The sequence below is a fragment of the Arthrobacter sp. AOP36-A1-22 genome (genome assembly GCF_052377615.1).
In the GTDB taxonomy this organism is placed as follows: domain Bacteria; phylum Actinomycetota; class Actinomycetes; order Actinomycetales; family Micrococcaceae; genus Arthrobacter_H.
The window spans coordinates 1-56633 of record NZ_JBQSWX010000022.1 but is presented as its reverse complement, the minus strand read 5'-3'; the positions used below and the strand labels follow the sequence as shown (position 1 = coordinate 56633).

At 67.0% G+C, this 56633-nt stretch carries 52 protein-coding genes, 1 tRNA gene, 1 pseudogene and 3 riboswitches (1 of these 57 running past the window's edge); of the genes and pseudogenes, 28 read left to right on the top strand and 26 right to left on the bottom strand.

All coding sequences use genetic code 11. The annotated features are described in order from the left end of the window. From ACT3S2_RS12670 to ACT3S2_RS12640, 7 genes are all read left to right on the top strand, one after another. Positions 1-284, top strand: partial view of a sarcosine oxidase subunit beta family protein gene (locus tag ACT3S2_RS12670; RefSeq protein WP_444555534.1) — the 3' end only. 934 nt of this gene lie to the left of the window's left edge; the window shows 284 of its 1218 coding nt (coding positions 935-1218); its start codon lies off the left edge, out of view; it ends in the stop codon at positions 282-284. A gap of 24 nt (positions 285-308) precedes the next feature. Continuing rightward, positions 309-638 carry a sarcosine oxidase subunit delta gene (locus ACT3S2_RS12665; protein WP_444555535.1) on the top strand — a complete coding sequence of 110 codons (330 nt, stop codon included), beginning with the start codon at positions 309-311 and terminating at the stop codon, positions 636-638. Next, positions 635-3565 (top strand): sarcosine oxidase subunit alpha family protein, encoded by a 2931-nt coding sequence (locus ACT3S2_RS12660; protein WP_444561766.1) that lies wholly within the window; start codon positions 635-637, stop codon positions 3563-3565. Before ACT3S2_RS12665 ends, ACT3S2_RS12660 begins: the two co-directional genes overlap by 4 nt. After that, on the top strand, positions 3558-4202 hold the full coding sequence (locus ACT3S2_RS12655) for a sarcosine oxidase subunit gamma (RefSeq protein WP_444555537.1): 645 nt from the start codon (positions 3558-3560) through the stop codon (positions 4200-4202). Before ACT3S2_RS12660 ends, ACT3S2_RS12655 begins: the two co-directional genes overlap by 8 nt. Then, a complete protein-coding gene (locus ACT3S2_RS12650) occupies positions 4202-5602 on the top strand; it encodes an L-serine ammonia-lyase (RefSeq protein ID WP_444555538.1) in 1401 nt (466 codons plus the stop codon). Before ACT3S2_RS12655 ends, ACT3S2_RS12650 begins: the two co-directional genes overlap by 1 nt. Positions 5603-5633: 31 nt before the next feature. Further along, entirely contained in the window at positions 5634-6539 is a 906-nt protein-coding gene (gene purU, locus ACT3S2_RS12645; RefSeq protein ID WP_444561765.1) for a formyltetrahydrofolate deformylase, read from the top strand. Positions 6540-6612: 73 nt separating this feature from the next. Continuing rightward, on the top strand, positions 6613-7071 hold the full coding sequence (locus ACT3S2_RS12640; protein WP_444555540.1) for a universal stress protein: 459 nt from the start codon (positions 6613-6615) through the stop codon (positions 7069-7071). A gap of 12 nt (positions 7072-7083) precedes the next feature. Here ACT3S2_RS12640 and ACT3S2_RS12635 read toward each other — a convergent pair whose 3' ends face one another. The 3 genes from ACT3S2_RS12635 to speB form a co-directional block, all read right to left on the bottom strand. Further along, the gene (locus ACT3S2_RS12635; protein WP_444555541.1) at positions 7084-7683 is read right to left on the bottom strand and encodes a hypothetical protein; all 600 of its coding nucleotides are present in this window, start codon (positions 7681-7683) and stop codon (positions 7084-7086) included. A gap of 100 nt (positions 7684-7783) precedes the next feature. Next, positions 7784-9505 (bottom strand): thiamine pyrophosphate-binding protein, encoded by a 1722-nt coding sequence (locus ACT3S2_RS12630; RefSeq protein WP_444555542.1) that lies wholly within the window; start codon positions 9503-9505, stop codon positions 7784-7786. Beyond that, the gene (gene speB, locus ACT3S2_RS12625; RefSeq protein ID WP_444555543.1) at positions 9506-10492 is read right to left on the bottom strand and encodes an agmatinase; all 987 of its coding nucleotides are present in this window, start codon (positions 10490-10492) and stop codon (positions 9506-9508) included. A gap of 190 nt (positions 10493-10682) precedes the next feature. Here speB and ACT3S2_RS12620 point away from each other — a divergent pair, with 190 nt between their 5' ends. Further along, the gene (locus ACT3S2_RS12620) at positions 10683-12656 is read left to right on the top strand and encodes an amino acid transporter (RefSeq protein ID WP_444555544.1); all 1974 of its coding nucleotides are present in this window, start codon (positions 10683-10685) and stop codon (positions 12654-12656) included. A 6-nt stretch (positions 12657-12662) separates the two neighbouring features. Here the strand turns inward: ACT3S2_RS12620 and ACT3S2_RS12615 are convergent, their stop codons facing one another. Then, the gene (locus tag ACT3S2_RS12615) at positions 12663-13238 is read right to left on the bottom strand and encodes a helix-turn-helix domain-containing protein (RefSeq protein ID WP_444555545.1); all 576 of its coding nucleotides are present in this window, start codon (positions 13236-13238) and stop codon (positions 12663-12665) included. 166 nt (positions 13239-13404) lie between these two features. Here ACT3S2_RS12615 and ACT3S2_RS12610 point away from each other — a divergent pair, with 166 nt between their 5' ends. The 3 genes from ACT3S2_RS12610 (at position 13405) to ACT3S2_RS12600 (ending at position 16885) form a co-directional block, all read left to right on the top strand. Continuing rightward, the gene (locus ACT3S2_RS12610; RefSeq protein WP_444555546.1) at positions 13405-14937 is read left to right on the top strand and encodes a sodium:solute symporter; all 1533 of its coding nucleotides are present in this window, start codon (positions 13405-13407) and stop codon (positions 14935-14937) included. Positions 14938-15094: 157 nt separating this feature from the next. Further along, a riboswitch (SAM riboswitch) is annotated at positions 15095-15205 on the top strand. A gap of 50 nt (positions 15206-15255) precedes the next feature. Continuing rightward, complete coding sequence (locus ACT3S2_RS12605; RefSeq protein ID WP_444555547.1) at positions 15256-15501, top strand: hypothetical protein; 246 nt, start codon at positions 15256-15258, stop codon at positions 15499-15501. A 235-nt stretch (positions 15502-15736) separates the two neighbouring features. Further along, positions 15737-16885 carry a VIT1/CCC1 transporter family protein gene (locus ACT3S2_RS12600; RefSeq protein ID WP_444555548.1) on the top strand — a complete coding sequence of 383 codons (1149 nt, stop codon included), beginning with the start codon at positions 15737-15739 and terminating at the stop codon, positions 16883-16885. 26 nt (positions 16886-16911) lie between these two features. Here ACT3S2_RS12600 and ACT3S2_RS12595 read toward each other — a convergent pair whose 3' ends face one another. Continuing rightward, entirely contained in the window at positions 16912-18129 is a 1218-nt protein-coding gene (locus ACT3S2_RS12595; RefSeq protein WP_444555549.1) for a hypothetical protein, read from the bottom strand. 106 nt (positions 18130-18235) lie between these two features. Then, positions 18236-19396, bottom strand: coding sequence for an LOG family protein (locus ACT3S2_RS12590; protein ID WP_444555550.1), 1161 nt, complete (start codon positions 19394-19396; stop codon positions 18236-18238). 78 nt (positions 19397-19474) lie between these two features. On the opposite strand from ACT3S2_RS12590, the gene ACT3S2_RS12585 reads away from it, so the two are divergent. The 8 genes from ACT3S2_RS12585 to ACT3S2_RS12550 all read left to right on the top strand — a co-directional run bounded on the left by ACT3S2_RS12585 (position 19475) and on the right by ACT3S2_RS12550 (position 26746). After that, the gene (locus ACT3S2_RS12585; protein ID WP_444555551.1) at positions 19475-22864 is read left to right on the top strand and encodes a DEAD/DEAH box helicase; all 3390 of its coding nucleotides are present in this window, start codon (positions 19475-19477) and stop codon (positions 22862-22864) included. Positions 22865-22966: 102 nt separating this feature from the next. Continuing rightward, a complete protein-coding gene (locus ACT3S2_RS12580; protein WP_444555552.1) occupies positions 22967-23233 on the top strand; it encodes a hypothetical protein in 267 nt (88 codons plus the stop codon). Positions 23234-23337: 104 nt separating this feature from the next. Beyond that, positions 23338-23799 (top strand): hypothetical protein, encoded by a 462-nt coding sequence (locus ACT3S2_RS12575; RefSeq protein ID WP_444561764.1) that lies wholly within the window; start codon positions 23338-23340, stop codon positions 23797-23799. Between the two features lie 32 nt (positions 23800-23831). After that, positions 23832-24383 (top strand): hypothetical protein, encoded by a 552-nt coding sequence (locus ACT3S2_RS12570; RefSeq protein WP_444561763.1) that lies wholly within the window; start codon positions 23832-23834, stop codon positions 24381-24383. 32 nt (positions 24384-24415) lie between these two features. Continuing rightward, the gene (locus tag ACT3S2_RS12565) at positions 24416-24967 is read left to right on the top strand and encodes a hypothetical protein (protein ID WP_444561763.1); all 552 of its coding nucleotides are present in this window, start codon (positions 24416-24418) and stop codon (positions 24965-24967) included. Positions 24968-24999: 32 nt separating this feature from the next. After that, positions 25000-25551, top strand: coding sequence for a hypothetical protein (locus ACT3S2_RS12560; protein ID WP_444561763.1), 552 nt, complete (start codon positions 25000-25002; stop codon positions 25549-25551). Between the two features lie 32 nt (positions 25552-25583). Then, positions 25584-26171, top strand: a complete 588-nt coding sequence (locus tag ACT3S2_RS12555; RefSeq protein ID WP_444561762.1) for a hypothetical protein — start codon at positions 25584-25586, stop codon at positions 26169-26171. Positions 26172-26410: 239 nt separating this feature from the next. Beyond that, positions 26411-26746 carry a hypothetical protein gene (locus ACT3S2_RS12550; protein ID WP_444555444.1) on the top strand — a complete coding sequence of 112 codons (336 nt, stop codon included), beginning with the start codon at positions 26411-26413 and terminating at the stop codon, positions 26744-26746. A 45-nt stretch (positions 26747-26791) separates the two neighbouring features. Here the strand turns inward: ACT3S2_RS12550 and ACT3S2_RS12545 are convergent, their stop codons facing one another. After that, a complete protein-coding gene (locus ACT3S2_RS12545; RefSeq protein WP_444555443.1) occupies positions 26792-27847 on the bottom strand; it encodes a zinc-binding dehydrogenase in 1056 nt (351 codons plus the stop codon). Between the two features lie 126 nt (positions 27848-27973). Between ACT3S2_RS12545 and ACT3S2_RS12540 the strand changes: the two genes are divergently transcribed. Then, entirely contained in the window at positions 27974-28630 is a 657-nt protein-coding gene (locus ACT3S2_RS12540) for a pyridoxine/pyridoxamine 5'-phosphate oxidase (protein WP_444555442.1), read from the top strand. Between the two features lie 133 nt (positions 28631-28763). Here the strand turns inward: ACT3S2_RS12540 and sucD are convergent, their stop codons facing one another. Both sucD and sucC read right to left on the bottom strand, forming a co-directional pair. Then, positions 28764-29684 carry a succinate--CoA ligase subunit alpha gene (sucD, locus tag ACT3S2_RS12535; RefSeq protein ID WP_444555441.1) on the bottom strand — a complete coding sequence of 307 codons (921 nt, stop codon included), beginning with the start codon at positions 29682-29684 and terminating at the stop codon, positions 28764-28766. A 19-nt stretch (positions 29685-29703) separates the two neighbouring features. Continuing rightward, entirely contained in the window at positions 29704-30870 is a 1167-nt protein-coding gene (sucC, locus tag ACT3S2_RS12530) for an ADP-forming succinate--CoA ligase subunit beta (protein WP_444555440.1), read from the bottom strand. Between the two features lie 223 nt (positions 30871-31093). Here sucC and ACT3S2_RS12525 point away from each other — a divergent pair, with 223 nt between their 5' ends. Continuing rightward, positions 31094-31735 (top strand): class I SAM-dependent methyltransferase, encoded by a 642-nt coding sequence (locus ACT3S2_RS12525; protein WP_444555439.1) that lies wholly within the window; start codon positions 31094-31096, stop codon positions 31733-31735. A gap of 28 nt (positions 31736-31763) precedes the next feature. Here the strand turns inward: ACT3S2_RS12525 and pcrA are convergent, their stop codons facing one another. Beyond that, positions 31764-34184, bottom strand: a complete 2421-nt coding sequence (gene pcrA, locus ACT3S2_RS12520) for a DNA helicase PcrA (protein WP_444555438.1) — start codon at positions 34182-34184, stop codon at positions 31764-31766. 65 nt (positions 34185-34249) lie between these two features. Here pcrA and ACT3S2_RS12515 point away from each other — a divergent pair, with 65 nt between their 5' ends. Both ACT3S2_RS12515 and ACT3S2_RS12510 read left to right on the top strand, forming a co-directional pair. Beyond that, complete coding sequence (locus ACT3S2_RS12515; RefSeq protein ID WP_444555437.1) at positions 34250-34969, top strand: hypothetical protein; 720 nt, start codon at positions 34250-34252, stop codon at positions 34967-34969. A gap of 94 nt (positions 34970-35063) precedes the next feature. After that, a tRNA-Arg gene (locus ACT3S2_RS12510) sits at positions 35064-35137 on the top strand. A 354-nt stretch (positions 35138-35491) separates the two neighbouring features. Here ACT3S2_RS12510 and ACT3S2_RS12505 read toward each other — a convergent pair. From ACT3S2_RS12505 to ACT3S2_RS12455, 11 genes are all read right to left on the bottom strand, one after another. Continuing rightward, positions 35492-36721 (bottom strand): ROK family protein, encoded by a 1230-nt coding sequence (locus ACT3S2_RS12505; protein ID WP_444555436.1) that lies wholly within the window; start codon positions 36719-36721, stop codon positions 35492-35494. 231 nt (positions 36722-36952) lie between these two features. Beyond that, entirely contained in the window at positions 36953-38836 is a 1884-nt protein-coding gene (locus ACT3S2_RS12500) for an ABC transporter ATP-binding protein (RefSeq protein ID WP_444555435.1), read from the bottom strand. Positions 38837-38910: 74 nt separating this feature from the next. After that, positions 38911-41268, bottom strand: a complete 2358-nt coding sequence (locus ACT3S2_RS12495; RefSeq protein ID WP_444555434.1) for an FdhF/YdeP family oxidoreductase — start codon at positions 41266-41268, stop codon at positions 38911-38913. Between the two features lie 10 nt (positions 41269-41278). Next, positions 41279-42169, bottom strand: a complete 891-nt coding sequence (gene fdhD / locus ACT3S2_RS12490; RefSeq protein ID WP_444555433.1) for a formate dehydrogenase accessory sulfurtransferase FdhD — start codon at positions 42167-42169, stop codon at positions 41279-41281. A 61-nt stretch (positions 42170-42230) separates the two neighbouring features. Next, positions 42231-43478 (bottom strand): molybdopterin molybdotransferase MoeA, encoded by a 1248-nt coding sequence (locus tag ACT3S2_RS12485; protein ID WP_444555432.1) that lies wholly within the window; start codon positions 43476-43478, stop codon positions 42231-42233. Then, complete coding sequence (locus tag ACT3S2_RS12480) at positions 43478-43753, bottom strand: DUF6457 domain-containing protein (RefSeq protein ID WP_444555431.1); 276 nt, start codon at positions 43751-43753, stop codon at positions 43478-43480. The genes ACT3S2_RS12485 and ACT3S2_RS12480 overlap by 1 nt, the downstream gene beginning before the upstream one ends. Before the next feature lie 22 nt (positions 43754-43775). Further along, complete coding sequence (locus ACT3S2_RS12475) at positions 43776-44516, bottom strand: NTP transferase domain-containing protein (RefSeq protein WP_444555430.1); 741 nt, start codon at positions 44514-44516, stop codon at positions 43776-43778. Further along, a complete protein-coding gene (locus tag ACT3S2_RS12470; protein WP_444555429.1) occupies positions 44513-45010 on the bottom strand; it encodes an HNH endonuclease in 498 nt (165 codons plus the stop codon). Before ACT3S2_RS12470 ends, ACT3S2_RS12475 begins: the two co-directional genes overlap by 4 nt. A 284-nt stretch (positions 45011-45294) precedes the next feature. Then, positions 45295-46272 (bottom strand): C40 family peptidase, encoded by a 978-nt coding sequence (locus ACT3S2_RS12465; protein WP_444555428.1) that lies wholly within the window; start codon positions 46270-46272, stop codon positions 45295-45297. A gap of 6 nt (positions 46273-46278) precedes the next feature. After that, a riboswitch (cyclic di-AMP (ydaO/yuaA leader) is annotated at positions 46279-46453 on the bottom strand. 133 nt (positions 46454-46586) lie between these two features. Then, on the bottom strand, positions 46587-47594 hold the full coding sequence (locus ACT3S2_RS12460; protein ID WP_444555427.1) for a M23 family metallopeptidase: 1008 nt from the start codon (positions 47592-47594) through the stop codon (positions 46587-46589). Between the two features lie 4 nt (positions 47595-47598). After that, positions 47599-47770: riboswitch (cyclic di-AMP (ydaO/yuaA leader) on the bottom strand. A 111-nt stretch (positions 47771-47881) separates the two neighbouring features. Next, positions 47882-48580: a metal-dependent transcriptional regulator gene (locus tag ACT3S2_RS12455; RefSeq protein ID WP_444555426.1), complete on the bottom strand. Its 699-nt coding sequence runs from the start codon at positions 48578-48580 to the stop codon at positions 47882-47884. Positions 48581-48759: 179 nt separating this feature from the next. On the opposite strand from ACT3S2_RS12455, the gene serC reads away from it, so the two are divergent. Then, a complete protein-coding gene (gene serC, locus ACT3S2_RS12450; protein ID WP_444555425.1) occupies positions 48760-49881 on the top strand; it encodes a phosphoserine transaminase in 1122 nt (373 codons plus the stop codon). 3 nt (positions 49882-49884) lie between these two features. Here the strand turns inward: serC and ACT3S2_RS12445 are convergent, their stop codons facing one another. Together ACT3S2_RS12445 and ACT3S2_RS12440 are read right to left on the bottom strand one after the other, a co-directional pair. After that, positions 49885-50463: a DUF3027 domain-containing protein gene (locus ACT3S2_RS12445; protein ID WP_444555424.1), complete on the bottom strand. Its 579-nt coding sequence runs from the start codon at positions 50461-50463 to the stop codon at positions 49885-49887. A gap of 2 nt (positions 50464-50465) precedes the next feature. Further along, entirely contained in the window at positions 50466-50849 is a 384-nt protein-coding gene (locus ACT3S2_RS12440; RefSeq protein WP_444555423.1) for a cold-shock protein, read from the bottom strand. 196 nt (positions 50850-51045) lie between these two features. Between ACT3S2_RS12440 and ACT3S2_RS12435 the strand changes: the two genes are divergently transcribed. The 4 genes from ACT3S2_RS12435 (at position 51046) to ACT3S2_RS12420 (ending at position 53980) form a co-directional block, all read left to right on the top strand. Beyond that, positions 51046-51273 carry a hypothetical protein gene (locus ACT3S2_RS12435; RefSeq protein WP_444555422.1) on the top strand — a complete coding sequence of 76 codons (228 nt, stop codon included), beginning with the start codon at positions 51046-51048 and terminating at the stop codon, positions 51271-51273. A gap of 87 nt (positions 51274-51360) precedes the next feature. Then, complete coding sequence (locus ACT3S2_RS12430) at positions 51361-52071, top strand: response regulator transcription factor (RefSeq protein ID WP_444555421.1); 711 nt, start codon at positions 51361-51363, stop codon at positions 52069-52071. A gap of 12 nt (positions 52072-52083) precedes the next feature. Next, positions 52084-53571 carry a sensor histidine kinase gene (locus ACT3S2_RS12425; RefSeq protein ID WP_444555420.1) on the top strand — a complete coding sequence of 496 codons (1488 nt, stop codon included), beginning with the start codon at positions 52084-52086 and terminating at the stop codon, positions 53569-53571. Positions 53572-53689: 118 nt separating this feature from the next. After that, the gene (locus tag ACT3S2_RS12420) at positions 53690-53980 is read left to right on the top strand and encodes a WXG100 family type VII secretion target (protein WP_444555419.1); all 291 of its coding nucleotides are present in this window, start codon (positions 53690-53692) and stop codon (positions 53978-53980) included. Here the strand turns inward: ACT3S2_RS12420 and ACT3S2_RS12415 are convergent. The 3 genes and pseudogenes from ACT3S2_RS12415 to ACT3S2_RS12405 all read right to left on the bottom strand — a co-directional run. Then, positions 53970-55190, bottom strand: a complete 1221-nt coding sequence (locus tag ACT3S2_RS12415) for an HTTM domain-containing protein (protein WP_444555418.1) — start codon at positions 55188-55190, stop codon at positions 53970-53972. The genes ACT3S2_RS12420 and ACT3S2_RS12415 overlap by 11 nt on opposite strands. A 1-nt stretch (position 55191) precedes the next feature. After that, positions 55192-55962, bottom strand: a complete 771-nt coding sequence (locus ACT3S2_RS12410) for a DUF5819 family protein (protein WP_444561761.1) — start codon at positions 55960-55962, stop codon at positions 55192-55194. A 127-nt stretch (positions 55963-56089) separates the two neighbouring features. Then, positions 56090-56633: pseudogene (locus tag ACT3S2_RS12405) on the bottom strand (hypothetical protein); the annotation flags it as partial.

Below are 56633 nucleotides of genomic sequence, written 5' to 3'. Positions count from 1 at the left end.
TGTTCCCGATCTTCTCCCGGGCGCACCTGCTGCGCACCTGGGGCGGCATCGTCGACGTGACCATGGACGCCTCCCCCATCGTGTCCCCGACACCGATCGAGGGGATGTACGTGAACTGCGGCTGGGGCACCGGTGGCTTCAAGGGAACCCCCGCGGCCGGCTACACCTTCGCCCACACCATCGCGACCGGGGAAGCGCACCCGCTGAACGCCCCGTACGCGCTGGACCGCTTCGAGACCGGACAGCTGATCGACGAGCACGGCGCTGCCGCCGTCGCCCACTAGCACCCACTTCCAGAAGGACTTCCCATGCTGCTCATTGAATGCCCCAACTGCGGGCCACGCGATGAAACCGAATACCACTACGGCGGCCAGGCCCATGTCGCCTATCCGGAGAACCCGGACGAGCTGACCGACAGCGAATGGTCGCGCTACCTCTTCTACCGCAAGAACCCCAAGGGCATCTTCGCCGAACGCTGGAACCACGCCGCCGGCTGCCGCAAATGGTTCAACGCATTGCGGGACACCTCCACCTATGAAATCCAAGCCATCTACCAGTTGAACGAGCCGAGACCCGATATCGCCTCCCCCGAGCTGATCCACGCACGGCAGAACACCCCCGAAGGAGGAACACGATGAGCCCCACCCAGCCCGCAGCGCCGCTGGCAGGCCGCCTCGGCGCCGACCAGGTCCAGGGCCACGGCATCGACAGGTCCCGGACCATCAGCCTCACCCTCGACGGGCGGGCCCTCGAAGCCCACCCCGGTGACACGGTGGCCTCGGCCGCCCTCGCCGCCGGCCGGATCGGCTGCGGCAACTCGCTGTACCTGAACCGCCCGCGCGGCATCCTGGCCGCCGGCGTCGAGGAGCCCAACGCCCTGATCACCGTCGCCTCCCGCTTCGCCGGGCAGGTCGACGAGTCCATGCTCCCGGCCACGGTCACCCACGTGACCGACGGGATGAAGGCCAACTACCTCAGTGGTCTGGGGGTCATGGATCCACGCCGTGACGAGGCCTACTACGACCGCAAGTACGTGCACACCGACGTGCTCGTCGTCGGCGCCGGCCCCGCCGGGCTGGCCGCCGCCCGCCAGGCGTCGGACTCGGGGGCGCGCACGATCCTCATCGACGAACAGCCGGATCCGGGCGGATCGCTGCTCTCCTCCAGCACCGAGGAGATCAACGGCACCCCCGCCGCCCGGTGGGCCGCGGACACCGCCGAGGAACTGGGCCGGGGCCAGGAGTTCACCTATCTGAACCGCACCACGGCCTTCGGCGCCTACGACGAGAACTACATCATCGCCGTCCAGCGGCGCACCGACCACCTGGCCGAGGATCCGGGGGCCGGGGTCTCCCGCGAACGCATCTGGCATATCCGGGCCAAGCAGGTCGTGCTGGCCACCGGCGCCCATGAGCGTCCGCTGGTCTTCGCCAACAACGACCGCCCCGGCGTCATGCTTTCCTCCGCGGTGCGCAGCTACCTGAACCGTTACGGCGTCGCCGCCGGTTCCCGGGTCGTGGTCGCCACGACCAACGACGCCGCCTACGCCACGGTCGCCGACCTGCATGCGGCCGGCGTCGTCGTCGCCGCGGTCGTCGACTCCCGCACCGAGGCCTCGGCCGAAGCCTCGAAGGTCCTGGCGGCCACCGGCGTCCGCTCGCTGCTGGGCTCCGCCGTGGTGGACACCGCCGCCGACGGGTCGGGCCGCGTCGCCTCGGTGACCGTCACCGCGGTGGACCATGACGGTCAGGCCACCGGCACCGCCGAAGAGATCGACGCGGACCTGCTGGCGGTCTCCAACGGGTGGAGCCCGGTGGTGCACCTCTACAGCCAGCGCCAGGGCAAGGTCGCCTGGAACCAGGAGCTCGCGGCCTTCGTGCCGGGCAAGCCGCTGAAGAACATGCACACGGCCGGCGCCTTGAACGGTTCCTACGATCTGGCGTCCTGCCTGTCCGAGGGCCATGCCTCCGGTGGCGAGGCCATCGCCGCCGTCGGGCATTCGGCTTCCGTCGCCGCCGCCTCGACCGCGGCCTGCGACATCGCCCCGTCCCGGCCCTTGTGGCTGGTCCATGGCACCGGAGGCAGCGAAGGCGAATGGGACACCCATTTCGTGGACCTGCAACGCGACCAGACGGTCGCCGACGTCGTCCGCTCCACCGGGGCCGGCATGCGCTCGGTGGAACACATCAAGCGCTACACCTCGATCAGCACCGCCAACGACCAGGGCAAAACCAGTGGCGTGGCCGCCATCGGCGTCATCGCCGCCGTCCTGGGCATCGAGGAGCTCGGGGAGATCGGCACCACCACGTTCCGGGCGCCCTACACCCCGGTCGCCTTCGCCGCCCTGGCCGGCCGCCAGCGCGGACAAATGCTCGACCCGGCCCGGTTTACGTCCATCCACCCCTGGCATCTGGCCCATGGGGCGGTGTTCGAGGACGTCGGCCAGTGGAAGCGTCCGCGCTACTTCCCGCTGGACGGCGAGGACATGGATACCGCGGTGCAGCGTGAATGCGCGGCCACCCGTGAATCCGTGGGCTTCCAGGACGCCACCACCCTGGGCAAGATCGAGATCCGTGGCCGCGACGCCGGGGAGTTCCTCGGGCGGATCTACACCAACGGGTTCAAGAAGCTCAAGAACGGGATGGGCCGTTACGGCCTGATGTGCACCCCCGACGGGATGATCTATGACGACGGGGTGACCCTGCGGCTGGAAGAGGACCGCTACTTCATGACCACCACCACCGGTGGGGCGGCGAAGATCCTGGACTGGCTCGAGGAATGGCTGCAGACCGAGTGGCCGGAACTGGATGTGGTGTGCACCTCGGTGACCGAGCAGTACTCCACGGTCGCCGTCGTCGGGCCCAAGTCCCGCGCCGTGATCGCCAAGCTGGCCCCCGATCTGGACCTGACCAACGAGAACTTCAAGTTCATGGCCTTCCGCGAGACCACGTTGGCCAGCGGGATCCCGGCACGGATCTGCCGGATCTCCTTCTCCGGTGAACTGGCGTTCGAAATCAACGTCTCGTCCTGGTACGGACTCAAGGTGTGGGAGGACGTCGCCGCGGCCGGCGCCGAATTCAACATCACCCCGTACGGCACCGAGACGATGCACGTGCTGCGCGCCGAAAAGGGGTTCATCATCGTCGGGCAGGACACCGACGGGACCGTCACCCCGCAGGACGCCGGCATGGACTGGGTGGTCTCCAAACTCAAGGACTTCATCGGCAAGCGCTCCTATGCCCGTGCCGATACGGCCCGCGAGGACCGCCACCATCTGGTGGGGGTGCTGCCGGTGAACAAGACCACGCTGTTGCCCGAAGGGGCGCAGCTGGTCACCTCCGGAACACCCATCACCCCCCAGCAGGGTCCGGTGCCCATGGAGGGCCACGTGACCTCCAGCTACCGCAGCCCGGCCCTGGGCCGAACCTTCGGTCTGGCCTTGGTCAAGAACGGCCGCAACCGCATGGGCGAGGTCGTGCAGTCCCTGTTGGACGGCGAACTCGTCGACGTCGAAATCGCATCCCCCATCCTCTACGACCCTGAAGGGAGCCGTCGCGATGGCTGAGAACACCTTGGAAGCACCCTCCGTGAGCCAGGAGGTCGCCGCGCTGCGCACCAGCCCGGTCGGCTATCTGGCCCGGAACATGGCCGCCGGCTCCGTCGCCGGTGAACGGGGCGTCGCCCTGCGTGAACTGCCGTTCCTGACCCAGATCGGCCTGCGGGTCGTGCCGGGGTCGGCCACCGCCCGGGTCATGGAGTCGGCGCTGGGACTCTCCCTGCCGCAGCGCGTGGGCGAGGTCGGCGGCGACCAGGACCGCGCGGTCCTGTGGCAGGGACCTGATGAGTTCCTGCTCGTCGGGCCCCCGGACAGCGTGGACGCCGCTCCCCTGGCCGAGCTGCTGGGCGACGGCGAAGGCGCCCTGCCCGGCTCCGTCGTGGACCTGTCGGGGAACCGCACCACGCTTGAACTCTCGGGCCCCTCGGCCCGGTCGGTCCTGGAGAAGGGGTGCCACTTCGATATGCACCCCTCGGTCTTCGCCACCGGTTCAGCCGTCACCACGACCATCGGCCCCGTGCCGGTGATCTTGTGGAAGACGCAGGAGGACACGTTCCGGATCATGCCGCGCGCCTCCTTCGCCGATTACATGGTGCATTGGCTGCTCGATGCCATGCTCGAGTTCTCGGCGGCAGAGGTGGCCTGATGGCACTGAGCACCCTGGACCTGTTCTCGGTGGGAATCGGTCCCTCCTCCTCCCATACGGTCGGTCCCATGCGGGCGGCCCGGCGGTTCACCGCCGGGCTGGCCGCGGACTCCCTGCTGTCCTCGGTGGCCCGGGTCAAGGCCGAACTCTTCGGCTCCCTGGGGGCCACCGGCATCGGCCACCATTCCGATCAGGCGGTGATCCTCGGGTTGGCCGGACATGATCCGGCGACGGTCGATACCGCCATCGCCGGGGAGCTGGTGGCCTCCTGCCTCCGCGAGGGGAGGCTGCCGCTGGGCGGTGGCGCCGATATCGGATTCAACGATGAACGTGACGTGGTCCTGCACCGGCGCAAGTCGTTGCCCGCCCACCCCAACGGCATGGTCTTCCAGGCCTTCGGGGCGGACGGGGCGACGATCCGTCAGAGCACCTACTACTCCATCGGCGGCGGGTTCGTGGTCGACGACGTCTCGGCTGAAGCCGACCAGCTCGTCTCCGACGAGACCCCGTTGCCGCATCCGTTCAACACCGGCGGCGAGCTGCTGGCCGCCTGCCAGACCTCCGGACTGTCCATCGCAGAAGTGATGATGGCCAACGAGAACTCCTGGCGGCCCGAGGCGGAAACCCGGGCCGCCCTGCTGCACATCTGGTCGGTGATGGAGGAATGCGTGGAAAACGGCTGCACCCGTACCGAGCCGGTGCTGCCCGGCGGGCTGAAGGTCCGCCGTCGTGCCCCGGAGTTGCGGGAGAAGCTGCGCCAGCAGGAGGCGGAAGGCCGCATCAACGGGCTGGAACCGGCCGACCCGCTATGGGCGATGGAATGGGTGAACCTCTACGCCCTGGCGGTGAACGAGGAGAATGCCTCGGGTGGGCGCATCGTCACGGCGCCGACCAACGGGGCCGCCGGCATCATCCCGGCGGTGCTGCACTTCTATGCGCGGTTCATCGACGGCGCGGACGAGGACGGGATCGTCACGTTCCTGCTCACTGCCGCGGCCATCGGCATCCTGTTCAAACAGAACGCGTCGATCTCCGGCGCCGAGGTCGGCTGCCAGGGCGAAGTCGGGTCGGCCTGTTCGATGGCTGCGGCGGGCATCTGCGCGGTGCTGGGCGGCACCCCGGAACAAGTCGAGAACGCGGCGGAAATCGGAATCGAGCATAACTTGGGGCTGACCTGCGATCCCGTGGGCGGGCTGGTGCAGATTCCGTGCATCGAACGCAATGCCATCGCCTCGGTCAAGGCCATCAACGCCGCCCGGTTGGCCCGCCACGGTGACGGCGAACACCGGGTCACCCTGGATCAGGCCATCGAAACGATGCGTCAGACCGGGGCGGACATGAAGGATAAGTACAAGGAAACCTCGCGCGGCGGACTCGCCGTGAACGTCATCGAGTGCTGAGCAGCCCTCCCTTTCCAGAAAGCAGGAACCCATGGTCCAGGCCTCCGACTCCCCCATGCACGAATTCGTCCTGAGCCTCGATTGCGCCGAACGACCGGGCATCGTCCATGCGGTGTCAGGGTTCCTGCTCGACCATGGCGGGGACATCCATGAGTTGCGTCAATTCGACGACTTCCATGAGGGCAGGTTCTTCCTGCGGGTGCATTTCGTCAGCCGTCCGGGCCCGGATTCCCCGCTGGTCGCCTTGGATCCGGAGCTCGAACTCCAGCGCCTGCGTGGGGCCTTCTCCGAACTCGGCGCCACGTACGGGATGCAGTGGAGCCTACGCCCGCTGAACGAGAAGCGCCGGGTGCTGGTGATGGTCTCCAAATTCGGGCACTGCCTCAACGACCTGCTCTATCGTTCACGCATGGGCGAATTGCCGGTGGAGATCGTCGCCGTCGTCTCCAACCACCTCGACCACCAGTCGCTGGTTCAATGGCATGGCATCGACTACCACCACGTTCCGGTCACCGCCAACACCAAGCCGGCGGCCGAGGCCCGGCTGCTGGAACTGATGGAGGACTACGACGTCGAACTGGTGGTCCTGGCACGCTACATGCAGATCCTCTCCGATGAGCTCAGCCGCCAACTCACCGGGCGCACCATCAACATCCACCATTCCTTCCTACCCAGTTTCAAGGGGGCCAAGCCGTACCACCAGGCCCATGCCCGCGGGGTGAAGACGGTCGGGGCGACCGCCCATTACGTGAACAGCGAATTGGACGAGGGGCCGATCATCTCCCAACAGGTCCAGGACGTGGACCACACCTTCTCCCCCGCGGATCTGGTCGCGGCCGGACGAGATACCGAATGCCGGGCGCTATCCAACGCCGTGCGGTGGCATTGTGAGGGCCGGGTGTTCCTGCTGGAGAACAGGACCGTGGTCCTGCGCTAGCTGTACAGCAAGCCGTCGACGATAAGCTGGAAGGCCAGGAGCCTCCCCGCACGGGGAGGGATCGGAGGTTGTGATGGCAGAAGAACGCCAGGGATTGGTCATTGTCGGAGTCGATGGTTCCGCCTCATCGGTGGAGGCGCTGCGTCAGGCCCGGCATGTCGCCGTCGGGTTGAACGCACGGATCGAAGCGACCGCCTGCTGGGACTACCCGCCGATGCCCGAACGGTACGAAGTCATGGGCATCGAGGGGTTCTCCGAACGCGTCGAACACACGGTCGCGGCCGCCTTGAAGGAGGCCTACGGACCGCAGATCCCGGAGAACGTGAGCATCCGGTTGCGTCAGGGCAGTGCCCGGCCGACCCTGATCGAGGCCAGCAAGGAGGCCGATATGCTCATCGTCGGTCGTCGGGGCCGCGGAGGATTCGTCGGGCTGCTGATGGGCTCGGTCAGTTCGGCCTGCATCGCCCGGTCCTTCTGCCCGGTGCTGGTGGTGCGGGGTCCAGCACTGGCCGATACCGAGATCCCCGACTGATCCACGCCCCGTTCAGACGCCCAGCGCGTCGACGGCGCTGCCGATGAGCAGTACGAAGCCGGCGGCGACTGCCGCTGCCGGGGCGGCCACCACGGTGCTGGTCAGCCCCAGGGCCAGCCCGGCGATCCCCAGCGCCACCATGACCGAGCCGAGCCAGAGGAATATCGGGGCGGCGAAGGCCCGGGCATAGGGCAGGAAATGTGCGCCCACGGCCAGGGCGACCACCGCCGGTTCCAGGCCCTCGCGCCCTGCGGCTTCGAGCCAGCGGATCCCGATGAACATGATCGCGAACATGGCGATCAACCCGCCGAAATAGACGATCCCACCGGTCCGGTCCGGCCGGGGGTGGGGCGGAAGCGGCCGGGGCCGCAGCAGCACCGCCCAGACCCACAGTCCGAGGGCGGCCAGCCCGAGTAGCCGCAGGCCCAGGGCCCACGGCCCGTCCAGGGCCGGGGTATTCACGACGATGAAAGCGCAGCCGCCCACCGCGCCGACCACCGAACCCGATACCCGGGGATGTCCCATCCGCCGATATCCGGGAACCGGGGTCGTGCCGGTGGGCGGCGGCGCCGTGGCGGCGCCCTGGTCCGGGGTGCTCGTGCGTTCTTCCATGGCCTGCTTCCGTCGTGGGATCGGCTCACGACCCTACTACCGGGGGGCTTCGGGGCGGCAGTGACATCGGTCATTGCCGCCCCGGGACCTTCCCGGACGCTTAGTCCAGGTGGGTCGGGGCGAACATCTTCAGCAGGGTCTGGACCACGATGACGTTCGGGCCATCCGCCGCGAAGGATTCCTCCAGGGCCTGGGCGATGTCTTCGGGGGCCACGGCTCGCGCCGGGATACCGAAGGACTCCGCCAGGGCCACGAAGTCAGGCCGGGACAGCTCGGTGGCCGTGGCCTTGCCGAACGCCCCTTCCATGTATTCGCGCAGGATGCCGTAGCCCCCGTCGTCGACGATCAGCCAGGTCACCGCCGTGTGGTGCTGTTTGGCGGTGGCCAGCTCGGCGATCGAGTACATGGCCGAACCGTCGCCGGAGACGGCCAACACGCGCCCATCGATCCCGGTTTTCCCATCCACCGCAAGACCGACGGCACCACCGATGGCCGCGGGATACCCATATCCCAGGCCGCCGGCACCCTGCGCCGAATGGAACCCGCCCTCGCGGGCATCCCAGCAGCTCCACCCCCAATAGGCGGCGATCGTCATATCCCAGAAGGTCTGCATCGTAGCCGGGACGGCGGCCCGGATGTCCGCCATGAACTGCCGTTCCATGCCCAGATCCTGGGCGTCCAGGCGTGCTCTCACCAGGTCCAGGGTCTCGGCCACGACCTGCTCGGGGGTCTTTCCGTGCCAGTCGACGGATTCCGCGTCGCGTCCGGCTCCCGTGGTGCGCTGGACCTCCAGGGCGTCCGAGAGGAAGCGCAGGGCGGTTTTCGCGTCGGCACGAATGCCCAGTGCCGGGCTGTTGGATTCCAGCACCCGGGGTTCTGCGTCGATCTGGATCATGCGTCCGCGCGGGGCCAGGGTGAAGTAGTTGGAGGTGACTTCGCCCAGCGCCGAGCCGATGACGATCAGCACGTCGGCGTCCTCGAGGACCTCGGTGGTGTGACGGTCCTCGATCCACGACTGCAGGCTCAGCGGGTGTTCCCACGGGAAGGCACCGTTGCCCCCGGGTGAGGAGATCACCGGGGCGCGGAGCTGTTCGGCCACGCGCAGCAGCTCGGCCTGGGCCCCTGCCCGGCGGACACCGCCACCGGCCACGATCGCCGGACGGTGGGCCTGGCCGAGCCAGCGGACCGCTTCCTCGATCAGTTCCACCCGCGGGGGGTGCTCGTAGGCTTCGGCGAGCGCGTCGACCACCGGCGGGACGAAGACCTCGGAGAGCAGCACGTCCTGCGGGACCTCGACCCAGACCGGCCCCTGCGGCACGGTGATGGCGTCGGACCAGGCGTCCTGGATCGCCGAGGGGATCCCCGAGGCGTGGTGGACGGTGCGCTGGGATTTGGTGACGTTCGCGGCGGAGGCCTTCTGGTCGTCGAGCTGGTGGAGCATGCCCTTGCGTCGGGCCCCGAGGCCGTCCAACGGGATCTGGCTGGCGATGACGACCATCGGCACGCCCGTCGCATAGGCCTCCTGTAGACCGGCCAGCGAGGTCAGGGCCCCGGGGCCGGTGGACAGGAACAGGACGCCGACCTCACCGGTCGCGCGGGAGTAGCCGTCGGCGGCGAAGGCCGAGTTGTTCTCCACCCGGGAGGAGACGAAGTCCAGGTCCGACCGGGACAGGGCATCGAACAGGCCCAGGGCGTGTTGGCCCGGGATGCCGAAGACCGTGCGGGCCCCGAGTCCGCTCAGGGTCTCGATCGCCAGGTCGCCGCCGTTGCGCGGTGCGGTGTTCCCGGAGGTTTCCGGGGTGTTCTGCAGGGTGTCGGGCACTTAGGAATCCTTCTGCTCGGTGGTTCGCTTATCCGCCATCAGCGAGACGAGGTCGTAGGCGACGTGGGAGGCCGCGATGCCGGTCATCTCGGCATGGTCGTAGGCCGGGGACACCTCGACGAGGTCGGCTCCGACCAGGTTCATCCCGCGCATCCCGCGCAGGATCTCCAGCAGTTCGCGACTGGTGATGCCGCCGGCCTCGGGGGTGCCGGTGCCGGGGGCATGAGCCGGGTCGAGCACGTCGATGTCCACGGAGATGTACAGCGGCCGGTTGCCGATGCGGTCGCGCAGCTTATCGACGATTTCACGCACCCCCTGGTAGTAGACGTCCGAGGAGGTCACGATGCCGAAGCCGAAGCGCTTGTCATCCTCGAGGTCCTTCTTACCGTACAGCGGTCCACGGGTTCCCACATGGGAGATCGCCTCGGTATCCAGGATCCCTTCCTCGACGGCCCGGCGGAACGGGGTGCCGTGGGTGTATTCGGCCCCGAAGTAGGTGTCCCAGGTGTCTAGGTGGGCGTCGAAGTGGAGCATGGCCACCGGTTCCCCGGCCCGCTCGGAGGCGGCGCGCAGCAACGGCAGGGCAATGGTGTGGTCCCCGCCGATGGTCATCAGCGTCGAGCCGTCGGCGGTGAGGTCCAATGCGTTCTGCTGGATCGTTTCGATGGCGTCGTTGATGTTGAAGGGGTTCACGGCCATGTCCCCGGCATCGGCGACCTGGACCTCTTCGAACGGGGAGAGGTCCATGGCGGGGTTGTAGGGCCGCAGCAGGCGGGAGGACTCCCGGACATGGTTGGAACCGAACCGCGCCCCGGGCCGGTAGGAGACCCCGGCGTCGAAGGGGACCCCGACGACCTTGATGCCGGCCTCCGGGGCCTGGTCCAGTCGCGGCAGACGGGCGTAGGTCGCCGGTCCGGCAAAGCGCGGGATCTTCGATGAATCGATGGGGCCGATCTTTCCATTGGCCTCGACGCGGATCTCTTCCATGCTGCTCCTTCTCGACGGGCCCCCTGAACGATCCCGCCCATGGTTGCCTAATAAGATACTTTCGTTGCCTTCCATGCTATTTGTGGTGTGTGGCACAGTCAAGACGCCCGGCGAGGTTCCGCCCGAAAGGTCCAGACCGTGATGATCCCGGACCCCTCACAGGCCCCCGGCAAGCGTAGTGTTCGGGTTCATGAGCAGTGCAGCAGGCCCTCGACGCGCGGGCGGCCGCGCGGGCGCTTCGGCGCCCGGCGGGCGCCTCGGTGGCTGGCTCATGGATTCGGCGGTCGCCCACCCCGAGGCCCCCTGGCAGGACCGCCCCTCCCGGGTGGCCGGCCAGCCCTGGTGGAAGGTCATGTGCCTGTCGGGGCTCGACTACTTCTCCACGCTGGGTTACCAGCCGGCCATCGCCGTCCTGGCCGCCGGGGTGTTGGCTCCCCTGGCCACCGTGGTCCTCGTCGCGGTCACCCTCGGTGCCGCGCTGCCCATCTATCGCCGGGTCGCCTCCGAAAGCCCCCACGGCCAGGGCTCGATCGCCATGCTGGAACGACTGCTGCCGCATTGGAAGGGCAAGGTGCTGGTCCTGGTGCTGCTGGGGTTCGCCGCCACGGACTTCATGATCACCATGACGCTTTCCGCGGCCGATGCCACCGCCCACATCATCGAGAACCCCTTCGCCCCGGCATTTCTGGGCGGCCAGAACGTGGCCATCACCCTGGTGCTGCTGGCCCTGCTGACCCTGCTGTTCCTGCGCGGTTTCACCGAAGTCATCTCGTTGTCCGTCCTCCTGGTGGGCCTCTACCTGGCCTTGAGCGTCGTCGTCCTGGCCTCCAGCCTGGTCCGGGTCGCGGCCTCCCCCGGACCCGTCGGTGATTGGTGGACGACACTGAGCAGCAGCCATGCCAGTCCCTGGCTCATGATCGCCATGGCCCTGCTGGTCTTCCCCAAGCTGGCGTTGGGCCTCTCCGGCTTCGAGACCGGGGTCGCCGTCATGCCGCAGATCCGTGGCCGCGCCGACGACACCGAGGCGGCCCCCGAGGGGCGGATCGCCGGGGCGAAGAAACTATTGACGACCGCCGCGGTGACCATGAGCGTGCTGCTGGTCGTTTCCTGCGTGGTCACCACCTGGCTGGTCCCCGCCGACGCCCTGCAACCCGGCGGGGCCGCCAACGGCAGGGCCCTGGCCTATCTGGCCCATGAGCAGCTCGGTCAGGGCTTCGGCACCCTCTACGACCTGTCGACGATCCTCATCCTCTGGTTCGCCGGCGCCTCGGCATTGGCCGGCCTGCTCAACCTCATCCCCCGCTATCTACCCCGCTTCGGCATGGCCCCCGAATGGGCCCGGGCCAACCGCCCGCTGGTGCTGGTGCTGGCCTTGATCGCCGCCGCCGTCACCCTCGCCTTCGACGCCAGCGTCGACGCCCAGGGCGCCGCCTACGCCACGGGGGTCCTGGTGCTGATGACGTCCGCGGCGGTCGCCGTGGCGATCTCCGCCCACCGTCGGGGCCAACCCCTGCGCAGCGCCCTGTTCTCGCTCGTCGTCCTCGTGTTCACCTATACGACGGTCGCCAACGTCATCGAACGTCCCGACGGGCTGCGGATCGCGGCACTGTTCATCATCGCGATCCTCTTCGTCTCCTTCATTTCCCGCTTCCGCCGTTCCACGGAACTACGGGCCACGACCGTTTCCTTCGACGTCGCGGCCCACACGCTGTTGAGTGCCGCCGCCGAGGCCTCCTCGGTCAACCTGATCGCCCACGAGCCGGTCAGGTTCAGCGCCGAACGCTATCGCCATAAGCTCCAGCATGCCCGCACGGCCAGCCACCTGCCGGTCACGGCGAAGCCGGTGTTCATCGAAATCGGCATCGGTGATTATTCGGATTTCGCCCAGGACGTGCTGGTCCGCGGCACGCTGCGGCACGGGTATGCGGTCCTGGAGGCCACCGCCCCCTCGGTCCGCACGGCACTGGCGGCGATCTGCCTGGGCATCCGCGACGAATACGGCATCATGCCGCATCTGTACTTCCGCTGGACCGAGGGCTCACCGGTGCGCAACCTGCTGGGTTTCCTGCTGTTGGGGCAAGGGGAGATCGCCCCGTTGACCCGTGAGGTGCTCCGTGAGGCCGAACCGGATCTGCAGCGACGCCCGTGGGTCCATGTCGGCTGAACCCGGCTACCTCGACGCGGCAGGGACCAGCGTCCAGAGGACCACCGCTTCCTCCTCCGTGGGGTTGATCCACGAATGCGGTTCGCGGCCCGGGAAGGTGACCGAATCGCCGCCCTCGAGCTCGAAGCGTTCATTGGCGAAGATGATGATGAAGCGCCCGGAGACCACATGCAGGACCTCGACCTCGCAATCCACCGAATACAGTTCGTCCTCGCCCTGCCCATGGGGTTCGATGACGGCGCGGATGACCTGCAGCCGCTTCTCCGACCGACTGGTCACCAGGCGTTCGATGATGCCGTGCCCGCCCAACGAGATCCGCGGGGCATCATCGAAACGGACCACATGGGTCTCGGGCTGGGCAAACAGCTCCCCCACCGACACCGAGAGGACCTGGCACAACGTGACCAGCGAGGCCACCGAGGGCGAGGTCAGGTCGCGTTCGACCCGGGAGAGGAAGCCCTTGGTCAGCCCGGTCGATTCAGCCACCTGTTCAATCGTCATACGCTGGGCATGACGCGCCGCCCGGATCTTCGAACCGATGGCAATCGGGGCGTTGCTGGGCTCGACGGGCAAGGCCTTCATGGGCGGTGTACTCCGGGTCTTCACAATGGATGTAGGTGCTGCATTACGTCACACAGCATAGGCCAATTGACCTGTTAGCCAGATCACTTTAGCTTAGTAGGCAACAGATGTTTACCTGTAAACATCATTTTTTGATCATCCTCCCTTTTCCGACCAGAGGTTCCCCATGGACATCATCAATATCGCGATCGTCATCGCGTACCTGATCGCGATGCTCGCGTTCGGCTGGTGGGGCAAGTCCCGCACCAAGAACAGCAGCGACTACCTGGTCGCGGGGCGCCGACTCGGCCCCTTCTTCTACACCGGAACCATGGCCGCCGTCGTACTCGGGGGCGCCTCCACCGTCGGCGGCGTCGGCCTGGGCTACGAATTCGGCCTCTCCGGCGCCTGGCTGGTCATCGCCATCGGCATCGGGGTGCTGCTGCTGAGCATGTTCTTCGCCCCGCGGCTGCAACGACTGAAGATCTTCACCGTCTCCCAGATGCTCACCCTGCGCTACGGCTCCAAACACGCCACCAACGCCTCGGCGGTGGTCATGCTGGCCTACACGCTGATGCTCTGTGCCACCTCCACCGGGGCCTACGCCACGATCTTCGTCGTGCTCTTCGACTGGGACCGCTGGCTCGCCATCGCCGTCGGCGGGGCGATCGTGCTCGTGTACTCCACCATCGGCGGCATGTGGTCCATCACCCTGGCCGACCAGGTCCAGTTCGTCATCAAGACCGTCGGTGTCTTCGCCCTGATGCTGCCCTTCGCCCTCTCGGCGGCCGGCGGCTTCGAGGGAATCTCCGCCGGCATCCCCGAACGGGCCCGCGATGAATTCTTCAGTTGGGGCGGCCTGGGCGCCGAGACGATCATCACCTACTTCGTGGTCTACACCCTGGGCCTGTTGATCGGCCAGGACATCTGGCAGCGGGTGTTCACCGCCCGCACCCCCAAGGTGGCCCGCTGGGGCGGAGCCACCGCCGGCATCTACTGCGTGATCTACGGCATCGCCGGGGCGATCATCGGCATGTCCGCCCGGGTCGCCCTGCCCGGCATCGACATCGAGGCCCTGGGCAAGGACGTCGTCTACGCGGAGGTCGCCATGACCCTGCTTCCGGTGGCCGTCGGCGGGATCGTCCTGGCCGCCGCCGTGGCGGCCATGATGTCCACCGCCTCCGGCGCACTCATCGCCGCGGCCACCGTGGCCCGCAACGACGTCACCCCCTTCGTCGCCAGCTGGTTCGGCAAGGAGATCGAGGTCAACACCGGGCGCAACCCCGAGCACGACGTCGCCGCCAACCGGTACTGGGTCCTGGGCCTCGGGGCCGTGGCGATCATCCTGGCGATCCTCGTCAACGACGTCGTCGCCGCCCTGACCATCGCCTACGACATCCTGGTCGGCGGGCTGCTGGTCGCGATCCTGGGCGGGCTGCTCTGGAAGCGCGGGAACGGCATCGGCGCCGCCCTGTCCATGGCGGCAGGGACCCTGGTCACCCTGACGACCATGATCACCCTGGAGGCACTGTCCACCGAGAAGTTCTCCGGGGTCTACGCCAATGAGCCCATCTACTACGGTCTGGGCGCCTCGTTGGTGGTCTATGTCCTGTTCAGCCTGCTCTCCCCGCCGACCCGCCCGGAAGTGGCCCGGCACTGGTCGGATCGGGTCGCCGGACGGGTCGACATGGAGGGCGTTTCCGCCGATCAGCAAGCCTGAACCCGCCCCGGCGTCGTCCTCGTTCCCCCCGGGTGACAGTGCTCCCGGGGGAGCAGATGTCGAACACGAATCTAGCCGCACCAACGCTGGGATGCAGCGGGAATGACGTGGAACACAGCTTGGGTTGCCCCGGCAATCACGTTAGGCTGGCAAAAAGCTTCATGAGACGCGGGCAACAGCTCCGACTACCCGCGCACCAACCCCAGGTTCGTGGGTGGTTCGGATGAAGAAGCGGCCCGCACGACAACGTGTTGGGTAAGAACGCACGAGAGGAAATCCGTGGCGCAAAGCGTCTCCGTCCTTCCAATTTTCGATTCGATGCTAGGCACCGTCTGCCTCAACGTGGACGGTCACTGGGAGCGCTTCATCGCGCCCCACCCCAAGGATCTCGACCATGCGCTGGCCAACACGGCCGGCCGACCGGTCTGGGAATCCGACTCCTGCGCACTGACCGTGCGTATTCCCCGGGCACACCGCCCCGACGGGGAAGCACAGGTGTTCTTCCTTGAACGCCTGCCCGTCCGCGACCGCGCCGAGGCTCCCTCGGGTATGCTGGTCGGCTGAAGGGGAGTAGTTCCACACCCCACCCGCGCTGGATCGTTGATCCGGCACGGGTGGACGAGGACCTGTCGACATACCGACCGCCCTCCCGGCGGTCCGGCATTCCACCCGGCACCACGCCGGGCGAACGAGACCTTCGGCCCGCCACTGGCGGTCCGAGGCTCGTGGCCACCCACCGACCTTTGACCGGCAGTCCCGCACCACCGCGGGGACATACGAACCGATTGAAGGACGCCCAATGACACCGGATGCCCCCTCCCCCGACGCCGATCCGCCAGCCGCGGAGGCCTCGCGTAGGGAGCCCACGCCCGCCGAGATCCGGCGCTGGCGCAAATACCTGGCCGACGAACGCGTCGAAGGTTCCATCTACCTCACCCTGGCCAAACGCCGTGAGGGCGAGGAACGCCAGATCCTGTTGGGTCTGGCCCGGGCGGAAGCCCGCCACCAGGAGCATTGGTCCAATCTTCTGGGCGAGCATGCCCGGAAGACCGCACGCCCCTCGCTCAGCCGCGTCATGCTGCGGTTCATGGCCCGCAACTTCGGTTCGGTCTTCGTCCTGGCCTTGGCCCAACGGGCCGAGGGCGCCTCCCCCTACGACAGCGACGCCGACGCCACCGCTCAGATGGCCGCCGATGAGCTGGTGCATGAGGAAGTCGTACGCGGGCTGGCGATCCGCGGCCGCAACCGGCTCTCCGGCAACTTCCGGGCCGCCGTCTTCGGGGCCAACGACGGGCTGGTCTCCAACCTGGCCCTGGTGATGGGCATCGGCGCCGCCGGGGTGTCCAGCGCGCTGGTCCTCTTTGCCGGGGTCGCCGGCCTGCTCGCCGGCGCCCTGTCCATGGCCGCCGGGGAATACGTCTCCGTCCGCTCGCAGCGCGAACTGCTCACCGCCTCCCAACCGACCCAGATCACGCTCATCGCCGCCCCGGATCTGGACCTGCAGGCCAACGAACTGGTCCTGGTCTACCGGGCCCGCGGCATGAGCCGGGAGGCCGCCGAGCACCGGGCCGCCGAACGGCTGGGGACCTTCAGCTGCGACTGCGACCCCTCATTGTCCCTGCAACCCGAGGTGCCCGAAACCGAAACCGGCGGCGACGAACACGAGGCCCTGGGCTCCGCCTTCGGCGCCGCCGCCTCCAGCTTCTGCTTCTTCTCCTCGGGGGCCTTGGTCCCGATCCTGCCCTACCTCTTCGGTATGGGCGGGCTGCCAGCCCTGCTGGTGGCCCTGCTCCTGGTCGGGGTCGCGTTGATGCTGACCGGGGGCATCGTCGGACTGCTCTCCGGCGCCTCCCCGGCCAAACGCGGGTTCCGGCAGCTGGCCATCGGCCTCGGTGCCGCCGGGGTCACCTACGTTCTCGGCCTGCTCTTCGGCGGGAACATCGGCTAGGACCCGCAGAACCCGGCCCCTTCCGTTCAGCTGGCGCGGCGCATCCGGCGGGCTGCGGCCACGGGGCGGCGGTCCCCCGCCGGGGGCGGGGTCGGCTCCTGCGTGTCCGGCTCGCCGGCCGGTTCGGTGCCCTGCCCGGGGGCCGGAGCATCCCGCCGTCCGGCCTTGGCTGCGGCGATCATCTCGCGTGCGGGCCGGCGTGGGGTCGTCGTCAACGGCCGGGGGGTCGCCCCGATCGGCGGCAACGGCTCCACGGGCACCTGCGGGGCGTTCTTCCGGGTCTTCGCCGCCTCGGCCTCCTCGGCCCGCGCGGCCTTCGTCCGGCGTTCGTGTTCCTGCCGGGCCGCCCTCTCCTCCTTGACCCGTTCGGCGGCGGCGGTCCGTTCCGCCTGGGCCCGCTCGAGCTCCGCCGCCTTCTGCGCCTTGGCCTGCTCCTCGCGGGCGGCCTCTGCCGCCTTCTCGGCCTCGACCCGCTCCTGTTCCGCGACCTTCTCGGCCTGGGCGCGTTCGGCCAGGGCGGCCTGCTCGGTCTTTTCCGTTTCCTTCAGTTCACGGGCGCGGCGGGCCTCGGCGGTGCGTTCGTTCCGGGCCGCCCGACGGGCGGTCTCGGCTTCCTCCGCCAGCACCAACCGTTCGGCCTTGGCCGCCTGGGCCGCAACGCCTTCCTCATCCTGCTGCGCCGCCTTCTGGGCGCGGGCCTGCTTCCGGGCGGCCTCCTTCGCCTCCTGGGCGGGGGTCAATGACTTGGCGCGGGGCTTCCGCGGGGAGGGACGCGGTGGTTCCGGCTCCGGGGGGCGCGGCGTATTGGGGTCGAAATAGTCGGCCAACCGATCCAGCGTGCGTTCGATGTTCACCGGGGTGCTGCGAGTGAACCCCATGACCTTCAGCGGCCATTGACGTTTCAGCCGCGAGGCATCCCAGGTCTCACGCACCAGCGTGCCCCGCGGGGCGGGGATCAATTCGTAGCGCCAGCGGTGGCCGTTGAAATGCCGCCAGGCGATCAGCCGGTTCTCCTCGAACTCCACCACCGTGTTCTGGATCCGATATCCCACGCCCAGGCGCATGTCCATCCCGAATTCGGAGCCCAGTGCCAGCCGCTGGGGTTCGTCCTGCCGGGCGCTCTTCACCGTGCCGGAGCCGTCGATGAGCGGATGCTTCGACGGGTCGACGAGTAGTTCGAAAATGGCCCCGGGAGGCGCCTGGACCAGGCGCTGCCGGGTCACGAGATAGGGATTCGAGTCCATAGCGCCAGCCTACCCAGCGCAGCTGCCGATCCTCTGGATCTCACCGGGCGCTGCGCCGACGGGTTCCGGGGCTCCTGCCCCGGGCCCGGGCCCCCCGGCGGGCCGGTCACCCGCCGGCGAGGATGTCCACGGCCGCCTCGGGGGTCTCCACCAGATGGATGGCCGCTGCCATGTCCCGGCCTTCGGCCAAGGATTCCAAGAGCGGCCAGGCCGGCAGTTCACGGGTCCAATGCCGCCGGCCCACCAGGATCATCGGGGTCTGGGTCCTGGCGGTTCCGTAATAGTTCTCGCAGGCATCCTGGAAGATCTCCTGCACGGTTCCGGCGGCCCCGGGCAGCACCACCAGCCCTCCGGTGCAGGCCTTGAGCAGCACGTCTTCACGGATCGAGTTGGCGAAGAACTTGGCGATATGGGTCGCAAACAGATTCGGCGGCTCATGCCCGTAGAACCAGGTGGGGATCCCCACCGTGGGTGTTCCCCGGGGATGGTCTTCCTGCACGGCGAGCGCGGCGCGCGCCCACTGCGAGATCGAGGGACGGAACGACGGGGCGGCGGCCAGCCGCGTGATGGCCGCCTCCAGGACCTCGTCCTCCTCCGCCGCGAGGTAGGCCCCGAGATTGGCGGCCTCCATGGCCCCGGGGCCGCCCCCGGTGGCGACCGTGAACCCGGCGCGGGCCAGGCTGCGTCCCAGATAGGCGGCGTCACGAAACCCTGCGGTGCCGCGTTCGGCCGCGTGTCCACCCATCACCCCGACCACCCCGCGGCCGGGGATCCGCCCCGGGGCATCGCCGTCGTGCGCACCGGCCAGCAGCTGCTCCAGGGCCACGCCGACCGCATGGTCGTGCAAGGTGGTGGCCAGGGCCATGTTCAGTCCGCCCCGACCGGCACCCCGGTGGCGGCTCCAGGCATAGATGCGCGCATCGGGGGTGTCCTCGTAGGCGTGGTCCTCCAGTCCCGCATAGAGGTCCTGTGCCGTGTAGAGCCCGCCGCGGTACGGATCGAACGGCAGCCCGGGCAGATCGGGGAAGACCAGGGCCCCGCGGCGACGTAGACCGGGGATGGAACCCGGCGGCAGATCACAGCCGAGGAAGACGGCACCGGAGACGTCGGACCGCTCCAACGCCCGTCCACGATCACGCAGATCCAATGATTGGCAATGCCAACCGGCCATCGGGACACCGCTGGTCTTCGTGCGGGAATCGAACTGGTCGACCGTGTCGATGTCCAGCTCACGGGGCGGTGTCTGCATCGCCGGCGAGGAGTTCATGAGCACACCCTACGGCGACAGCGGGCGGCCCGGCATCCTGGTTCGTCGGCAGGGGCCGGGACGTGAAACGATAGGAGGATGGCAGAATCCGATTTTCCCCTCGTTGACGCCCGCGAAATCCTCCGTGTGGTCGGTGGTGCGGCGTTCACCCGTGGGAAGGGCTATGCCAATGCGGAGCACGTCCTGGACCTGGAATTCAGCGCCGGGGACCCCCGGCTGACCGCCCGGGTCATCGGCACCGAGGAGGAGCCCTACAGCACCTCGGTGGCCCTCGTGGACCGCAAGGGGGAGTGGACGGTCGGCGAAACCTGGTGCAGTTGCCCGGTCGGCACCCATTGCAAGCACGCGGCCGCGCTGCTGATCTATTCGAACACCCTGCACCTGCGTGCCCAACGGGTCTTCTTCGAGAACACCGCTGCCCCGGTGAAGGTCCCCGCCTGGCAGGACACACTGAATTCGCTGATCAGCGCCGGCGGCCGCAGCGGATCACCGCAGCCCCGGGCAGGGGCCCGGTCCCGGGGCGGCTCGGACCGCCACCAGCTCCAGCCCCTGGCCTTGCAGTTCGAACTCCAGGACACCACCCAGGTCGCCCACCGGCAGTGGGCTCCCGGTTCCGGGGTCGGACACCAGAACAATTCCGGACACCGTTGGCGCCTGGGCGTGCGCCCCATGGTCCGGTCCGGCAACGGACGCTGGGTCCGGGGCAACCTGCGCTGGAACACCATCAGCTTCAAGACCTACGGACTGAACCTGGATGAGGAACAGCATCGCTGGTTCTGCCAGTTCGTCCCGCTCTACCGCGCCAACGGGCAGCTCTACTTCGGTGAGGACAACGACTGGCTCTACCTGGACGAATTCTCCTCCCCGCTGCTCTGGTCGTTGCTGGATGAAACCGAATCCCTGGGCATCCGGCTCATCGGCCCCCGGTCCGCCACCACCATCCGGCTGGCCGACACCGCCTCCGTCTCCCTCACGGCCGGGCATCCGGAGGATGACGACGGGGCCCTGGGGCTGACTCCCCTGCTCAGTCTCGACGGGCAGGAACTCGAGCTGTCCCCCGAGACCCCCGTGGGGGCCATCGGCAACCACGGCGTCTACGCGGCCCGGGAGGATGCCGAGCTGATCGTCTTGGCGCCCACCGCACGGAAGCTCGATGCCGCCGAGGTGGCCCTGCTGCACCAGCCCGAAACCGTCGTCGTTCCCGCCCAGGAAGTCGGTGACTTCATGTCCTCCGTCTACCCGCGGTTGGGACGCCGGCTGGCCATCAATGCCGCCGACGATTCGGTCGAGCTGCCGGGGATCCTGCCGCCCAAACTCATCCTCGAGGTCACCTACCCCGGCGGGGACACCGCCGAGCTGGCCTGGGACTTCGATTACGGGCATGGCCCCGTGGATGCGGACCTGCGCGATGTCGAGGCCGAATCGGCCCTCGAGGACGCCGCCCTGCACGCCGTCGAGGACTCCCCCACCTTGGCCGGTCGCGCCCTGGTCCCGCGCACCCTGCGCGGGCTGGACACCGTGGACTTCATCCGCCGGTCGCTGCCGCTGCTGGAACAGGTCGAAGGCCTCGAGGTCCGGGTCACCGGTCAGCCCCCGGCCTACCGTGAGCTGACCGAGTCCCCCGAGCTGACGGTCACCACCGTTGAATCGGATAAACGCGACTGGTTCGACCTCGGCCTGGTCGTCGCCGTCGGGGAGCACCGCATCCCCTTCGCCGACGTCCTGCGGGCCCTCTCCCGCGGGCAGAGCCGCATGCTCATGCCCGATAAGACCTACTTCTCCCTCGAGCACCAGCTCTTCGACAGGCTGCGTGACCTCGTGGCCGAGGCCGGGACCCTGAACGACAAGAACTCCGACCTGCAGATCACCCGCTACCAGGCCTCCCTCTGGGAAGAGCTCGAGGAGCTCGCCACCGTCACCGAGGGCCCCGATTCCTGGTACGCCGGAGTGAATTCGCTGTTGGATGTCGCCGAGGCCGATCCGCCGGCATTGCCCGCCGGGCTGAAGGCAACGTTCCGTCCGTACCAGCGTCAGGGCTTCGAATGGCTGGCCATGCTGTGGCGCAACAACCTCGGCGGCGTCCTGGCCGATGACATGGGCCTGGGAAAGACCGTGCAGGCCCTCGCCTTGATCCTCCATGCCAAGGACCAGTGGGATTCCGCCCCCGATGCCACCGGCGGATCCGACGCTGCCACCGGGACCCCGGCCTCGTCCTCCACCTCCGTGCCCGGACCGTTTCTGGTGGTTGCCCCGACCTCGGTGGTGGCCAACTGGTCGGATGAGGCGGCGCGCTTCGCCCCCGACCTGCGGGTGGCCGCCATCGCCGACACCCAGGGCCGGGCCGCCCGTCCGCTGGCAGCCATCGCTGCGGAGAACGACGTCGTGGTCACCTCCTATACGCTCTTCCGGCTCGACTCCGAGGCCTACCAGTCACAGAGGTGGTCCGGTCTGATCCTGGATGAGGCCCAGTTCGTGAAGAACAAGGCCACCAAGGCCCACCACGCGGCCCGCGATCTCGACGCCGCCTTCAAACTGGCCATCACCGGTACCCCGATGGAAAACAACCTGATGGAACTGTGGTCGATCTTCGCGATCGTCTCCCCCGGCCTCTTCCCTTCGGCACTGCGCTTCGCGGAGAACTACCAGCGCCCCATCGAGAAGCAGGGGCTGGATGAGCCGTTGGCCAGATTGCGCCGACGCATCCGCCCGTTCATGCTCCGGCGGACCAAGGACGCCGTGGCCACCGATCTGCCGCCCAAGCAGGAGCAGGTCCTCAATGTCGAGTTGGCACCGAAGCACCGGAAGATCTACGACACCCACCTGCAGCGCGAACGACAGAAGATCCTGCGCCTGGTCGAGGACATGGACAAGAACCGGTTCACCATCTTCCAGTCCCTGACGTTGTTGCGCATGCTCTCGCTCGATGCCTCGTTGGTTGATCCCGAATACGAAGGCGTTCCCTCGGCCAAACTCGATGTGCTCTTCGAGCAGCTGGCCGACGTGCTCGCCGAGGGCCACCGTGCCCTGGTGTTCAGCCAGTTCACGTCGTTCCTGAAGAAGACCGCCTCCCGGCTCGACGACGAAGGCGTCGACTACGCCTATCTCGACGGGTCCACCCGACGGCGTTCCGAGGTCATCGAAGAATTCAAATCCGGCCGGGCCCCGGTGTTCTTGATCTCGCTGAAGGCCGGTGGCTTCGGGCTGAACCTCACCGAGGCCGACTACTGCTTCCTGCTGGATCCCTGGTGGAACCCCGCCGCCGAATCCCAGGCCGTCGACCGGGTGCACCGCATCGGGCAGACCCGCAACGTCATGGTCTACCGGATGGTCGCCAAGGACACGATCGAAGAGAAGGTCGTGGCTTTGCAGGATGCCAAACGGCAGCTGATCTCCTCGGTCATGGATGCCGGCGAGGGCTTCGGCTCGGCCATGACCGCCCAGGACATCAGGGACCTGCTGGTCGAGTAGTCCCCACCCCGCGCATGGGTAGTTCTCCCCATCGCCCCATAACGCGCTTTCTTCTAGCCTGAATCCGGAAGAAGGAGCATTCGGGCGGTGGAGGGGGGCAACATGACGTGGAAAATCGATGTTCCCGCCGTGCGCACGGTCCTCGAGTTCAATTTTGGAGTCGATAGCATCCAGAGCACTGGGAAAACGGTGAGTGATGATTTCGGCAATTGGCAAAACTACTTCATCGATGGGATTCAGGAAGCGGGAAACAGCGCCGTGGACGGAACCCAGGAGTCAGCTGGCCGGGTAGGGGAACACCTCCAGCAGACGGCAGAGGGCCTGATGCGGGAACGCTCTGAAACACACCGCGATCAACCCACCCGTTAGAAAGGCATCGGATGACCCTCCGCAGCACCACCGGCGGCATCTTGGCTCTCGGACTTGTCGGCGCCTTGGCCATGACCGCCTGCACCCCCAACCTAGGAGAACCCATGGATGCAACTACGGCAGCTTCCTCCCCCTCCGGCCAGCGCGACGCCTTATCGATCCGCGAGGACTTCTATGTCGAGATTGCCCAGTTTACCGAAGAAGCCGGTGGAAAGTGGACGTATCTCGACGGCGATTCCTTCTCCCCCGAGGACCGTGCCTCATTCTCTCCGAAGGCCTGCGCCGGTGCCGACGACGACGGACCACGGCAATTATTGTTGCTCCTGCTCTCCGGGCCCAGCAAGGAAGGCCCGGCCGAGATCAAGCGCATCAAGTCGGTGCTCGAAGACCGGGGTCTGAAGGTCACCGGATATATCCCCGGCACGACCGATGGTGAGACGTCCTCCGTCGACGCGGAAAGCACCACGGGGCAATACGTTTCCTATGGCACCAATGCTCAGCGCACGACCGTCAGGTTCGGCAGCGAATGCTCCTCTGATCCAACGATGCTCCAAGACCTCAACTGATCAGCACCCCACCGCGAAGGATCCCCTCGCCCATGACGCCTTCCCTTCGAACCACCTCGGCCACCGTAGCCCTGGGCTTGGCGTGCGTACTCGCCCTGACCGCTTGCATACCCGGTCAGGACGAGTCCCCCACCAACGCCACAGCATCCTCCGTGGCCTCGGACCAGCGGGATGCCTCATCCATCCGCGAAGACTTCTACACCGAAATCACCCAGATCACCGACGAAGCCGGAGGCGACTGGACCTACCTCGATGGCGATCCCTTCTCCCCCGATGACCGCGACCCGTTTTCGCCCAAACCCTGCGGCGCCGACGACGGTCCACATCAACTGCTGCTGATGGTGATCTCGAGCCCCACTGATGACGGCCCGGCAGCGATCAAACACATGAAATCCGTGCTGGAAGCCCACGGGATGAAGATCACCAGCTACATCCCGGGCAAAACCAAACGCGAGGCGTCCGCGATAAATGCCGAGCTCACCTCCGGCCAGTTCGTGTCCTACCGCGCCAACGACCTGCGCACACGCATCAGATTCGGCAGCGAATGCTCCTCCCATCCAACGATGCTCCAAGACCTCAACTGATCAGCACCCCACCGCGAAGGATCCCCTCGCCCATGACGCCTTCCCTTCGAACCACCTCGGCCACCGTAGCCCTGGGCTTGGCGTGCGTACTCGCCCTGACCGCTTGCATACCCGGTCAGGACGAGTCCCCCACCAACGCCACAGCATCCTCCGTGGCCTCGGACCAGCGGGATGCCTCATCCATCCGCGAAGACTTCTACACCGAAATCACCCAGATCACCGACGAAGCCGGAGGCGACTGGACCTACCTCGATGGCGATCCCTTCTCCCCCGATGACCGCGACCCGTTTTCGCCCAAACCCTGCGGCGCCGACGACGGTCCACATCAACTGCTGCTGATGGTGATCTCGAGCCCCACTGATGACGGCCCGGCAGCGATCAAACACATGAAATCCGTGCTGGAAGCCCACGGGATGAAGATCACCAGCTACATCCCGGGCAAAACCAAACGCGAGGCGTCCGCGATAAATGCCGAGCTCACCTCCGGCCAGTTCGTGTCCTACCGCGCCAACGACCTGCGCACACGCATCAGATTCGGCAGCGAATGCTCCTCCCATCCAACGATGCTCCAAGACCTCAACTGATCAGCACCCCACCGCGAAGGATCCCCTCGCCCATGACGCCTTCCCTTCGAACCACCTCGGCCACCGTAGCCCTGGGCTTGGCGTGCGTACTCGCCCTGACCGCTTGCATACCCGGTCAGGACGAGTCCCCCACCAACGCCACAGCATCCTCCGTGGCCTCGGACCAGCGGGATGCCTCATCCATCCGCGAAGACTTCTACACCGAAATCACCCAGATCACCGACGAAGCCGGAGGCGACTGGACCTACCTCGATGGCGATCCCTTCTCCCCCGATGACCGCGACCCGTTTTCGCCCAAACCCTGCGGCGCCGACGACGGTCCACATCAACTGCTGCTGATGGTGATCTCGAGCCCCACTGATGACGGCCCGGCAGCGATCAAACACATGAAATCCGTGCTGGAAGCCCACGGGATGAAGATCACCAGCTACATCCCGGGCAAAACCAAACGCGAGGCGTCCGCGATAAATGCCGAGCTCACCTCCGGCCAGTTCGTGTCCTACCGCGCCAACGACCTGCGCACACGCATCAGATTCGGCAGCGAATGCTCCTCCCATCCAACGATGCTCCAAGACCTCAACTGATCAGCACCCCACCGCGAAGGATCCCCTCGCCCATGACGCCTTCCCTTCGAACCACCTCGGCCACCGTAGCCCTGGGCTTGGCGTGCGTACTCGCCCTGACCGCTTGCATACCCGGTCAGGACGAGTCCCCCACCAACGCCACAGCATCCTCCGTGGCCTCGGACCAGCGGGATGCCTCATCCATCCGCGAAGACTTCTACACCGAAATCACCCAGATCACCGACGAAGCCGGAGGCGACTGGACCTACCTCGATGGCGATCCCTTCTCCCCCGATGACCGCGACCCGTTTTCGCCCAAACCCTGCGGCGCCGACGACGGTCCACATCAACTGCTGCTGATGGTGATCTCGAGCCCCACTGATGACGGCCCGGCAGCGATCAAACACATGAAATCCGTGCTGGAAGCCCACGGGATGAAGATCACCAGCTACATCCCGGGCAAAACCAAACGCGAGGCGTCCGCGATAAATGCCGAGCTCACCTCCGGCCAGTTCGTGTCCTACCGCACCAACGACCTGCGCACGACCGTCAGGTTCGGCAGCGAATGCTCCTCTGATCCAACGATGCTCCAGGATGTCGACTGTCCCGATGCTCTTGTTGCTCCGTGTTGCCTCGGATGAACGACGACGGGTCATCCCTACAAAGTGTCGGGTCTCCCGACTAGGCTGATATCAGCTTCACGAGACATGGCCCCGCCTGCCGCTCCCCCAGGGACGGTCGACGGACAGCTCCGACTGGCCATGCACCAACCCCACTGTGAGCGGCAGGAATGCCGCGAACGGATTGTTCGTCGGGTGGTTCGGATGACGAAGCGGCCCCCGGTAGCCGCCAGGGGCAAGGACGATCCGAAAGGCAGACCATGCCCACCTTATTGCGCCATCATTCCCACGCTCCCGCCGCCCCACCCGCTCATGCTGCCCCGCGTTTCAGCGGGGACTGGGTCGACGCCGTCGTCGTCCTCGGAAACGGGACGGTGCGCATCGACACCCGGGATCGCGGTTACCTCCTCCTCAGTGACGACTTCACCAGCCTCAGGGAAGCCCTCTCACCGCCGCGGGAAGCGATCACGGACGGCCAGCGAACCGGGGTCCAGTTCAACGAACAACTCAAGGTGCTGTTGGTCCCCGGCGGCCATGAGCGGGCGGGCCGTTCCTTCTTCCATCTCCACGCGGCACCTTCGGCCGCCCAGCCCTGATCCGAGACCAGCGGCCAGGGGATCAGGGCGCGGAAGGAGGTTGGGTCAGGGGGTGAGCATGACCTTGATCGACCGGCGTTCGTCCATGGCCCGGTAGGCTTCGGCCGCCTCCTCCAACGGCATCACCGCGTCGAAGACCAGACCGGGGTTGATGGTCCCGGCCAGGACGTCCTCGAGCAGTTCGGGGATGTAGTTCCGGGTGGAGGCGGCACCGCCGGCAACGGTGATGTTCTTGGAGAAGAGCACCCCGATGGGCAGTTCGGCGCCTCCGGCAGGAACCCCCACGAACCCCAGGGCGCCGCCGGCCCGGGTGCAGCGCAACGCCTGGTCCATTGATTCGGCGGTTCCCACGCATTCCAGGACCGAATCGGCCAGAACGCCTCCGAGGAGTTCGGAGACCTTCGCCGCGGCGTCCTTGCCCCGTTCCTCGACGATATCGGTGGCCCCCAGCTGGCGCGCGACCTCCGCACGGTCGGCATGGCGGGACATGGCGATGATGCGGGTGGCGCCCATTCGGCGGGCGGCGAGGACACCGCTGAGCCCGACGGCGCCGTCACCGACGACCACCACGCTGTGCCCCGGCCCCACTTGGGCCCCCAGCGCCGCATGGTGGCCGGTGCCCATGACGTCGGAGAGGGACAGCAGCGACTTGAGCAGCGCTTCATCGGGTTCACTGACACCGGGGACGATGACCAGCGTCCCGTCGGCGTTGGGCACCCTGACGGCCTCCCCCTGGCCGCCGTCGACCTCGAGGCCTTGTTCATCCGTGGCACCCCAGATGGCCCGGTGCGCACACGCCACCTGGACTCCATTGAGGCAATCGGCGCATTCCCCACAGCTATTGGCCCAGGGGGCGATGACGAAGTCGCCCACGGCCAGGGTCGTGACGGCAGATCCCACCTCGGTCACCGTACCCACGAACTCGTGTCCGATCGGATGCGGCTCGCTCGTCTCGCGGACCCCACGGTAGGGCCAGAGGTCGGAACCGCAGACGCAGGCGGCGGCCACCTGGACGATGGCGTCGGTGGGGTGTTGGAGGACCGGCTCCGGCCGGTCCTCGACGCGGATGTCGTGGGCTGCATGGATCATGGTGGCGCGCATGCTGAAGACTCCTGGATACTGGATGGTGACGGTAGGCCTCCAGCCTAGAACTATCCGGGGCCGTCCGCCGCCCCGGCGCCCGTCACCTTCTTGTGGTCCGGGCTCCCCGCCTGACAGGGTTCGACCATGAGAACTCTGCCCGAACTACTGGCCTCGGTCGGATCATTGGTCGGAGCCCCTGCCCCGTTCACCCCGGACCACGCCCCCGAACACCCGCAGGACCTTTTTGTCGACTGGTTCGCCGCAGCCATCGCCGCCGGGGTCACCGAACCCCACGCGATGACCCTGTCCACCGTCGATGCCGACGGGCTCCCCGATGCCCGGGTGCTGATCCTCAAGGGGGTGACCGACGATGGTGCCTGGACCTTCGCCGGGTCGGCGCAGAGCACCAAGGGCGTCCAGCTCGGTGCCCGTCCTGCCGCTGCGTTGACGTTCCATTGGAAGGAACAGATCCGCAGTATCCGTGTGCGGGGCACCGTGGCCCAGGTACCGGCCCCGGCGGCGCGGCGGGACTTCCTCGCCCGGGGGCCGGCTGCGCGCACGGTGGCGTTGAGCGCCCAGCAGAGCAGTCAGCTCACCGACCCCGGCAGTTTCAACCGGGCCCTTTCGGCGCCCCGTCAGCAGCTGGAGGAGGAACCTGAGACGGTTCCGGAGACGTGGAGGGTCTGGCAGTTGGTTCCGGCGAGCGTGGAATTTTGGCAGGGGCAGGAAGATCGCAACCACCTGCGGCTGCAGTATGTGCGTTCGGGCTCGAGTTGGGAACACCACCGTCTCCAGCCCTGATCACTGGGCTTGCGGCCAGGAGCGCTCACGACATCCGGGCCGTCAAACGACATGAGAACGGCGGCCGCCGGTTTCCGTGAGGAAGCTGGCGACCGCCGTCGTCGTGCATGGCCCTTGGGGGCCTGTGGAGTGCCTAGAGGTTGGAGGCCTCGGCCTGCTCCGGGTAGATCTTGCGCAGCAGCGATGCCGTCTCGGACGGGGTCTTACCGACCTGGACCCCTGCGGCCTCGAGGGCTTCCTTCTTGGCCTGCGCGGTGCCCGAGGAGCCGGAGACGATGGCGCCTGCGTGGCCCATGGTCTTGCCCTCCGGGGCGGTGAAGCCGGCCACATAGCCGACGACCGGCTTGGTGACGTTCGCCTTGATGTACTCGGCAGCACGCTCCTCGGCGTCGCCGCCGATTTCGCCGATCATGACGATCGCCTTGGTCTCCGGGTCGGCTTCGAAGGCTGCCAGGGCATCGATGTGGGTGGTCCCGATGACCGGGTCCCCGCCAATGCCGATGGCGCTGGAGAAGCCCAGATCGCGCAGTTCGTACATCATCTGGTAGGTCAGGGTGCCGGACTTGGAGACCAGGCCCACCCCGCCCTTGCCGGTGATGTTCGCCGGGGTGATGCCCACCAGCGCTTCGCCGGGGGTGATGATGCCGGGGCAGTTCGGGCCGATGATGCGGGTGACCTGGTTGCCGTTGGCGTCGACCTTGGACTGGGCCAGTGCCCAGAACTCGGCGGCATCCTGGACCGGGACACCCTCGGTGATGACCACGACCAGGCCGATGCCTGCCTCGATGGCCTCCACGACGGCGTCCTTGGTGAACTTCGGCGGAACGAAGACGATCGAAACGTCCGCGCCGGTGGCCTCGATGGCTTCGGCGACCGCGCCATAGACCGGCAGGCTGACCTCGCCGTGCGTGACGGTGGTGCCGGCCTTGCGGGCGTTCACGCCGCCGACGACCTGGGTGCCGGCGGCGAGCATGCGGGCGGTGTGCTTGGAGCCTTCGCCGCCGGTGATGCCCTGGACGATGACCTTGGAATCCTTGTTGATGAAGATAGACATGTTTTCTTTCCCCTGATCCTTAGGCGTTCGCCAGTTCGGCGGCCTTGTCGGCGCCTTCGTCCATGGTGGTGGCCAGCGTCACGAGCGGGTTGTTGGCTTCGGCCAGGATCTTGCGTCCCTCTTCGACGTTGTTGCCGTCCAGGCGGACGACGAGCGGCTTCGTGGCCTTGTCTCCCAGCATTTCCAGGGCCTTCACGATGCCGTTGGCCACTGCGTCGCACGCGGTGATGCCGCCGAAGACGTTGACGAACACGGACTTGACCTGCTCGTCGTTGAGGATGACGTCCAGGCCGGCGGCCATGACCTCGGCCGAGGCGCCACCGCCGATGTCCAGGAAGTTGGCGGGCTTGACGTTGGCGTGCTTCTCGCCGGCGTAGGCGACGACGTCCAGCGTGGACATGACCAGTCCGGCGCCGTTGCCGATGATGCCGACCTGGCCATCGAGCTTCACGTAGTTCAGGCCTGCGTCCTTGGCCTTGGCCTCGAGCGGATCCGCTGCCCCCTTGTCCTCAAGCGCTTCGTGGTCCGGGTGGCGGACCTCGGAGGCGTTGTCGTCCAGGGTGACCTTGCCGTCGAGGGCGATGATCTCGCCGGCTCCGGTGCGGACCAGCGGGTTGACCTCGACCAGGGTGGCGTCTTCCTTGACGAAGACGTCCCAGAGCTTCACGATCGCTGCGGCGACGTTGGCGCGCAGTTCGGGGGCGAAGCCTGCTTCGGCGACGATTTCGTCGGCCTTGGCGGCATCGATGCCGACGGCCGGGTCGACGGCGACCTTGGCCAGGGCGTCGGGACGCTCCACGGCCAGGACCTCGATCTCCACGCCGCCCTCGACGGAGCACATGGCCAGGTAGTTGCGGTTGGCCCGGTCCAGCAGCACGGAGAAGTAGAACTCCTCGGCGATGTCGGCGCCCTGGGCGATCATGACCTTGTCGACGGTATGGCCCTTGATGTCCATCCCGAGGATGGCGGACGCGTATTCGAACGCCTCGTCGGCGGTCTTGGCGACCTTGACGCCGCCGGCCTTGCCGCGGCCTCCGACCTTGACCTGGGCTTTGACCACTACGACGCCGCCGATTTTCTCAGCGGCGGCCTTGGCTTCTTCAGGGGTGTACGCCACGATGCCGGCAAGCACGGGGACACCGTGCTGCTCGAACAGATCGCGCGCCTGGTATTCATACAGGTCCACGGGTGTGTCCTTCTACGTCGAAGTCGTTTCTGACTCGGAGCGTCGGCACATGTTGGCCCGATGGCTCCACAGGGAACTTTAGCCCCTAGCCGGATGATGCCTTGCCTAGGCTATCGCTTTCGTGAGAAAGAGCACAGTTCTACGCTCCGTAGACAAAGATCGCCGACTTTCCGGGGTTTTCACGTTGTGGACGTGCATTCCGGCCTGCGATATTTTGATTGACATGCCCCCTTCCCGTCCGGCACCGACCGCCCGCATCGCCTATGATCTGGTCGCCGCCGACTACGCCCGGCTCCTGCCCGATACCGCCGCCGAGGCGGCCGCGGATCGTGAAGTCCTGGGCAGGTTCAGTGCCGCGGTGCCCGACCACGGCCCGATACTGGATGCCGGATGCGGCACCGGACGCCTGCTCGGGCATCTCCGGGACCTCGGACACCATGATCTCGCCGGGGTCGACTTCTCGCCGGGAATGATCGACCAGGCCCGGCGCGGGCATCCGGGCGCATCGTTCACCGTCGCCGAGCTGGCGGGGTTGCCGTATCCGGCGAACAGCTTCGAAGGGGTCCTGGCCTGGTATTCGATCATCCACACGGCGCCGGAGGAACTGGGGGCCGTATTCGGCCAGTTCCTTCGCGTCCTGCGCCCCGGAGGGAGCCTGTTGCTCGGGTTCCAGTCGGGTTCCGGCCCCCGGGAGATCCGGCGGGCCTACGGCCGCGACGTGAAGATGACCGCGTACATGCACGACCCCGCCGATCTGGTGACGCGGTTGGGCGCCCTGGGCTTCGTGATCGACGAAGACCTGCAGCGGGCACCCCGCGACCATGAATCCTCTCCGCAGGGCTTCCTGCGGGCCCACCGCCGCTGAGCACCGGGCAGGCCTGCCCGGAGACGAATCAGCCGAGTTTGCTCAGCGGCGCATAACGCAGCAGCAGACGCTTCTCCTCTGCGGTGAACTTCACCTTCGCCACGGTCTTGTCCCCCGCCCCCTCCAAGGCGAGCACCACGCCCTCGCCGAAGGTGCTGTGGGAGACCTTGTCCCCCACGGAGAGCTGGATGACTTCCTTCTGTGGCTGCACCCGTCCCGCGGCCCGGGCCGTGGGCGCGGTATGTAGCGAGCCGGTTTCGATATCCCCGGCGCGACGTCCGCCCCCTCCCCCGGTACCGGCACCCCAGAAGGATCCGCCGTCGTACCGGCTCGTGGCGAAGTCTCGGCTGCCAAAGGCCCCGGGCGCCGAACGGATCGCCCCTTCGCGTTTCCAATCGAGCAGTTGGCTGGGAATCTCCTCCAGGAACTGGCTGGCCGGGTTGTACTGCGACTGGCCCCACAGGCTGCGGTATTCCGCCCGGGTGACATAGAGCCGGCGACGGGCCCGGGTCAGTCCGACGTAGGCCAGCCGGCGTTCCTCGGCGAGCTCCTTGGGGTCGGTCATCGAACGCTGGTGCGGGAAGATGCCGTGTTCCATGCCCGTGAGGAAGACCGTGGGGAACTCCAGGCCCTTGGCGGTATGCAGGGTCATCAGGGTCACCATGCCTTCACGCTCGGCCATCTGCGCGCCCTCGTCGTCGTCGGGGGCATCGGGGATCGAGTCGGCGTCGGCCACCAGCGAGACCTGCTCCAAGAACCCGCCCAGCGTGCCCTCGGGGTTCTCCCGTTCGTAGTCCCTGACCACGGCGACCAGTTCGGCCAGGTTCTCCACCCGTGATTCATCCTGCGGGTCATCGGATTTGCGCAGCATCTCCAGGTAGCCGGTCTGCTCCAGTACGGCCTCCACCGCGGCAGCCGCCCCGGAGCCTTCGGCGACCACCGCGAGGTCGTCGATGATCTTCACGAAGCCGGCGACGGCCTTGGTGCTGCGGGTGGCCAGCCCGGGAGCCTCATCGGCGCGGCGCAGGGCCTCCATGAAGGGGATGCGCTCCTTCTCCCCCAGGGCCGCCACCGCATATTCGGCCCGGTCGCCGATCCCGCGTTTGGGCACATTCAGGACGCGCCGGACGTTGACGTCGTCCTCCTGGTTGGCCAGCACCCGCAGGTAGGCCAACGCGTCCTTGATCTCCTTGCGGTCATAGAACCGCGTGCCGCCGACGACCTTGTATTTCAGGTCCACCCGCATCAGCTGTTCCTCCAGCGAGCGCGATTGGGCGTTGGTGCGGTAGAACACGGCCACGTCCCCGGGGCGGATGCCCTCCTCGTCGTTGAGCCGCAGGATCTCCCGGGCGATCCACCGGGCCTCGTCCTGTTCCGATTCGCCCACGTAGCCCACGATCCGCGGGCCCTCCCCCTCGGCGGTCCACAACCTCTTCTCGGGGCGATCCTCATTGAGCGAGATCACCGCGTTGGCTGCGTTGAGGATGGTCTGGGTGGACCGGTAGTTCTGTTCGAGCTTGATCGTCTCGGCTTCCGGGTAGTCCTTGCCGAATTCGACGATATTGCGGATATCGGCACCACGGAAGGCGTAGATGGACTGGTCGGAGTCACCCACCACGGTCAATTCCCCGCCCGGGGTCTGCCCGTCGGGGCCGGTGAGTTCGCGCACCAGCGAGTACTGCGCGTGGTTGGTGTCCTGGTACTCGTCGACCAGCACATGACGGAACCGCCGCCGGTAGTTGTCGGCAATGCCGGGAAAGGCCCGGAAGATGTTCACGACCTGGCCGATGAGGTCATCGAAGTCCATGGCGTTGGCCTGGCGCAGCCGCTGCGTGTACCCGCGGTAGACCTCCGAGACGGCCGCGGCGAACGGGTCGTTCATGTTCGTGGTGGAGGCATTCTCCTCGTCGTCGATCAGTTCGTTCTTCAACGCCGAGATCCGGTGTTGCATCGCCTTGGGCGCGAACTTCTTCGGGTCCAGGTCCAGCCCCTTGGCGATCAGCGTGATCAGCCGCAGGGAATCGGCGGCATCGTAGATCGAGAAGTTGGATTTCAGTCCCACCGAGGTGGCCTCGCGACGCAGGATCCTCACGCAGGAGGAGTGGAACGTGGAGATCCACATCTTCTGCGCCGGTTCCCCCACCAGCTCCCCGATACGTTCACGCATTTCGGCGGCGGCCTTGTTGGTGAAGGTGATCGCCAGGATCTCATGCGGGCGGGCCCTGCCCGTGGCCAGCAGGTAGGCGATGCGGTGGGAAAGCACCCGGGTCTTGCCCGAGCCGGCACCGGCGACGATCAGCAGCGGGCTGCCCGCATGCTTCACCGCCCGTTCCTGCTCCGGGTTCAGCCCCTCCAGCAGTTCGGCGGCCTGCGGGGGCCCGGAGGCGCCGGCGTCGTTTGCACTCAGGCGCGAGCGCGCCTCGGAAAAGTCGTCGAAGAGAAAATCCATGGTCCCCCCAGTCTACGGTTGCCGGCGTTTTCCCGCCCCGGCCCCCGTCCCGGCATAATGGCGCCATGTCCAAGAAGCCCGCACAGCGCCGCAAGAAGTCCCGCCAGCAGAAGAACCAGGCCACGGGGAACCCGGGATCGCCGGCGAAAAGCGGTGCGGGCGGTCCGCCCCGCCAGTCTCCGGGCAGTGTGCCCCCGCGGCCGGGCAGCGCCCTGGCCAACACCACCACCGGCAGGACCCCGGAACAGGCCCAGGGCAACGGCAACCTGATCCTCTGGGCGGGGCTCGGCGCCGTCCTCCTGCTCTTCTGGTACTATCACCTGCTGGTCTTGAACCAGATGCAGGACCTCTCCGGGGGCCTGGCGATGCCCGATCAGCTGCTCGGCGGCTTCGACGCGGACTACATCCGGAAACTCCAAACGGTCATGGACGACGATGCCCTGGGCCAACTGTCCTACGTGCATAAGACGGCGGGCACGTTGTTCCCGCTCTTCACCGCCCTGGTGGCGATGCTGGCCATTGCCCTGCATGTGCCGCGGCGGGGGCTGCGCTGGGGCTTGTGGGCGATCCCGCTGCTGTTCGCGATCGTCTCCCTGTGGACCAACCCGATGATCGACGGGCTGCTCGCCGGAACCACCGATCCGGACCGGGTGGGCCTGGCCTCGGCGTTGACCATCACCGGCTGGATCCTGCTCTTCGCCACGGTGGCGACCGCCCTGGCGGTGGTCATCGCCTCGTTCGTGCGCACGTTCCGACGCAGGTGGGGCGAGGCCGGACTGTCCTGAGCCGGGGCGGACCCGACCGGAGTCGTTTTCGGTGTGACCGGATTCTGCCGCTAGGATGGTTGCTGTTCGCCCGGGCTCAGCCCCACGGCGATTGGTCCCTGTAGCTCAGTCGGATAGAGCGACCCTCTCCTAAAGGGTAGGCCACCGGTTCGATTCCGGTCAGGGGCACCCTGTTCCCCCGCGTCCGGCACCCCGGGCCACCGGACGAAGGCACCCATTAAACAAATATTGGTGCCGACCGGCGTATGGCTGATGGCTCCCTTAAAAACATCAACGGTGCCGGTCGGCACCCATGTCAGCCCTGTTCCCCGTAGCCGCCAACCTGCCGTTCCCCCACCAGGCACGGAAGCCGTTGAGACTCGCATTGCCGTGTCGATGGGCAACTTGGTGGCTGCAGCACTGACACTTATATCTAATTCCACTGGACTTAGAATGTCAACCTTCGAAACCAACCCGTTATGACAACGGGCGCCACCGGTTTTCACCGATGACGCCCGTGGCGTCATATCTTGCCGTCGAGGCTCAGTTCAGGAGCAGGACGCTGGCCTTGGGCGACAGGCTGGCGTCGAGGATGGCGCAGCCGCCGCCGATGGCGGCGACCTCCGGGCCCAGCTCGGAATCGACGACGCTGATCGAATGGACGTCCTTAGCGTTGAAGCGCTGGTTGATAATCTCGGCGGCCCCGGACAGGACGTGGTCGCTAATCAGCGGCCAGTAGGGTCCGCCGTAGATGACCTTGTCGACGTCGAGGGCGTTGATCAGCTGGGCGACCATATCGGCGGTCCGGCCTGCGAAGTCGCGCAGTAGTCCGATGGCGACCTCGTTGCCTTCGTCCGCCAGTTCGGCCAGCTTCATCATCCCTTCGGCCCGTCCGGCGACATCGGCGTTCTCCGGGATGCCCAGGTCCAGCCCCGCCTTGGTGGCCTTGTTGTCGAGGTTCTCGAAGGAGGTCGCCCCGGCCAGGCAGTCCTTGCGACCGCAGGCGCAGAGCCCGGTCTCCTCACCGACCGAGAAGTGGCCGATCTCCCCCGCGTTATTGCTCACCCCACGGACGATCTCCCCGTTGATGACCATGCCCACGCCGATGCCCGCCCCGACGTAGACGAACACGAAGTCCTGCTCGTCCTCGGGGTTCTTGCCGTTCCAGACCTCGGCGATGGACGCCGCGATCGTGTCCTTTTCCAAGATGACGTTCAGCCCCAGCTTGGCAGCCAACGGCTTGACGAACTCGACCTTGGTCCAGCCATCGAGCAGCGGCGGCGCCGTGACGTGTCCACCCTCCAGATCCATCGGTCCGGGGACGACGACGCCGACCCCGACGACGCGGTCCCGGGGCTGCCCGGATTCCTTGATCAATTCCTCGACGGCCTCGGCCATCTGGTCCACGGTGGATTCAGGATCCACCACGGCCGGGGTGAAGTACCGCTTGGAATGGAGCACTTCGCCGCGCAGGTTCAGCATCACCTGGGTGATCCCGGCCGGGTCCAGGTGGATGCCGACCGCGAGCTGGCGGTTGACTTCGAGTTCCAGCACGGTCCGCGGCTTCCCCGGACCGGAGACGATGGTGCGGTCCTCACGAACCAGCCCCTCATCGAGCAGGCGACGGACGACGTTGGAGATCGTTTGGGGCGACAAACCGGTGGATCCCGCCAATTCGACCCGACTAACTCCGTCGAGCGCCCGCCGGATCGATTCAAAGATAACCGCTTGGTTGAAGTCGCCTAGGCGCCCAAGGTTGGTGCCGCGCTGCATGTAATCTCCAGATCATTTCGTACCACGGATGATTGTTGATCGTGGCGTGTCTCTCCCAAGCAACGCCACCCAGACCGTGCTCCTGAGGAGCACATGGTCCTTGATTCTACATATACGACCAGTCCCCATGGCCGAGCGCCATGGCCAAAGCCCCCAAACCCGGCCCTGTTCAGCCGGTGGAAGCCGTTTCTCCGGGCCGGGACGCCGGGGCGCGTTGCGGTGGGCCGCCGCTCACTGCCCCGGGGCCGCTTCGGGGCCCGTGGAGGCGAACTGGGTCCGGTAGAGCTCGGCATACCGTCCACCGACGGCGAGCAGTTCGGCATGGCTTCCGCGTTCGACGATCCGACCTCCCTCGACCACGAGGATGGCATCGGCGGTGCGGATCGTGGAGAGCCGGTGGGCGATGACCACGGCCGTCCGACCGGCCAGGGCCTCCCCCAGCGCAGCCTGGACCGCTGCCTCGCTGGTCGAATCCAGGGCCGCCGTGGCCTCGTCCAGCAGCACGACCCGCGGGGCGCCAAGCAGCAGGCGGGCAATGGTCAGGCGTTGGCGTTCGCCCCCGGAGAGCCGATAGCCGCGTTCGCCCACCATCGTGTCCAGCCCGTCGGGCAGTGTCCGGATCAGGTCGTCGAGCCGGGCCCGCCGCAGGGCATCCCACAGAGCCTCGTCGGAGGCCTCCGGATGGGCCATGCGCAGGTTCGCCGCGATGGTGTCGTGGAAGAGGTGGCCGTCCTGGGTCACCATGCCTATGGTGGCCCGCATCGAGGCGAAGCGGGCCTCGCGGACATCGAGTCCGGAGAACTCCACGGAACCCTGATCGACGTCGTACAGCCGGGCCAACAATTGCGCGATGGTCGATTTTCCCGCACCCGAGGAACCGACCAGCGCGTAGGTCTGCCCTGCGGGGACCTCGAAGTCGATGCCATGCAGGACCTCCTGGCCACCTCGGCTGTCCAGCACGGACACGTCCTCGAGCGAGGCCAGGGAGACCTTCTCGGCGCTGGGGTAGCCGAAGCGCACGTCGCGGAAGCGCACCGATACCGGCCCGGCGGGAACGTCGGTGGCCTCGGGGCTCTCGGTCAACAGCGGTTTCAGGTCCAGGATCTCAAAGACCCGGTCGAAGGAGACCAGCGCGCTCATCACCTCCACCCGGGCATTGGCCAGCCCCGTCAGCGGCGCGTACAGGCGTGTCAGCAGCAACGCCAGGGTCACCACGTCACCGGCCTTCAGCCGGCCCTCGAGGGCGAAGGCACCGCCGAGCCCGTAGACCAGTGCCAGGGTCAGGGCCGTGACCAGGGTCAGCGAGGTCACGAAGAAGAACTGGCGCATGGCGGTCTTCACCCCGATGTCGCGGACCCTGGCGGTGCGTTCGGCGAAGGCCTGCGCCTCGACCTCGGGTCGGCCGAAGAGCTTGACCAGCGTGGCCCCCGGCGCCGAGAAGCGTTCGGTCATCTGCGTGCCCATATCCGCGTTGTAGTCCGCGGCCTCGCGGCGCAGGCGGGCCACGGTGGCCCCCATGCGTCGGGCGGGGATCAGGAAGATCGGCAGCATCAGCACCGCGATCAGGGTCAGTTGCCAGGAGTAGCTGACCATCACCCCCGCGGTGAGGATGAGGGCCACGACGTTGCTGACGACCCCGGAGAGGGTTCCGGCGAAGGCCTGCTGGGCACCGATGACGTCGTTGTTCAGCCGGCTGACCAGGGCCCCGGTCCGGGTCCTGGTGAAGAAGGCGATGGGCATCTTCTGCACGTGTTCGTAAACGGTGGTGCGCAGATCGTAGATGACTTGTTCACCGAGGCTGGAGGAGAGCCAACGGTTCCACAGCGAGACGCCGGCTTCGGCGATGGCCACGGCCGCGATCAACAAGGCCAGCCGCACGATGGTGGACAACGGCCCGTCGGCGACGATGGCGTCGATGACCTTGCCGGCCAGCACTGGGGTCGCCACGGCCAGGACCGCGGCGACGGCCGACAGGATGACGAACAGGCTCAACCGGCGCCCGTAGCCGCGGGCGAAATCAATGATCCGACGCACGGTCCCGGGGGCGAACTGCCGCCCGGTTTTTCCCGAGGACATCTTATGCAGGGAGCTCCAGGCTGCCTGGTCCATGCTCACGGCGGGGTCCTTCCATCACGACGTCCCGGCACGTTGCCGGGACGCGCCCCCATGCTACCCGCGGCGGGGCACCCCTAGGCTGCCGGTTCCGGCCGGCGGGCGGGACGCTCGCGTTCGTCGAAGGTCCGGCTGGGTTCTTCGGTATGCGGAACGAACCCGACGGTCATGGCCTTATAGCCGGGGGTGTTCGACTCCCTGGCGACCAGTCCCCGGTGGACCAGGGCATTGGCTTCCGGGAAGTAGGCGGCCGCGCAGCCGCGGGCCGTGGGGTAGGCCACGAGCCGGAACCGGTTGGCTCGGCGCTGGGTTCCGCCGAACGTGGAGATCACATCCACCAGGTCGCGGTCCGTGAATCCGAGCTCGGCCAGGTCCTCCGGGTGGACCAGGATGACCCGACGCCCGTTGGAGATCCCGCGGTAGCGGTCGTCCAGACCGTAGAACGTGGTGTTGTACTGGTCGTGGCTGCGCAGCGTCTGCAGGATCAGGTGCCCCTCGGGAGCCGAAAGGTATTCCAAGGGGCTGACCGTGAAGCGGGCCTTGCCGATGTCGGTGGCGAAGGTCCGGGTATCACGCGGCGGGTTCGGCAGGACGAATCCGTTGCGGGTGCGCACCCTCCGGTTGAAGTCCTCGAAGCCCGGGCAGACGGCGGCAATGTGATCGCGAATGACGTCGTAGTCCTGGGCCATGGTCCGCCAGTTGACCGCATGGTCCTCCCCCAGCGTCGCCGCGGCCATGCGGGCGACGATGACCGGTTCGGCCAGCAGGTGCCGGGACATCGGGGCGAGCCGGCCCTGGGTGGTGTGCACGACGGACATGGAGTCCTCCACCGAAAGGAACTGCGGGCCGGTGGGGTGCTTATCGTCGCGATCGGTGCGCCCCAGCGTGGGCAGGATCAATGACGTCCTGCCGTGGACGACGTGGGAGCGGTTGGGTTTGGTGGAGATGTGCACGGTCAATCCGGCCCGGCGCATCCCGGCCTCGAGTGCTTCGGTATCGGAGCAGGCCAGCGAGAAGTTCCCGCCCATGGACACGAAGACATCGACGTCGTCGTTCTCGAAGGCCTCGACCGTGTCGGTGGAGTCGTAGCCGTGCTCGCGGGGGGTGGTGATGCTGAATTCCGCATCCAGGGCGGCCAGGAAGTCCTCCTTCGGTTTCTCCCACACCCCCATGGTGCGGTCCCCCTGGACGTTGGAGTGACCGCGGACCGGGCAGGCGCCGGCCCCCGGCTTGCCGAAGTTCCCCTGCAGCAGCAGGACGTTGATCAGTTCCTTCAGGGTGTCCACGGAATGCGGCTGCTGGGTCAGTCCCAGGGCCCAGCAGATGATGGTTCCCTTGGATTTGGCCAGCATCGAGGCGACCGTCGAGATCTCCTGGCGGGAGAGTCCGGTGGCTTCCTCGGTGGCTTCCCAATCGATCGTGGCCCGGGCCGCGGCATAGGCGTCGAAACCATTGGTCTGGGACTCGACGAATTCGCGGTCCACGATGCTGCCCGGGTGACGGGCCTCCTCCGCCAGGAGCAGGTGACCGAACGCCTGGAACAGGGCCAGGTCCCCGCCGACCTTGATCTGCAGGAATTCATCGGCGATCCGGGTCCCGCCCCGGACCAGGCCGTCGACGGTTTGCGGGTCGCGGAAGTTGAGCAGGCCGGCCTCGGGCAGCGGGTTCACGGCGACGACCTTGGCCCCGCGTTTGCGGGCGTCGGCCAATGCCGAAAGCATGCGCGGATGGTTGGTCCCGGGGTTCTGCCCGATGACGAAGATCAGCTCGGAATGTTCGAAGTCCTCCAGCGATACCGTCCCCTTGCCGATGCCGATGGTCGGGCTCAGCGCGGTGCCGGAGGACTCGTGGCACATGTTCGAACAGTCGGGCAGGTTGTTCGTCCCGATGCTGCGGGCGAAGAGCTGGTACATGAACGCCGTCTCGTTCGCGGTGCGTCCCGACGTGTAGAAGACGCAGCGGTCGGCGGTCGTGGCGTTGATGTGCTCGCCCACGGTGGCGAAGGCCTGCGACCAGGAGACGGGCCGGTAGTGGCTCTCCCCTTCACGGATCATCATCGGTTCGGTGATCCGGCCCTGGTTTCCCAGCCAGTACTCGGTCTTGTCGCCCAGGTCCTCGATGGAGTGTTCGGCCCACCAGGCGGCGTCGGCCGTCCGGGTGGTGCTCTCCTCGGCGAGGGCCTTGGCCCCGTTTTCACAGAATTCGGCGGGCTTACGGGCCCCGGTGATCGATTCGGGCCAGGCGCAGCCGGGGCAGTCGACCCCTCCGCGCTGGTTCACCCGCAGCATCGAGCGCAGCGTCCGGCTGACCCCGGCCTGGGAATATCCGCGGTCCAAGGCGACCATGACCGCCTTGACCCCGGCCGCCGTCGTCTTCGGGGCGCCGACTTCCAGCGCATCCTCATTGATGTCCTGTTCAGGAGCCGAGCGCTTCACGTCGACCGTCCTACTTCCTGTTGTCCGGGGCGGCCGGGGCGTGGGGCGCCGGCGCCTGGTGGTCCACGGAGTCGTCGGTGTCGATCCGCTCCGGGTGGGTATAGAGGTTCACGCTGCTTCCGCGGGCGAAGGCCGCAACGGTCAGTCCGGCCCGCTCGGCGAGTTCCACGGCCAGTGACGAGGGCGCCGAGACGGCGCAGAGCACGGGGATGCCGGCGAGGTAGGCCTTCTGCACCAGTTCGAAGGAGGCCCGGCCAGAGACCTGCAGGACGGTGTCGCGCAGCGGCAGCCTGCCTTCCCGCAGGGCCCAGCCGACGACCTTGTCCACGGCGTTGTGCCGTCCGACGTCCTCGCGCAGGCACAGCAGGTTCCCGTCCGTGTCGAACAGTCCTGCCGCGTGGACCCCGCCGGTCTTGCCGAAGAGTTCCTGGCTCGAGCGCAGGGTCGTGGAGAGTCCGAGGAGGGTTCCGACGCCGATGACTCCGCTGGACGGGGCCACGGTGAACCGGCTGGTCTTGGCGACCGCGTCGATGGAGGCCGTGCCACAGATCCCGCAGGAGGAGGACGTGAAGATATGCCGGTCCAGGGACGGGTCGGGGATGATGGCGCCTTCGCCCAGGCCTGCTTCGACGACGTTGAAGGTCTGGCGGCCGTCCTCGTCCTCGCCGGCGCAGAACCGCATGCTGCTCAATTCCTCCGGGCCGCCGATGATTCCCTCGCTGACCAGGAAGCCGGCCACCAGGTCGAAGTCGTTGCCGGGGGTGCGCATGGTGATGCTGAAGACGCGCCGGCCCAATCGGATCTCCAACGGTTCCTCAGCGGCGATCGTCTCTTCGCGGACACGGGAGCCGGTCTCCGAGGAATAGTGGACGACACGGCGCCGCCGGGTCAGTCTGCCCACCCGTTGGCCTCCTTCTTCGCGCCGCCGATCTCGGACCACAGGGGTTCCACGGCGGATTCTTTCACCGACCGTACCATGGCAGTTCCAGGTAGGTGAGCTCTCCTCCGGCCGCCACTCCCTCCGGGGGGACGACCATGACGACGTCGGCCTGGGCCAGGCCACGCATCATGGCCGAGCCGGTGTGTTCGGAGGCCACCAGCTGCTGCCGGGCCACCGGATCCGTCCATCGGGCTGGCAGGAGCCGGTGGGAGTGCCCGGCCCCCCGGACCGCCTCCCCGGTCCGCACGGCCACCGGCGCCGACGGCGGTTGGCCGTTGGCTCCTTGGAGCAGGGGTTCCAGCAAGGTCACCACGGCCATGAAGGCCGCCAGGGGGTTGCCCGGCAGTCCCACCAGGAGCCGTCCGCCGGGCAGGCCCCGCAGCAGGGCCGGGTGCCCCGGCCGCATCGCCACCGAACCCACGATCGAGGTTCCCCCGAGTTCCTCGGCCACCGGACGCACATGGTCGGCGGGCGAATGCCCGGTCCCCCCGGTGCTGAGCACCACATCGGCGCCCCGGGCGGAGTCGGAGTCCAGTGCGTCCCGGGTCGCCGGGGCGTCGTCCCCGATCCGCAGCACGTCCGCCACGACCCCGCCGAGGGCCTCGATGCACCCCGGAAGCACCGGACCGAAGGTGTCCCTGACCTGTCCCGGGGCCGGAATGCCCGCGGTGACCACCTCGTCGCCGGTGAGCAGCAGACGGATCCGCACCGTCGAGGCGACCGGCAGCTGGTCATGTCCTCCGACGGCGACCACCGCGATGCGCCCCGGCGTCAGACGGGTGCCGGCACGAAGGAGCAATTCCCCTTCGGCGGCCTCGCGGCCCGCCGGGCGGATATCGGCCCCCGCGGCGGGGGCGTCGGGGGTGGAGAGTGTTCCGGTGGCCGCCTCCAGCTCGCTTGCTTCCTGCCGGAGCACCGCCGTCGCCCCCTCGGGCACAGACTCCCCGGTCACGATGGCCCGGGCCCGGCCCGGTTCCAGCGGCGACGGCGTGCTGCCGGCGCCTGCGTGGGGCCGCGGTTGTTCGGCGTCGTCCCCGGAATCCTCCCGGGGCCGTTCCACCTGCCAGGGACCTTCCCCCGCCACGGCCCAACCATCCATCGCCGAGGAGGCATAGTGGGGCATGGTGTGCAGGGAGTGGATATCCTGCGCCAGGACCCTCCCGGCAGCCCGGGCCAGAGGGACCAGTTCGGGCTCCCTACGGGCCGCCGCCAGCGCGCTTCCGGCCTCGTAGGCCAGGCGTCGCGCCTGGTGCCAGTCTGCTTCTGGCACTATTGCTCGGAGCCGCTGCGCCGTGCCAGCAGTTCGTTGACCCGCTGCGTGGCCCCCTGCATGGAGGCCTTGTCATCAGCCATGCCGGCTCCGGCCGCCAACCCGGCGGCAAAACCTGCGACGTAGGTGGTCACGGGCGCGGCCGGACGAATGATCGAATGCGCGGCGACTCCTGCCATGCCCAGGATGGCGTCGATGTCCACGGGGGCCTCGGGGATCTCGAGTCCCTTCAGCAGTTCGGTGACCCATTCATCCAGCTCGGGCATCTCGGACATCCATACCTCCTGTTGCAGCGGGCTACCGGCCCCTGGCTTCATCCGACGGGCGGCTGATTCCTGCCCGGTCGGCGTCTTCCCAAGTGTCCACGTCGGTGTAGTCCACACCGTCGAGGGACACCCTGACTATCTGCACCTTAGCAAGCAGGCGCATCATCGAGGAGTTGGCCAGCCCCTTCCCCTGGCTCGTCGCGGACTCGACGGCCTGGACCAGTGCCCCGGTCTCCACCACACAGCTCAGGGGTTGGAGTCTTCCGTCGGCATCCACCGGGACCCAGGCCCTGCCGAAGTCGACTTGCCCCAGGCCCTGGGCCTCGATTCCTTCGGTGGCGGGCGTCGGCGCAACGGGGCCGACCGCTTGGTCGCCGGCATGGGCCACGATGCCTTCGACCACCGGGCCGGGATCGATCAGGTCGGCGGCCAGGATCAGGGTCAGGGGTGCCTGTTCCACCGGGGCCGGGACTTCCCCGGCCGTCCCTTCACCCAGGCTGTGCAGGCCGGCGGCCACGGCGGCCGCCGGGCCGGCGAAGGCCGGGTATTCGCGGGTGAGCGTCAGGATCTGTCCGGCGGCTGCCCCCTGGGCGTAATCCGAGATCACGGGGTTCAATTCCGTCGGACCGACCACGGCGATGCGGTTCGCCGACGACGCGGCCCGGAGGGCATGTTCCAACAGGGTGGACCCCCCGTGGGCCAGCAGTGGCTTATCGCGTCCGCCCAGCCGGCTCCCCCGGCCACCGGCGACGATGATGGCGTCGAATTTCATGCTGCCGTCCCGGTGAGGAAGTCCGACCATCCGGGTGCCGGACGCTCCAGTTCGGTGATGAACCATTGGGGCCCGCGGGGCCGGAGGGGTGTGAATCTGGGTTTCCATCCCAGCTGGCGCAAGGTCTTGTCTCCCTTGGTGCTGTTGCAGTCCAGACAGCAGGCGATGAGGTTCTCCCAGGTGTTGGTGCCTCCGCGGGAACGGGGCGTGATGTGGTCGACGGTGGTGGCTGCCTTGCCGCAGTACCCGCATCGGCGGCCGTCCCGGCGCAGCACTCCGCGTCGGGTGACGTTGGCTGCGTTCCGGTAGGGCACCTTGACGTACCGGTTGAGCAGGATCACCGACGGTCTTCCGACGACCGTCCGTGGGGTCACCACTGGTTCGCTGTCCTCGGCCAGGACGCTGGCTTTGCCGGTCAGCACAAGAAGCAGCGCCCGGCGGAAGGTCACCACCGCCAGTGGTTCATATCCTGCATTCAATACCAGGGTTCGCATAGGCGTTCCTTGTCGTGGTGTCCACCCGTGGTCAGCGGACCAAACCGTTGACCGCGGTTCTCGTGCAAGGTCCATCGGGCACCAGCCTAAGCCCGCAACCCCCGTCGTGGGGACCACCCCGCCTCGTCGCCGCGCGTGTCACTCCTGCCCCCACGACGAATTCATGCTGCCCTGTCCGGGGGGTTCATGCCCGGGATCGTTTCCCGTCGTCGGGGTGTCCGCTGGCTTAAAAGTAGTGGAGCCCCCACCCTTTCGGGTGAGAGCTCCACTAGATGCTAAGTCTATTAGCCAGCGATCGTGTAGTAGCCGACCAGCGGGGCCGCGTACGGGCCCGTGGTGTCGCGGATGACCGTGCCGGCCTTCGGGTTCTGGGCCCCGACCATCTTGCCGCCACCGATGTAGATGCCGACGTGCGAGTCGTTGCTCTGGAAGACCAGGTCGCCCGGCTTCGGGCTGGAGGTGCGCACGAGCTTGCCGGAGGCGCGCTGTGCCGCGGCGTTGTGCGGCAGGCTGACGCCGGCCTTGCCGTAGATGTACTGCACGAAGCCGGAGCAGTCCCAGCCGCCCGGGGTCGAGCCGCCGAAGACGTATGGGGATCCGATGTACTGCTTGGCCATGCTGGCAATGCTGGAGTTGCCGGTGCTCGGGGCAGTCTTCGTTTCCTTCTTCGTCACGTTGGAGGACGTCGAGGAGGTGTTGCCCGAGGACGCGTTGTTCGAGGAGGAGTTGCTCGACGAAGTGTTGCTCGAGGACGAGTTGCTCGAGGAAGTCGAGTTCGAGGCGGCAGCGGCCTGACGACGCTCGGCGGCAGCTTCCTGAGCTGCTTCCTGGCGCTCGGCGGCAGCTTCCTGAGCTGCTTCGCGACGCTCGGCGGCGGCCTTCTCGGCTGCCTCGCGCTCTGCCTTCTGTGCTGCGCGGTAGTCGGCGCCATCGGTGGCGGACTTGATCGAGCGAACCTTGACGACCGGGGCGTCCTTCTTCTTCGCGGCAGCGACCTTGACCGTGCCCTGCACGGAGGCCTTCTTGGCGACGAGGTCGGCCTGCAGGACGTCGGAAACCGGCGCCTTATCTGCTTCGCGGGTGGCCGGGGTGGCCTGGGCGGGAACGCCGATGGACAGGACGAGGCCCGATGCTGCGGCGATCACGGCGGCCTGACGGCCAACGGAGCCTGCGTTGGAGGACACTGCCTTGGAGATCGACTCCAACGGATTGGTGCGAACTGGGGTGGCGCGGTGACGGCCAAGAGCGTGACGCGTGGTCATGAATTGATTACCTCTCCCAATGCCTGCGAGGTGAGCTGTCGGATTCGAGTGGGAGTCACTCGGTGTCTGGCCCGCTGGACGGACCCTGACACTTAACCCCAAGGATCCTGATGGACCCGAAATGTGGTTCCCCCGCTACTGCCAAGCGATTTTGCGAACGGACCTCGGGCAGTGGCAGTATTCGGCAATCTGCTCGAGTGTGCCTGACCCCTATGCGGTCTGGCACGACGACAACATTATATGAAGTGCTTCTAAAAGTCACGTTCAGGTCACGAAACGGTTAGCTCCAGGTCACGACCCGCGACTTTCCGGGGCTAAAGCCACCCTGCGGGGTCAACCGGCGTGTCGTCGACCAGGACTTCCAGATGGACATGGCAGCCGGTGGAGTTGCCGGTCGTCCCGCTCAGGGACACCACCTGGCCACGCTTGACCTTTTGCCCCACCGACACCTTGAGGCTGCTGTTGTGGTTGTAGGTGGTCTCCAGGCCGTTGCCGTGGTCGACGCGGACCCGGTTGCCCGAATGCCCGGCCCAGCCTGCCTGCACCACGGTGCCCGCGGCCGAGGCCTTCACCGGGGACCCGCAGGCCATTCCGTAGTCCTGTCCGATGTGGACCTGTCCGCCCGCACCGGTGGGATTCGACCGAGCGCCGAACGGGGAGGTGATCCGGACATGATCAACCGGCTGGGCAAGGACGCCGCGGGTATTGATCCGACTGACGTCCCCCCTCGAGGCGGACATCAGGTAATCGAGCTGGTCGTCCTTGCTGAAGCTGCTGGAGACCGAGGCGCGGACGATGGCGAAGTCATCGGAGTCCGGCACGTCGACGTCGGCGATATTGGCGCTGGCCTGGTGGGCGACCCGCTCATCGGGCCCGGCGGGCTCGTCGCCGCCATCCAGCGCCGGGTACGCGGCCGCCAAGGCCAACCCGGAGACCGCTGCCACGGCGGCAAACCGGTGGCTCCAGGCCAGGACGGGGCGGCGCGGGGAATGCGTGCGAGCCCGGGGGCCGGCGGCGCGGACACCGACGGGCAGGCCGATCACCGTGGAATCGAACGACTCCCTGGTGTCCTGCGGTGCGGGGAAAGACTGTTGGCTGCCTGCCGGATCGGCCAGGAGCGGAACGATGTCGGCAAGATCGGCCGGCTGCTCGGCGGCAACCGCCTGGGCTGCCTCCCAACGCACCGAAGTCGCTGGTGCCGCGTAACGCATGGTCGACGCAAACCGCCGGGGCACATACGGGCCGTGGACGATGTCCGGTGCTACAGCTTCGGCCAGCGGTGCCGGGGCGGCACGCCGCCCGGAACGTTTTTGCTCTGTCAAACGAGAGACCTCTCATGGCGCCTGCGGAGTTAGCTGTCGGGTTCGGATCCCACGGATCCGGCCGCGCACAAAGCTGCAGCTTCACCCCAAGACGGCCTGGTGCCAAGGAAACAGGCGAGCCGGCCGTCGGTGTTTGGGTTCTCCACCCCTGCCTGTCATTTGGGCGAACGGACCCGATCCGCAGGCAGGGCTAAGCGTCGGAACGAGTGGATGAGGACGAATCCCCATCCGTTATCCACGCTACCCGAATCGGATACGAAGTAACAGTTCCGTTATAACTATATCGACTATAGCGATTGCCGTGCCACGAAAACGTGGGCACTGACCTCCACGGGAAGCTCCAGGGCTCCTTCGATCCCCTCGACGCGGACCAGGACGTAGTCCCCCGCCCGTTCCAGGGTCACTTGGGCCCCGGGACGGATGCCGCCTTCATTGAGCTGGGCGAGCAGTTCGGGATCCACCTGGATCGCCTCGGCCAGCCGTTCGACGGCCACCGGCCCGGTGTTCTCGTCCAGCAAGGCGGAGTCTAGGTTCTGTACCCCCATGGAGAATTCGTGGGCCGCCGGTCCCCCGAGGGCCTCCAACCCGGGAATCGGGTTGCCGTAGGGAGAGTCGGTGGGTTTGCCCAGCAGATCGTAAAGCCGCTTTTCGACGCGCTCGCTCATGACGTGCTCCCACCGACAGGCCTCGTCGTGGACGTATTCCCAATCCAGTCCGATCACGTCGGCCAGCAGCCGCTCGGCCAGACGGTGTTTGCGCATCACCGAGGTGGCCCGTTCCCGTCCAGTGACCGTGAGTTCGAGGTGCCGGTCCTGGTTGACGACCACCAGGCCGTCGCGTTCCATCCGGGCGATCGTCTGCGAAACCGTCGGCCCTGAATGGTCCAGGCGTTCGGCAATGCGGGCACGCAGAGCCGTGATTTCCTCTTCCTCGAGTTCCAAAATGGTCCTCAAGTACATTTCCGTGGTGTCGATCAGATCTGTCACTGCGTGGCACTCCTGTAGGGCGGGGCGGTCAAGGGGGAACCCGTGGTTGCAACTCTACCTGCGTTAACAATGCCACCTGCTTTCGGCATTCCACCAACTGTTGCGCCACCATTGGTCCGGGGTATTTTCCGAACCCACGAAGTCCACACCACTGATTTCACCGATGGCAGGAGCACCACTTGACCGACTCTCTGAGCATCCCCGCATCCCTCCTGCCGGCGGATGGCCGGTTCGGCGCCGGCCCCTCCAAGGTCCGTCCCGCGCAGTTGGAGGCCCTGGCAGCGGCCAACCCCGGGATCCTGGGGACCTCGCACCGCCAGGCCCCGGTCAAGAACCTGGTCGGCAGCATCCGTGAGGGCCTGTCCACCTTCTTCAGCGCCCCCGAAGGTTACGAAGTCATCCTCGGTGTCGGCGGCTCCACGGCCTTCTGGGACGTCGCCTCCTTCGGCCTGGTCGAGCAGAAGGCCCAGCACCTGTCCTTCGGCGAGTTCGGTTCGAAGTTCGCCAAGGCCACCGACCGGGCCCCTTTCCTGCAGGGGTCCTCGATCATCTCCTCGGAGCCCGGCACCCGGCCGACCCCGCTCGCGGAGCCGGGCGTGGACGTCTACGCCTGGCCACAGAACGAAACCTCCACCGGTGTCGCGGCACCGGTGAAGCGTGTGGAGGACGCCGACGACGGGGCCTTATTGCTGGTCGACGCGACCTCGGCGGCTGGAGGGCTGGCCGTGGACGTGTCCGAAACCGATGTCTACTACTTCGCCCCGCAGAAGAACTTCGCCTCCGACGGCGGTCTCTGGTTGGGCTTGTTCTCGCCCGCTGCGCTGGAACGCGCCGGACGCGTGGGGTCGGGCGAGCGTTGGATCCCCGATTTCCTGGACCTGCGCACGGCCATCGACAACTCGTTGAAGAACCAGACCTATAACACCCCGTCGCTGGCCACCCTCGTGACCCTGGATGAGCAGATCTCCTGGCTCAACGACCAGGGCGGTCTTGATTGGGCGGCAGCCCGCACCGCCGACTCGGCGGGCCGGGTGTATTCATGGGCCGAGGCCTCCGAGGTCGCAACCCCCTATGTCGTGAAGACCGAAGACCGGTCCAACGTCATCACCACCATCGACTTCGACGATTCCATCGACGCCGCCCGGGTGGCCTCCATCCTGCGCTCCAACGGCATCGTGGATACCGAGCCGTACCGGAAGCTGGGCAGGAACCAGCTGCGGATCGCCACGTTCGTGGCGATCGAACCGGACGACGTCTCGGCCCTGACCGCCTGCATCGACTACGTCGTGGAGAACATGTAGCCGCTATCGGCGACGACGGCGGGACCGGGAGCGCTGCGGACCCCGGCCCGCAGGCTGCTGGGTCTGCTCGGCCGCGGGGGCTTCCTCCCCGTCCCCGTCATGCTGCTCATCGGCCGGAGCCTGCGCGGGCTCGGCCGCCGACCCCTTCCCGGTGCCCGTGGCCGCGGAGGCGGCTGCGCCGTCGCTCTGTTCTGGCTTTTGTTCCGGTTCCTTGCCGCCGGATTCCTGCCCCGCGGCTTCGGCCGCCTCGGCTTCCCGTTGGGCCTGGAGTTCCTCGGGGCGGACCCGGTCGGCCCACGGCACCCATGCGGGGGCCACGATGGCTCCTTCGCCGGGCAACAGCCCGGTCTCGCAGACCGTGGCCACCTTCCCGCGCGGAACCCGGGCCAGTGTCACGTACCAGTTCCATCCGGCGTACCCGGGGAGCCTGGCCTCGAAACGGTGGGTCAGCACGCGATCGTCATCAGCGGCGACGCCCAGGTGCTCCCCCACCCAGCCGGGTTCCACGGTGGCCGACAGCGTCATGCGGGCGAGGTCGGTTTCGGCGCTCAGAAGGGCGTCGACTTTTGGTGCCCGTGCCATGATCAGGCGTCCAAATCGTCGGCGACGCGGCGCAGGACCGCAGCAATCTTGGTGGCCTGGCCCTTCTCGGGGTACCGGCCCTTGCGCAATCCATTGGAGACCTTGTCGAGGACCTTGATGAGATCCTCGATCAGGATCGCCGTGTCCTCTGCGGGCTTCCGCTTGCCACGGACCACCGAAGGGGCGGCCTCCACGACGCGCGCCGTCAATGCCTGGGCCCCTTTACGGCCCTGAGCGATCCCGAACTCCATACGGGTGCCCGCGCGGACCTCGCTGACGCCCTCGGGCAACGCCGAGGCGTGCAGATACACCTCCTGGCCGTCGTCGGTGACCAGGAACCCGAAACCCTTGGAGGCTTCAAACCACTTCACTTTGCCAAAAGGCACTTCGCCTACCTCGTTCTCGCGTACCGGCGACGCCCGGCCCGATGGCCGCGCCGCGTCTGGATTCCCGACCGAACCCGCATCGACTGCGTCTGGGCGCGGATGCGATCCTGGTCGGGGAAGTCTATTCGTCTAGAGTACGGCATGGGCGCGGCCGAGAGGACTTTGTCCGCCGCCCCGACGCTGATATTTTGACCGGGTGAACACCCTTGATTCCCCCGCCACCGCACAGCGCATCGTGACCGTGTTGGCCGCGGCAATCGCCCTGGTCTCCGTTGCGTGCCTGTCCTTCGTCCTGATCCAGTACACCGCGGGTGCCACTCCATTCACCCCGGTCATGGCCGTCGGCCTCTACGGGCTACCGGTCGCCTTCTTGTTGCTCATCACCCTGCTTCTGCTGCGCATCAACGCCAGACGGCGTCGATGAGACCATCGGCCCGCGCCGATACCCTCGTACCATGGCACACAACTGGCGCACAGAAAACTCCCAGACTTTACACGCACAATTGGTGCCATGACTGACAAACCTGCGGAAGCCAAGCTCCTCGTCGTCGACGACGAACCCAATATCCGTGAGCTGCTGTCCACCTCCCTGCGTTTCGCCGGCTTCGACGTCACCGCTGCGGCCAACGGCCGTGAAGCCTTGGCCGCCGTCGAAAAGGAACTCCCGGATCTTGCCGTGCTGGACGTCATGCTCCCGGACATGGACGGGTTCACCATCACCCGCAAGCTCCGCGCGGCCGGCCGCCACTTCCCCGTCCTGTTCCTGACGGCACGCGACGGAACCGAGGACAAGGTCCAGGGCCTGACCGTCGGGGGCGACGACTATGTGACCAAACCATTCAGCCTCGACGAGGTCGTGGCCCGGATCCGTGCCGTATTGCGACGGACCCAGCCGCTGGACGAGGACGATGCGATCATCCGCGTGGACGATCTGGAACTCGACGACGATGCCCACGAAGTCCGCCGTGCCGGCGAAGTAGTCGACTTATCCCCCACCGAGTTCAAGCTGTTGCGCTACCTGATGATGAATCCGAACCGGGTGCTCTCCAAGGCCCAGATCCTCGACCACGTCTGGGAATACGATTTCAACGGGGACGCCTCCATCGTCGAGTCCTATATTTCATACCTGCGCCGGAAGATCGATGCCCGGGAGGACTGGCCGGCCATGATCCAGACCAAGCGGGGGGTCGGCTACCTGCTGCGCTCGGCCGATCGGCGCTAGGTCCGGCCTCTGGTGCGTTCGCTCCCCCGCCTCCTGCGGCAGGTATCCCTCCGCTCCAAGCTCGTGGCCCTCATGGCCACGTTGATGATGTGCGGGGTGCTGGTCACGGCATTGTCCGCGTCGGCCTCGCTTCGGCTGACGCTGCAGGACCAGATGGATACCGATCTCAAGGACAACTCGATCGCCCTGGCGAACATCATGTGGTCTTCCTGGAAGAACCAGGAGATGCCCAGCGAGGGGGCGACGCTGGAGTTCAACCGCTTCCGGGGGACCTTGCGGGACAACGACGGCAACGTGCGTTACGAACTCCCCCATCGAAAGCACACCGATGCACCCGAAGTCCCGCCGATGACCGTCGATGAGGTCCGGGACCTGAAATCCTTCAACATGGACGTCCCCGGCACGGAGGAATCCTCCCGTGGCTGGCGCACGGGTATCTACACCCTGCGCAACAACGACGGATACATCGTCGTCTCACTGCCCCTGCAGTCGACGATGGGCACCGTGGACAAGGCCACGAAACTCGTGGTCACCAGTGGCACGCTGGTGACCCTGGTGATGTCGATGATCGCCTACGGCATCACGGGGAGGGCCCTGAGGCCGTTGGTCCGGGTCGAACGCACCGCCGCGGCGATTGCCGCCGGGGACCTTTCCCGACGTGTTGAGGAATATCCCCCCGAAACCGAGGTCGGCCGATTATCCCGTTCTCTGAACGCGATGCTGGCCCATATCGAGCAGGCCTTCCGCGGGCGGGCCGCCTCCGAACGCAAGATGCGCCGCTTCATCCAGGACGCCTCCCATGAGCTACGGACCCCTCTGGTGACCATCCAGGGCTACTCCGAGCTCTACCGGCACGGCGGGGTGAGCGGGGAAGAGCAGATCGGGACGGCCATGGGCCGGATCGAAGGCGAGGCCAAACGCATGGCCCAGCTCGTGGAGGATCTGTTGACCCTGGCCCGCCTCGATGAACAACGCCCCTTGGAACGCCAACCGGTGGATCTGCTGCAGTTGGGCTCGGATGCCGTGGAGGACGCCCGGGTCAATGCCCCAATGCGCGAAGTCCGTCTGGTGGGCCTGGACGGACCGCAGGCCACCAGCGCCCCCAGTAGCGGCGATGAGCTTCGGCTGCGCCAGGTCGTGGGGAACCTGATGACCAATGCACTGCGCTATACCCCCGAAGGCTCACCCCTTGAAGTGGCGGTCGGGGTCCTGCCGGTGATCGACGGGCGTTCGGATGCCGTGCTGGCGATCCGGGACCACGGCAGCGGGATCTCCGAGGAGGACGCAGCCCGGGTGTTCGAGCGGTTCTATCGGGCCGATAGCTCCCGCCAGCGGGAGACCGGCGGAACCGGACTCGGATTGGCGATCGTCGCGGCCATTGTCGCCCAGCACGATGGGTCCGTCCGACTCACCGAAACCCCTGGTGGTGGGGCCACCATGTCCATCCACCTGCCGTTGGTCCCCGCCGACTCCTCCTCCACGGACGACGACGGGTCCTGAACCTTCCACAGTTTGTTCCCGATCGGCGCGGGAGCGCTTCCTACTCGTGCATCGTGTTGCTGGGGCACATCCGGGTGTCCCCGACCGTGGAGGTCAAGGAAACGAGCGGGGAGTCACCATGAGTAGTTTTTCGGCCAACACAGCAGAAATGCGCGGACGGGCCCAAGCAGTCCAAGGGACCATCGAGCGCCTACGTGCCGAGGTGAACACCATGCAGGCCGGTCTGCGGGACCTCGAGTCCTCCTGGCACGGGGCTGCTGCCTCGAATTTCCAGGCCGTCGTCGCCGATTGGCGGGCCACCCAGATGAAGGTCGAAGAATCCCTGACCGCCATCAACACCGCCTTGTCCCATGCCTCACAGCAGTACGACGATGCCGAGGCAGCAAATGCAAGGATGTTCACCTACTAAGCGGGGCCCCGTTCCGGGCCGCGGCCCTCGCCGAGGCGCCGACAGAGGCCTTCTCTCTGGGGGCTTCCTGTTCAGAAGATTTCTCATCGGTCATGCCATCGGACTCTTCCGCGGGACGCGACGGTTCCGGGATTCGGCCGGCACCTTGACGCCAGGCCTGGACGATCCACGACCGTAACCGCTCCCAGGTGACGTCGCGGATGAAGATCGCATCAATCGCAATCATGGCCAACGAGAACCAGGGCAGGCCCATAAGGACGGCGATGCCGACGTGGAATCCCACCATCGCGAACAGCGCAGGGATCCTCGTCCATCTGAACAACAACGCCCCGGGGAACGTCAGCTGGATGATGATTGAGCCGATGCTGGCGATCGCTACCGCGGGTCCCCAGGCCGTGACCAGGTCGCTGAGCTCCGGCCAGGGCCCGAACCGGACCGTCTGCAAGGGGGCATACACCGCGGTTCCGTCACGCCAGGGCGCCCCACCGGCCTTATAGAGGGCACCCGAAACGTAGACGAAGATGACCTGGCAGGCCAGCACGACGATGACGAGGTTATGCGCTAGGGTCGGCACCGGGTCGGGGACGATCCGAGCGAGGATCCCAGCCCCCTTCCCCGCCCTCTGCTTGCCTGCGCGTTTGGCTCGACGGCGCGCATCGAGCGACCAACGCCCCGAAGGATCAGCGAAGATGAGACCGATCAACGCAATGCGGAAGATATTGTCTCCCTGGTCCGAGGCCAGATCCTGGACCTCGATGAGGCTGACCCACATCACCGTGAACAGCGGGAGGAGGATCCTGGTGCGGTACCCCAGGATGACGGTCACGGCCAGAGCGCCGGTCAGTAGATAGAGCAACGTCAGGGCGGTGTCGTTGGTTGCTGCATGGCGGAAGGCCGAAAACAGCCAGGAGGCGGACAGCTTGCTCTCGGGGTCCTGGATCTGGCCCGTCCATGCCGCACCCGAGCCAAAGGTGTAGTACCGGCTTCCGAAGTTGGTGGTCCACAGCCCCAATGCGGCGATTCCGAGGAGGATCCGGGTGACGGCGAGGCCGTATCTGGCCTTTTTGGTGTCCAGCAACCAGTTTTCGATCGTCACCAAGACGCCGCCGATGGCGGCCAGGAGGTGCCGGGGGCCTTCGCTCCAGAACGAGCCCCACAATCCGGCTACTCCGCCTTTGAAGCCGGCGAACCTGCGTGAAAAATCTTCCATGCTATCTTTCGCCCCTTGCCCGGTTGAAGACTTCGGCGAACCGTTCCTGGTTCTGACCCGGTACGGTGTATCGGCCGCGCCAGCCCGTCGATATCACTACTGCCTCGGGACGTTTGGCCTCAGGATCATGCCGGTGCTTGAACGGAACGACGCTTTGGCGGCTGACCTCGAATTCGACGTAGTTCACCGCGTCTCCCCATACGGCATGGGCTACTTGGGTTGCGTAGGCCGTGGTGGTCTTCTCCGCCTCCATATGTGCCTCGGCGCGATGCTTTTCTGCCGTTGATTCCGCGGAGGCGATCAATGACTGATCAAGCCTGGCGAGCCAATCGTCACCTTTGAAATAGCCGGCGGCGACAACATCCTTCTGGGCCTTCTCGAGTTTGTCGAAGGTCTTCTTATAGTCACGCCCCTGAATCCCCCCGAGAATTGCGGCCCGCTGCGGAGACAGGTGGTGCGTCAGCATGCGTGACTCGACGTCGGTGGCATCGACCCATTCGGTTGCGTTCTTCGAACCTTCTAGCTGGGCCCGCACCTTGACGGTGTAGTCGCCGTTGACCGGGGAGGGAGCGAAGACGCTCCAGCTTTGTCCGAACAACGGCATGATGTAGCTACTCAACGCCTTCTGCGGAACGAGGTCCCGCAAACCACTCGGAGGAGCCACCCATAGGAAGGTGGCCAAAAGGTGCCAAGCCGTGATCGCGACGCACCCGATCGTGACGCCGCGCAACCACGCCGGACGCTTTCTGGTGGGCATTGGAGTGTGTGTCATCAGGGGAATACCTTCGGCCCTTCCGCCAGCGGTACAGCCAACTGCTGGTGTACCGCGACGGTTACGAATAAATGGTGTGGGCTGGCACATCGTCTCCGATGTGCCAGCCCACGTCTTATTGCCTCCGTTAGGAGACTGAACGCCTCCGAGCGATCAGCAGTGCAGTACCACCGGCGAGCAGCAGAGCCAGGGCTGCGAGGCCCAATGGCAAGCTGGTCGCACCGGTGGACGCAAGCCCGCCGCCGTTGTTGACGTTCACACCGGAACTAGCGGAGTCGCTATCTGCTCCGGTTCCAGCGCTGGCATCCGCGGACGAGTCCGCATCGGCAGAAGCCGATGAGTCGCCAGCAGCAGTCACCATGAATCCGACGGTAGTTTCGGATCCGTTGGACTCCTGGCTAGCCGTGACACTGTGCTTGCCCGGGTCAACGTCCTTGAACGTCACCGACCAATCACCATCCTCGTCAACGGTCACCGTCTGGCTCTCTCCATCGTCCAAGGTCACGACGACCTCTTCACCGGGAGTGCCCGTGCCGGTCACCGGAACATCGGCGCTTCCATCATCGGAAGAATCAATGTCCTGGCCCTCCGTGGGGCTCGTGATAACCACATCAGCTGATGCGTCATCCTCGCCGTTGGAAGAGGTATCGGAGTCAGCATTCGTAGCAGCG

Excerpts from the sequence above, each read along its gene's own strand:
- ACT3S2_RS12665 (WP_444555535.1), top strand. The coding sequence starts at position 309 with ATGCTGCTCATTGAATGCCCCAACTGCGGGCCACGCGATGAAACCGAA.
- ACT3S2_RS12660 (WP_444561766.1), top strand. The coding sequence starts at position 635 with ATGAGCCCCACCCAGCCCGCAGCGCCGCTGGCAGGCCGCCTCGGCGCC.
- ACT3S2_RS12655 (WP_444555537.1), top strand. The coding sequence starts at position 3,558 with ATGGCTGAGAACACCTTGGAAGCACCCTCCGTGAGCCAGGAGGTCGCC.
- ACT3S2_RS12650 (WP_444555538.1), top strand. The coding sequence starts at position 4,202 with ATGGCACTGAGCACCCTGGACCTGTTCTCGGTGGGAATCGGTCCCTCC.
- purU (WP_444561765.1), top strand. The coding sequence starts at position 5,634 with ATGGTCCAGGCCTCCGACTCCCCCATGCACGAATTCGTCCTGAGCCTC.
- ACT3S2_RS12640 (WP_444555540.1), top strand. The coding sequence starts at position 6,613 with ATGGCAGAAGAACGCCAGGGATTGGTCATTGTCGGAGTCGATGGTTCC.
- ACT3S2_RS12635 (WP_444555541.1), bottom strand. The coding sequence starts at position 7,683 with ATGGAAGAACGCACGAGCACCCCGGACCAGGGCGCCGCCACGGCGCCG.
- speB (WP_444555543.1), bottom strand. The coding sequence starts at position 10,492 with ATGGAAGAGATCCGCGTCGAGGCCAATGGAAAGATCGGCCCCATCGAT.
- ACT3S2_RS12620 (WP_444555544.1), top strand. The coding sequence starts at position 10,683 with ATGAGCAGTGCAGCAGGCCCTCGACGCGCGGGCGGCCGCGCGGGCGCT.
- ACT3S2_RS12615 (WP_444555545.1), bottom strand. The coding sequence starts at position 13,238 with ATGAAGGCCTTGCCCGTCGAGCCCAGCAACGCCCCGATTGCCATCGGT.
- ACT3S2_RS12610 (WP_444555546.1), top strand. The coding sequence starts at position 13,405 with ATGGACATCATCAATATCGCGATCGTCATCGCGTACCTGATCGCGATG.
- ACT3S2_RS12605 (WP_444555547.1), top strand. The coding sequence starts at position 15,256 with ATGCTAGGCACCGTCTGCCTCAACGTGGACGGTCACTGGGAGCGCTTC.
- ACT3S2_RS12600 (WP_444555548.1), top strand. The coding sequence starts at position 15,737 with ATGACACCGGATGCCCCCTCCCCCGACGCCGATCCGCCAGCCGCGGAG.
- ACT3S2_RS12595 (WP_444555549.1), bottom strand. The coding sequence starts at position 18,129 with ATGGACTCGAATCCCTATCTCGTGACCCGGCAGCGCCTGGTCCAGGCG.
- ACT3S2_RS12590 (WP_444555550.1), bottom strand. The coding sequence starts at position 19,396 with ATGAACTCCTCGCCGGCGATGCAGACACCGCCCCGTGAGCTGGACATC.
- ACT3S2_RS12585 (WP_444555551.1), top strand. The coding sequence starts at position 19,475 with ATGGCAGAATCCGATTTTCCCCTCGTTGACGCCCGCGAAATCCTCCGT.
- ACT3S2_RS12580 (WP_444555552.1), top strand. The coding sequence starts at position 22,967 with ATGACGTGGAAAATCGATGTTCCCGCCGTGCGCACGGTCCTCGAGTTC.
- ACT3S2_RS12575 (WP_444561764.1), top strand. The coding sequence starts at position 23,338 with ATGGATGCAACTACGGCAGCTTCCTCCCCCTCCGGCCAGCGCGACGCC.
- ACT3S2_RS12570 (WP_444561763.1), top strand. The coding sequence starts at position 23,832 with ATGACGCCTTCCCTTCGAACCACCTCGGCCACCGTAGCCCTGGGCTTG.
- ACT3S2_RS12565 (WP_444561763.1), top strand. The coding sequence starts at position 24,416 with ATGACGCCTTCCCTTCGAACCACCTCGGCCACCGTAGCCCTGGGCTTG.
- ACT3S2_RS12560 (WP_444561763.1), top strand. The coding sequence starts at position 25,000 with ATGACGCCTTCCCTTCGAACCACCTCGGCCACCGTAGCCCTGGGCTTG.
- ACT3S2_RS12555 (WP_444561762.1), top strand. The coding sequence starts at position 25,584 with ATGACGCCTTCCCTTCGAACCACCTCGGCCACCGTAGCCCTGGGCTTG.
- ACT3S2_RS12550 (WP_444555444.1), top strand. The coding sequence starts at position 26,411 with ATGCCCACCTTATTGCGCCATCATTCCCACGCTCCCGCCGCCCCACCC.
- ACT3S2_RS12545 (WP_444555443.1), bottom strand. The coding sequence starts at position 27,847 with ATGCGCGCCACCATGATCCATGCAGCCCACGACATCCGCGTCGAGGAC.
- ACT3S2_RS12540 (WP_444555442.1), top strand. The coding sequence starts at position 27,974 with ATGAGAACTCTGCCCGAACTACTGGCCTCGGTCGGATCATTGGTCGGA.
- sucD (WP_444555441.1), bottom strand. The coding sequence starts at position 29,684 with ATGTCTATCTTCATCAACAAGGATTCCAAGGTCATCGTCCAGGGCATC.
- ACT3S2_RS12525 (WP_444555439.1), top strand. The coding sequence starts at position 31,094 with ATGCCCCCTTCCCGTCCGGCACCGACCGCCCGCATCGCCTATGATCTG.
- pcrA (WP_444555438.1), bottom strand. The coding sequence starts at position 34,184 with ATGGATTTTCTCTTCGACGACTTTTCCGAGGCGCGCTCGCGCCTGAGT.
- ACT3S2_RS12515 (WP_444555437.1), top strand. The coding sequence starts at position 34,250 with ATGTCCAAGAAGCCCGCACAGCGCCGCAAGAAGTCCCGCCAGCAGAAG.
- ACT3S2_RS12505 (WP_444555436.1), bottom strand. The coding sequence starts at position 36,721 with ATGCAGCGCGGCACCAACCTTGGGCGCCTAGGCGACTTCAACCAAGCG.
- ACT3S2_RS12480 (WP_444555431.1), bottom strand. The coding sequence starts at position 43,753 with ATGTCCGAGATGCCCGAGCTGGATGAATGGGTCACCGAACTGCTGAAG.
- ACT3S2_RS12475 (WP_444555430.1), bottom strand. The coding sequence starts at position 44,516 with ATGAAATTCGACGCCATCATCGTCGCCGGTGGCCGGGGGAGCCGGCTG.
- ACT3S2_RS12470 (WP_444555429.1), bottom strand. The coding sequence starts at position 45,010 with ATGCGAACCCTGGTATTGAATGCAGGATATGAACCACTGGCGGTGGTG.
- ACT3S2_RS12465 (WP_444555428.1), bottom strand. The coding sequence starts at position 46,272 with ATGACCACGCGTCACGCTCTTGGCCGTCACCGCGCCACCCCAGTTCGC.
- ACT3S2_RS12445 (WP_444555424.1), bottom strand. The coding sequence starts at position 50,463 with ATGGCACGGGCACCAAAAGTCGACGCCCTTCTGAGCGCCGAAACCGAC.
- ACT3S2_RS12430 (WP_444555421.1), top strand. The coding sequence starts at position 51,361 with ATGACTGACAAACCTGCGGAAGCCAAGCTCCTCGTCGTCGACGACGAA.
- ACT3S2_RS12420 (WP_444555419.1), top strand. The coding sequence starts at position 53,690 with ATGAGTAGTTTTTCGGCCAACACAGCAGAAATGCGCGGACGGGCCCAA.
- ACT3S2_RS12415 (WP_444555418.1), bottom strand. The coding sequence starts at position 55,190 with ATGGAAGATTTTTCACGCAGGTTCGCCGGCTTCAAAGGCGGAGTAGCC.
- ACT3S2_RS12410 (WP_444561761.1), bottom strand. The coding sequence starts at position 55,962 with ATGACACACACTCCAATGCCCACCAGAAAGCGTCCGGCGTGGTTGCGC.